Genomic DNA, 57,671 nt, shown 5'->3' on the forward strand with positions numbered 1-57,671 from the left:
AAGTTTGCCATAAAGCATCCTCTATCACTTTTAGTGTAAGGACCACCCCATGGGTAAGTTGCAGCTTGAAGACCTCCACGAGCGGCATACTCCCACTCGGCTTCTGATGGTAATCTAAATGTATTTACCATTGCTGAACCTTTTTTAGATTTTTGGTATGTGTTTTTGTTAATTGTTCTCCACTCACAAAATGCTTTAGCTTGTTTCCAAGTAACACCTACTACTGGATAATCGCCATAGGCATCATGCCAAAAATAGTCGTTATGCATAGGCTCGTTATAAGAATATGCGAAATCTCTAATCCAAACTGTTGTATCAGGATAAATTTCAATTTCTTCTTTTTTGATAGCGTCTTTACGCGATATACCTCTATTTTTTGCAGCTTCTTGGATATCCATGTAATTATACTGGAATTTGAACTTTTTAACATCCCATGTACGTTGGCCGTTATAAGATTCTTCTAGTGGTAAATACATAGTATCCATCACTTCAGCATAATATTCATCAATATACTCTGAGGTATCAAAAATTAGATCGATATCTTTATTGATTTTTCTACCTTCAAAACCTGTTGGACCTAAGCCTGTATAGTTTTCAAACATATACTTGTCATAAACAGACATATCAGTAGTATCGGCATCTTTAAAAGCGAACTCACCAATAGTTCCTTCATCTTCTTGAGTTAATCCAACTTCATCAGCAAGTTTAGCTAATTCCATTCTTACAATAGAATCTCTTACCCAATGTACGAACTGACGATACTCACTATTTGTGATTTCGGTAGCGTCCATATAAAAGGCTCTTACGGTTGCTGTTTTGGCCGGGGCATCATGAATACCTGCCAAATCATCATCGGCTTTACCCATTATAAATGCTCCACCTGGAATAAGTTCCATACCATATGGCTTTTCTGGATGCCATTTTTTTCCTTTAACACCAACTAATTCGCCTCTATCTTTAGAGCCACAACTTGTTAGTATTGCTAATACTGCGGTTAATAAAATAAACTTCTTAATATCCATAGAAAACTCGAGGTTAATTATTTTAAGCTTCATTTGAGAGCGTAAACATATTTATATATTTTCGAATAAACAACTTTTTATCTAAAAAAATTACGTTTCATCGTAAAAAAATAGCATTTTGCCGATGAAATTGACCTTTTGACCATGCTTTGTCTATCATATACAATTCTTCTGAAACGCTTTATACCAACGTTCTGGCACTTTGTTTTCGCATGCATCAAGGTAATCTTTGTGCGTGCAAGGTAATAACGTATGTCTTTTTAATTTATTATTGATTTCATTTAAAAAAGGAATCTCAATCCACCAACGTCCTGTTTTATTACTTTTATAAAACACTAATTCTTCAGATTCCACAAGGGTTATATACTTCTGATAGTTTCTATCATCAGAAAAATCATCATCTTTAACTCTATAATTTACACCCTCTATAAAATACCAAAGCATTTGTGAAACTAACATTGATGTAATTTCATCATCTTTTGAGGGTTTGTATTCATAAATTCCAAATGAGGTTACTTTATTACTAATTCCCGCATATCTAGAAATGGCACAAATTTCTTTTCCGTCCAAACCATTAGGTGAGTGTTTTTGATTTAAACTAACCTCAGCACCTTTTACAGAATTTAAATCTATACTTACAATATTCGCATCTCTTAAAACAGGTTCTACTATAGTAATATCTTTAGATACTTCTCCAAGTCTGTAAGATTCAAAATACAAGCTATCCATCAAATCTATTTCTTCTTGTGAATTAAAATAGGTTTGATAGCCAATTGTAGCGTAATTAAACAGATTATATGGCTGATCTAAAATTATTTTACCCACATAACTATTATTTTTAATGGGTTTTGTAGAATCACCTAAATTAAATTGAGAGTCCACATTTACAATATTAACCATAGGAATTACATTATCATAAGCTCTATAATTAGCATATGTAAGGTCTTGAGAGCCTCCTAAAATAATTGGAATGATATTTTTTTTAATTAGTAAACTAACTGCTGTTTTTAAAGCGAAGTAAGTGTCTTCAACACTTTCACCTTTATTAATATCACCTAGGTCTGCCACTGTGGTATTCCAACTTCCAGGAAAAAGTCCGTAAAATGATTTTCTTATTTCGTTTAACTGAAATTCTTCTCCTATATAATTAACGTCATTTCTATTTTCAAGCACACCAATTATGGCTACATCTACACCATCTAAATCTGGAATTCCATTTTGAGCAGAGTGTACTTTTAGTTTTCTTCCTATGGCTTGCATAGAAAGCAACTCGGTATGTGCTAAAACTAAATCTGGTACTGGAGATAAAAAATTGAAATTCATCTAAAACAAAGCAATTATTTAAATAACATTTAAATTTGGCTAAACACAAATATCAATAGAATAAATGAGTTTTTTATTACCAATGTGTTAAAATAACCGATAAAATGCAATTATTATGATAAAATTTAAACTCAAATAATTACAAAACGTTTAATATGAAAAGTTTTTTATAAAATTACTTATTTTTTGTAGTTGTTTTTTTCTTCTTAGGCGCTTTCTTTTTTGGAGTTTTTGCTTCTATAATGGCTTTAGCTTCGTCTAATGTCATTTCAGAAACATCAACCGTTTTAGGCAACTCCACTTTTATTTTACCCTTTAAAACATTGTGTCTTCCCCAACGTGCTTTTTCAACACGAATGCCTTCATCTTCCCAATTATGAATAACTTTATCAATTTCTTTTTGAATTTTGGTTTCTATTAATTCAATAATATCATCATCTGATAAATTATCCCAATCATATTTCTTATTTACGTTAATAAACATGTTGTTCCATTTAATAAATGGTCCAAAACGCCCTTTACCTTTTTGCACCGGTAAATCTTTATACATATATATAGGTGCGTCTGCTTTTTGTTTTTCTTTTATCAAAACAATAGCATCGTCAAGCTCAACACTTAAAGGATCTGTGCCTTTTGGAAGAGAAACGAATGCGCTACCAAATTTTACATAAGGACCGTATCTTCCATTATTTACCTGAACTTCTTCTCCTTCATAATTACCTAAAGTTTTTGGAAGCTGAAATAAATCCATGGCTTCTTCATAGGTTATGGTATTTAATTGTTGGTCTGGACTTAAACTTGCAAATTGTGGTTTTTCTTCATCATCAACAGTTCCTATTTGAACCATTGGCCCAAACTTCCCTAAACGCACACTAACTCTTTTTCCAGTTTTTGGGTCCTCCCCTAAAATACGTTCTCCAGATTCTCTATCGGCATTTTCTTTTACATCTTCAACTACAGGATGAAAATCTTTATAAAACGATTTCATCATTTTTTTCCAATCTTCCTTTCCATCTGCTATATCATCAAAATCTTCTTCAACTTTTGCAGTAAAGTTGTAATCTAAAATATACTCGAAATGATTTACTAAAAAGTCTGTTACAATCATTCCAATATCTGTTGGAACCAGTTTCCCTTTATCTGAACCTACTTTTTCGGTAAGCTTAATATCTTTTACACTACCTTCTTTTAAAGTAAGTTGTGAATAGGTTCTTTCCTCACCTTCAACTGTCCCTTTTTCTACATAATTTCTATTCTGAATAGTTGAAATAGTTGGCGCATAAGTTGACGGACGACCAATACCTAACTCTTCTAGTTTTTTAACCAAAGAGGCTTCTGTATACCTTGACGGTGGACGCGTATAACGCTCAGTTGCTGTTATATAGTTATTAAGTAGTGTTTCATTTACCTTCATTGCTGGCAACATACCATCTTGCTCAACATCTTCATCATCCGTTCCTTCTAGATATACTTTTAAAAATCCATCAAAAGTAATCACCTCTCCATTTGCTGAGAATGTTTCTTTATGCGTTGAAGCTCCAATTTTTACATTGGTACGCTCTAACTTAGCCTCGCTCATTTGAGAGGCAATAGAGCGTTTCCATATTAAATCGTATAATCTGGCTTGATCTCTATCTATATCAACAGAATGCGTAGCAAAATTTGTTGGTCTAATAGCCTCGTGAGCTTCCTGAGCTCCTTTAGCTTTTCCTTTATAATTTCTAGGATTACTGTATTCAGAACCGTAAGCACTTTTAATTTCCGTCTCTGCCCCTTTTCTTGCTTCATCAGATAAATTAACACTATCTGTTCTCATGTAAGTGATTAAACCTGCTTCATAAAGGCGTTGAGCCATAGTCATGGTTTTACTAACTGAAAAATATAATTTACGCGATGCTTCCTGTTGTAGAGTTGATGTTGTAAATGGAGCTGCTGGTGATTTTTTTGCAGGTTTCTTTGTTAAATCTGCAACCTTAAAATCTGCCAACGCATTCTTTTCTAAGAATTTTTGAGCTTCTTCTTTTGTTGAGAAATTCTTTGGAAGTTTTGCTTTAAAGGTTTGCCCATTTTCATTTGAAAACTCTGCATCAATTCTATATGAGGCAACTGGAGTAAATCCTTCAATTTCTCTTTCTTTCTCAACAATAAGACGAACTGAAACCGATTGTACTCGTCCTGCAGACAAACCACCCTTTACTTTTCTCCAAAGTACCGGAGACAACTCGTAACCAACAATTCTATCTAAAACCCGTCGGGCTTGTTGTGCATCAACTAAATCGTAATCTATGCCTCTTGGGTTTTCAATGGCTTTTTGAATTGCAGATTTTGTAATTTCATGAAAAACAATACGTTTCGTTTTGTTTTTATCCAATTTTAAAGTTTCGGCAAGATGCCAAGCAATAGCTTCTCCTTCGCGATCTTCATCACTAGCTAACCAAACCCACTCAGCTTTTTTTGCTAAGTCTTTTAGTTTTTTTACAACTGCCTTTTTATCTTTTGAAACTTCGTATTTTGGATTAAAATCACCATCAACATCAACGCCTAGTTCTTTAGAAGGCAAGTCAGAAATATGCCCAAAACTAGATTCTACCTTAAAATCTTTTCCTAAAAATTTTTCGATAGTTTTTGCCTTAGCTGGTGACTCTACAATTACTAAATTCTTTGCCATACTTGATTTTTTGAAGCTACAAATGTATGTGAAAAAAAGTTTATCTACCTAATTAGATTGTCTTTTAGCTTCTAATTTATCCCTTTTTCAACATAAACATTCCACAAATATTATAAAATAAAACCAAATGTTAACGCTCCATAAATATGATATTTAGATAATGGAGTCTCTCTAGTATTGTAATAAAAACCTACTTTAAATATGTTCTTTTTTGTTTTTAAAACGCCTCCTGTACTCAGTTTAAATAGGTGGTTTGTTGCAATTGCTGTAAATGGATCTCTACTATTAAAAGGACTACCTTGAATTAAAGTATTTAATAACACATATTTGTAACCCGCAGAAATAAAACCAAAAAATTCTTTTGTTCTCTTTGAATCCACCAAATTTAATCTAGAAGAATTTTGAAGATTATTAAAATTTCCGAAGAAATAATAAACATCATTACCTACAAAAATATCTTTGCTTCCAAAGCTAGCATTAACTCGGTTTTGAAAAGCATTCTTTTTATTAATATTAAAATCATTAACCAATGATGTTTTAAAATTAAAGAGCCATTTATATGCAATTTCATCTGCCCAAGTTGGTCTACTATCAATATTTAAAAATTCATGAAGTGCAATTTGTAATTTTCCAGACAACGATTCTTCTCCAGTTACACCCGACTCTAAAGCCATAAATATAGCTGACTTTTCTTTTATTTTTCCAAGCTCAATTTTTCCAAAAAACCATCCTGCATAGGGGCGATCAAAATTTCTATTATCAAAGGATGTTAGGTTTTCTGGAGTATACGTTTCATTACCTACAGTTATATTTAATTGTAATTTATTGTTTTGCGTTTTTGAAAACAAGAAATTTTCACTCAAACCTTTTCTAAAGGTAAGATGCAACCCACTGGTGTAATATCTGTCTATTAAAGCAAATTTATCGTTACTTATTGTAAGCTCTAATTCTTGATTTTGGCTCCAAACAAAACCAGAAACAAACATAATATAAACTAGAAAACAGTTTAATGTGATAAATCGAAATAATTTATAGAATAAAAGTTGTTTCATTAAAAACCGAATGTCATCTTAAAAATTCAGATAATTTCTGTCGTATTAATCTCTAAAAACTATCGGTTTTCCTATCAACAAATTATTTTTCCAAATAAAAAGAGTTACACATGTAAATAAGCAACTCTTTTTATTAAGACTATAATTTATTCTGAGGCAGTTCCTATTTCTTCTATGGCATCATTTTCTTCAAAACCTACAACATTTTTGTATATTAAATATATTGGATGATACACAAAAGTTGCAGTAAATAAAGTACCAATACCACACAGTAAAAAACCTACTATTTGTGCTAAAAGTGAAGCCACTATAATTAAGCCAAATGTTAATAACCACTTTTTATTACCAAGTTTAAAACTAGCCTTTACTACCTCTCCAACACTTAATTCTGGATTGAAAGCAAAGATTAAAGCAAAGTAAGATAAGGGCACCATTACATAAATTATTGGCAAATAGCATAGTATGGCAGCCAAAATACCAATACCAAAGGAAGCTAACATTAATATGAAAACTTTACTTAGGTACTTCCCTTTAATGAAATAAAAGAAATCTGAAGTTATGACTTGCTCATCATAATCTAATTTTTTTACTATTCTATAAAAAGCAGCATTTAATGCCACAGAAATAGTACCTAAAACAAAAACACCAACTATAACAACCAATACATACAATATGGACATTCCTGCAAAAAAGTCTTTAAAGACCTCATTATCTCCGTAACCACTCTCTTGTTGTGCAATTATCATCCCAATAAAAGGGGCGTATAAAACAATAATTAATGGCAGCATAACTATTAATGTAAATAGTTGCAATAAGAAACCTTGAAGCCATGTTTTTTTAAATAACTCGATAGATTCCCCAAAAATAGTTCCGAAATCTAATTCTTTAGCACGTTCAATTTTATCTAATAAACTACTAATTGTATTCATTTTTTTGTTTGGTTATTGTTAGATTATAAATGTACTGATTTTATTAAAACAAAAAAATCCTACGTTAAGCAGGATTCTTTATTATTTCAAGTTCGCTTTGTTAGTTTAAAGAATAACTACTTATTAACCTAACATCGTTTTGCAAATATTCATATTGGTATAAAGTCTCATCACCAATCATTAATAGAGAATTTTGAAGTGGAATAACATCTTTTGATTGAATATTTTTTATGTTCTTCAGCTCTTTAACTTTTAAAGGATCTGTTTTATTAAATAGTTTTAAACCAGCAGTTCCATCACAAACAAATAAAAGATTGTCTTTAATTCCTAAACCATAAGGATTTTCTAACTCATGCCTTGCTGCTAAAACAGGATTAGATTTATCACTAATGTCAATAATTTCTAAAACACTTTCTTGCTGCCCACATAAATTACCGCCTCTTAGTGTTAAATAGGCATAATCGCCATCAACCACTACAGGATCACAGCCTTCCCAATGAACAAATTCTGATACAAATTCTGGAGAAGATGGGTTGTTTAAGCTGTAAATATACATCCCGTTTGTACTTCCTAGATAAAGATAATCATCTGCTTGAAACATGGTTTCTATATTCCAGCCAGCATATTGTGTATTTGTAAGTGTAGGGGATGCCAAATCTTGAATATTGAATATAGCCATGGCATGAGATCCAACGGTATATAAATAATTATCAACTATTTGAAAGCGTGCTAAAGAACCTCCAACACCTACATTAGATTCTGCACCATTTGCAAAAGCTCTTATACCATCAAAAGCATTATCAATTAAAACACTATTATCAACCTTCTCGCGTCTTTCTCTTTTTACTGTCCAACCAACTATAATATCGTCCTCATAATCATAATTAGCATAATCTGCTATTTGCGCTTCAATAGGTATTCTTATAGTGTTATAAATATCAAATACATCTTCTAAACGTTCAACTTGCGTAATTGCGTTAATATCTGAGATATCAAAAACCACCAAATCTGTGGCGCTATCTGCATATAAAAAATTGTTTTTTATGGAAATATCTTCATTTCCCGGTATTTTAAGGTATTTGATTGCTTTAGGAAATCTAGGATTTGAATTGTCTATTATATGAACGCCTTTATTTACATCGCTAACAAAAATAAAATTACTGTAAGCATAAATTTTACCCGCTTTTTCAATGTTTTTTGGAGATGTAATTTCCACTGATTTTCTAAAATCAGACTTACTCATTAACTCTGGTACGGCAACTTGAACAAATTCGTATTCTACGTCATCATTATTACATGAAAACATGACCGTAAAAGCTAAAAACAAAAAAGCGTATTTAAATTTCATAACTAGGTTGTATTTTTAAAGATTATTTTTTTTAGTATTTGTAATTCAAAGAATCAGGCAAACCCTCAATATTTAATATTATTTCGTTGCTGTTTGAAATTCGCAAAGGTTTCAAATCAAAACTTATGGTTCTATCTATAACTGCCAAACACGCTTCGTCATTATTTAAAGCAAATTTTAAAAAGCGTTGTTCTGGTGAAGATTCCGCAATGGCACCAGAGTCAATTAAATTAAAAGTCCAGTTTTCTCCACTACAGCCAGACGAACTTATTGTAAGAAACAAACAATCAAGACTTATTTCGGCATTTACTAATGTAACATTATCAGAAACTAAATTATCATATTCAGTTTGGTTAACTACAACTGAAAACTCGCAAGGAAAATCATCAGCAACAATATCATCTTCATCACATTGTGTACTTAAAAATAACATTGAAATAAATAAAAAAGGAACAACTCTTTTTAATGGATTAATCATCTTCATCAAGAAATATTTAGTTTTAATCTATAGATACCATTTTCCATTAATGGTTGCGTTTTAAAAGTTTCTTTTTTTTAAAATTCGAACTGCCACTTTGTCATAAAACACAAATAAATTGTATCTTTGCATGCTTATTGACCGATAGCATTATCGACAAACTATGGAAAAGATAATAGACGAAAATAAACAAGGCCAATCTTTAGTTATTGAACAAAAAGAAGGCAATAAACGTAAACTTTTTATTGAAAGTTATGGTTGTGCTATGAATTTTAGTGATAGCGAAATTGTAGCTTCCATTATGGCAAATCAAGGTTTTAATACCACAAAAAATCTTGAAGAAGCCGATTTGGTTTTAGTAAACACCTGTTCTATTCGAGATAAAGCAGAACAAACTGTTAGAAAACGTTTAGAAAAATATAATGCTGTAAAAAGAGACCACAATCCAAAAATGAAAGTGGGTGTTTTAGGCTGCATGGCAGAGCGCTTAAAAACAAAATTTCTTGAGGAAGAAAAAATAGTCGATTTGGTTGTTGGACCTGATGCATATAAAGATTTACCAAACCTGTTAGCCGAAGTTGATGAAGGAAGAGATGCCATAAACGTCATCCTTTCTAAAGAAGAAACCTATGGAGATATCGCACCTGTGCGTTTAAACACCAATGGCGTTACCGCTTTTGTTTCCATAACACGCGGTTGTGATAATATGTGTACATTTTGTGTTGTTCCTTTTACTCGCGGACGCGAGCGCAGTAGAGATCCACAAAGTATCATTGAAGAGGTAAACGATTTATGGAGCAAAGGCTATAAAGATATTACACTACTTGGGCAAAATGTAGACAGCTATTTATGGTATGGCGGCGGACTTAAAAAGGATTTTGGAAAGGCCAGCGATATTCAAAAGGCTACTTCAGTAAACTTTTCAAAATTATTAGAGCTTTGTGCAAAGGCTCAACCTAAAATGCGAATTCGTTTTTCAACTTCAAATCCACAAGATTTAACACTTGATGTGGTCGAAACCATGGCCAAATATCAAAATATTTGTAACCATATTCATTTGCCTGTACAAAGTGGTAGCAATCGTATTTTAAAGGTCATGAACCGTTTGCACACTCGTGAGGAGTATTTTGAATTGATTGATAATATTCGTCGTATTATTCCAAATTGTGCTATAAGTCAAGATATGATTGTTGGCTTCCCAACAGAAACGGAAGCCGATTTTCAAGACACCGTTTCATTAATGGAATATGTAAAATATAATTTCGGATATATGTTTACCTATTCTGAACGCCCAGGAACCATGGCTGGTAGAAATATGGAAGATGATGTCCCCGAAGCGACAAAAAAACGAAGATTACAAGATATTGTTGATTTACAACGCGCCCACAGTGAAATCAAAACTAAAGAGTGGCTTGGTAAAACTGTGGAAGTTTTAGTTGAAAAACAATCGAAAAAATCAGAAATTCAGTGGTCAGGTCGTACACCTCAAAATATCGTTTGCGTGTTCGCCAAAGAACAATATAAAATAGGTGATTTTGTAAATGTGAAAGTTACAGATTGTACAAGTGCAACACTTATTGGAGAAGCCATCGGATATTCAGATAATAACTAAATAGTAATGTCAGAATTCAACTTTAATAATAAAACATTTTCACTTTTAGAAAACTCTAAAAATGGAAAAGTAAGTTCTGAAACCATATTTAAATACAAACAAGAAGATAATTTGGTAACTGCCGATTATTATGGAGGCACTATTAAATATGGGAAAATAATTGCTAACTTAAGTAACAATACACTTGATATGTTATACCAATGTATAACAACAGATAATGAACTAAAAGCAGGAAAAGCTATTGCAAAAATTAGCTTAACTAATGATGAGAAAATAAAGTTAACGCTTAACTGGAAATGGCTAGAAGACAAAAATGAAAGTGGAATTTCTGAATATATTGAGAATTAAAAAATCATAAATTAAATGGAATCGGTTCAAGCTATAAAACAACGTTTTGGTATTATTGGGAATACACCATCACTAAACCGTGCAATTGAAAAATCAATTCAAGTAGCACCAACTGATATTTCAGTTTTAGTAACTGGTGAAAGTGGTGTTGGTAAGGAAAGTATTCCCAAAATAATTCATCAATTATCTCATAGAAAGCACAACAAATATATTGCGGTAAACTGCGGTGCAATACCAGAAGGAACTATTGACAGTGAACTATTTGGGCATGAAAAGGGTGCCTTTACAGGTGCAACTCAAACCCGTGCTGGCTATTTTGAAGTTGCAGATGGTGGCACTATTTTTTTAGATGAAGTTGGCGAATTACCACTCACAACACAAGTACGTTTGTTACGTGTTTTAGAAAATGGAGAGTTTTTAAAAGTAGGCTCTAGTAAAGTTCAAAAAACCGATGTACGCATTGTAGCAGCAACAAACGTAAATATGTTTGAAGCCATTGAAAAAGAGAAATTCCGTGAAGATTTATTTTACCGTTTAAGCACTGTAGATATTAATTTACCTCCTCTAAGAGAAAGGCAGGAAGATATTCATTTATTGTTTAGAAAATTTGCTAGTGATTTTGCATTGAAATACAAAATGCCAACCATAAAACTTACTGATAATGCTATTCAGGTTTTATTAAAACATCGCTGGGGTGGAAATATTCGTCAGTTAAGAAATATTGCAGAACAGCTTTCTGTTTTAGAGCAAAATAGAACCGTAAGCGCTTCAACACTTCAAGGGTATTTACCGGCATCATCTGGAACAAATTTACCTGCTGTGATTAAAACATCAAAATCTGAAAGTGATTTTAGTAGTGAAAGAGAAATTCTTTACAAGGTACTTTTTGACATGAAAGCAGACCTCAACGACTTGAAAAAATTAACAATGGAACTCATGAAAAACGGCAACATCAAAGATGTTGAAAAAAATAACGAAAGCCTGATTCAAAAAATTTATGGCAATGATGAAGATGAAGAAATTAATTATGAAGACACCATAAACGAAAGCGAAGTATTATCTATCCCAGAACATGTTCCTATAGTTGATAACGCCTCAGATTCTCAAGATAAATATCATTTTGCTGAAGAAATTGAAGAAGAAGAAACACTATCACTACACGATAAAGAATTAGAATTAATAAAAAAATCGCTTGAGCGTCACAACGGAAAGCGTAAATTAGCGGCTGCTGAATTAGGAATTAGCGAACGCACATTGTACCGAAAGATTAAACAATACGATCTTTAATTTGTCGTTAAATTTAGTAATCAGCATTTTTACGTAAAGTTTTAGAATACTATGAAATTAATAAAATATATCTGTTTAGTATTAATCATTACATCGGTTCAATCTTGTGGAATTTACGGTTTTACTCAACCCAGTTCTATTAAGGCAGATACGTTTCAAGTAAATCGTTTTGAAAACACAGCGTTATTATTTGAACCTGGTTTAGATTTGCTTTTTCAAAATTCGTTACAAGATTTAATACAAGACCAAACCAATTATAATTTAGTAGCTAATAATGCAGATTTAGTTTATGAAGGTGAAATTTCAGAATATAGAATATCACCTACAACGGCTACTTCTGAAAACACTGCAGCACAAAACAGATTAACCATAGGCGTTAAAGTTAGGTTTTATAATAAGAATAATGCAGAAGATGATATTGAACAAAACTTCTCGTTTTTTTTCGATTATGCAGGGAGTGCTCAATTAATAGGAGCACAAAAAGCCACTGCTCATGAAGAAATTTTTGATAGAATTACACAAGACATTATAAACGCTACGTTAGCAAAATGGTAGTAACTTTTTCAAAATAACAAATTTGATTTTGCCAATGAACAAAAAAGATTTTACATACATACTTCAACATCCACAGGGTATTTCACATCAGCAAACTGAGACTGTAAAATCTATTATTGATGAATTTCCATATTTCCAATCGGCTCGGGCGGTTTATCTTAAAGGCTTAAAAGACCAAGGTAGTTTTAAATACAATCAAGAACTTAAAACTACAGCGGCTTACACAACAGACCGAAGTATTTTGTTCGATTTTATAACATCTGAAAATTTTGTTCAAAATGAAATTTCGCAATTCATTAAACAAAACATTGCCCACTTAAAAGATATAGATGTAGACGTTGAAGATGTGTCTGTAAATAAAAGCGTAACTATTGATAATGATTTAAGGCAACAAATAAAAGACACATCTGGTGTTTTAGATCCGAAACTTTTTCTTCCAAAAGAAGAACGACCAAAGAAACCTTTTGTTCTAGACGAATCAGAATCTATTGAAATCATTGCTACAGAATTAGAAACAAAGGAAGCATCAGCTGAAGAGATATTAAACTTAGGAAAACCACTTCAATTTGATAAAAGAGAAACACATTCTTTCAACGAATGGCTAAAGCTAACTAGATTTAAGCCCATAAAAAGGGAAGAAAATAAAAGTGAACCAAAAACTGAAACTAAAGTTGCATCAATTTCTGATAAAGAGAAAGCTAAAAAGTTTGAGTTAATTGATAAATTTATAACAGAAAATCCTAAAATAAGCCCTTTAAAATCTACAGTTACAAAAGGCAATCTTGCCAAAGCACAATTAATACAACCTGAAGCTTTAATGACAGAGACTTTAGCACGTATTTATGTTGAGCAAAAAAACTACAAAAAAGCGATTCAATCTTATAAAATTTTAAGTTTGAAATATCCAGAAAAAAGTAGTTTCTTTGCAAACCAAATTAAAGCAATAGAACAATTACAAGAACAAAATAAATAGAAATAATGAGTACGTTTACAATATTTTTAGCACTAATAGTGGTAGTAGCATTTTTACTAATTGTAGTAATTATGGTGCAAAACCCTAAAGGTGGTGGTTTGTCATCTTCATTTGGAGGTGGTGGTACACAGCAATTAGGTGGTGTAAAAAAGACAACAGATTTTTTAGATAAAAGTACCTGGACTTTAGCAACATTATTGTTAGCGTTAATTTTGCTATCAAATGTAGCCATTAATAGAGGCGGTGAAAATCTAGACTCTAAAGCTTTAGATGTTGATGCAACAACAACACAATCTTTACCAACTATTCCTTCAGATACAGCAAATGATGCTGCTGAACCTATTGAAACTCCTCAAGAGTAATTCAATAAAAACAACAAAAAATGCCAACTAATCCAGTTGGCATTTTTTGTTTCTGAAAGTTTGTCAGTTTACCGGCATTGGCACATTTTTAGCATAATCCAAATACATAAATCACAATTAAATTAATTAAAGAATATAAAAATGAGCTTAAACATTAAACCATTAGCAGACAGAGTTCTTATTGAACCTGCTGCTGCTGAAACTAAAACAGCATCAGGAATTATCATTCCAGATAACGCTAAAGAAAAACCTCAAAAAGGAACTGTTGTTGCTGCAGGTAAAGGCACTAAAGACGAGCCTATAACAGTAAAAGTAGGTGACACTGTTTTGTATGGTAAATATGCAGGAACAGAGCTTAAACTTGAAGGAAAAGATTATTTAATCATGCGAGAAAGTGATATTCTAGCAATTGTTTAATTAAAAAATAAAACTAAATAAAATGGCAAAAGATATAAAATTTGATATTGACGCACGTGACGGTTTAAAACGTGGAGTAGATGCATTAGCAAATGCTGTAAAGGTAACTTTAGGCCCTAAAGGACGTAACGTTATAATTAGTAAAAGTTTTGGTGCACCACAAGTAACTAAAGATGGTGTATCTGTAGCAAAAGAAATTGAGTTAGAAAATGAGCATGAAAATATGGGTGCTCAAATGGTAAAGGAAGTTGCTAGTAAAACTAACGATTTAGCTGGTGATGGTACAACAACTGCTACCGTTTTAGCTCAAGCTATTGTAAAAGAAGGACTTAAAAATGTAGCATCTGGCGCTAACCCAATGGATTTAAAACGTGGTATAGATAAAGCCGTTGAAGCCATTACTGAAAATTTAGATAAACAGTCTAAAAAAGTAGGAAACTCTTCTGAAATGATTAAACAAGTCGCTGCTATATCAGCTAATAACGATGATACTATTGGAGAATTAATCTCTCAAGCTTTTGAAAAAGTTGGTAAAGAAGGTGTTATTACTGTTGAGGAAGCTAAAGGAATGGAGACTTATGTGGATGTTGTAGAAGGCATGCAATTTGACAGAGGTTACTTATCACCGTATTTCGTAACAGATTCAGATAAAATGATTGCTGATTTAGAAAATCCATACATTTTATTATTCGATAAAAAGATTTCCAACCTACAAGAAATTCTTCCAATATTAGAACCAGTTGCTCAATCTGGTCGTCCGTTATTAATTATTGCTGAAGATGTTGATGGACAAGCATTAGCTACCTTAGTAGTTAATAAATTAAGAGGTGGATTAAAAATTGCTGCTGTTAAAGCACCAGGATTTGGAGATAGACGTAAAGCCATGTTAGAAGACATAGCTATCTTAACTGGTGGAACTGTAATTTCTGAAGAAAGAGGGTTTACTCTTGAAAATGCAGATTTATCTATGTTAGGAACAGCCGAAACAGTAACTGTTGACAAAGACAACACAACTATTGTAAACGGTTCTGGAAAAGCATCTGACATCAAAGCTCGAGTAAACCAAATTAAATCTCAAATAGAAACTACTACTTCAGACTACGATAAAGAAAAGCTACAAGAACGTTTAGCAAAATTAGCTGGAGGTGTTGCTGTGCTTTATGTAGGTGCTGCAAGTGAAGTGGAAATGAAAGAAAAGAAAGACCGTGTTGATGATGCTTTACATGCAACTAGAGCTGCTGTAGAAGAAGGTATTGTTGCTGGTGGTGGTGTAGCACTAGTTAGAGCAAAATCTGTTTTAACCAAATTAGAAACTACAAATCTTGACGAAACAACAGGTGTACAAATCGTTAATAAAGCTATTGAAGCTCCTTTAAGAACTATTGTTGAAAATGCTGGAGGTGAAGGCTCTGTTGTTATCAATAAAGTTTTAGAAGGCAAAAAAGATTTTGGTTACAACGCAAAGTCTGACGAGTATGTAGATATGCTAAAAGCTGGTATTATCGATCCTAAGAAAGTAACTCGTATTGCATTAGAAAATGCAGCTTCTGTAGCTGGTATGATTCTAACAACAGAGTGTGCTTTAATCGATATTAAAGAAGATGCTCCTGCGATGCCTCCAATGGGAGGTGGCGGAATGCCGGGCATGATGTAATGGCGAATCACAATTTATAACTCACTCTTTTCTATTAGATGTAGCGAGTAACATAAGTATTAAAAAACGCTTCCAATATGGAAGCGTTTTTTTATTCACCAATATTTCTTAGTTTTAAAATTCAATACTTTACACATGAAAAAAATAAATTGGCAATATGCTTTTGGAGAAGTTTTAATTGTAATTATAGGTATTTCAATTGCTTTTAGCATGAATAAATGTGCTGAAACATCTAAGGATGATAAGTTAAAATTTCAGTATCTCAGCAGCATTAAGAATGATCTTGAAATTGATAAAACTAATCTTGAAACTAATTCTAAAGAATTAGATACAAAAATAGGTACTCTACAAAAAGTAATGCCACTGTTTAATGAGACAGACCCAAATAAGAAAAAAGGGATCCGTCAAATCTTCGGAATTATGCAATTAACCGATTTTAACCCAAAAGACATTACATATCAATCTATGATTAATTCTGGCCATTTTAGCTTAGTTAATGATTTTGAGCTTAAAACCACTATAGAAACACATTATTCCGATTATAAAACAATCTTAAAAGATTATGAACGACAAGAAATTATTCATAAACAATACGTTGGAGATTACTTTATTCATAACATGGATTATGATGCTATGCGGCAAGGCGGACTTGGGTTTAAAGATGAGAAATTATTAAAAAACATTTTACAAAGTATGAATGGCTCTCTTATACTAAAAAAGCAAGCAAGCGAACGTGGCATTAAAAGTTGCGATAGTTTAATTAAAGTAATTTCGGAAAAACTAAACAACCTTTAAATTAAACTAACATAAGAAAGAAATATTTAGATACAAATTAACTTGATCGCAAAATCTTTTCCATTTTTCTGCCCTTTGCTAATTCATCTACCAACTTGTCTAAAAATCTACATTGCTTTGTTAAGAGATTATCAATTTCTTCAATACGGTAACCACAAATAACACCTTTGATTAGTTCTGCATTTGGATTAATTTCGGCTTCTCCGAAAAACTCCTCAAACGTTACTTTTCGGTCTATGAGCTCTTGTATTTTGGCATCATCAAAACCAGTTAACCAAGTAATTACCATATGTAACTCTTCTTTAGTTCTTCCCTTTTTCTCAACCTTAGTTACATAATGTGGATAAACTGAAAAGAACTTCATTGTTCTAATACGTTCATTGTGTTCTGGTGTTGTTTTCATTGGTTATGTTTTAATTGTCATTTTCATGTTCTGCCTTTAAATTCTCATCACGGTATTTACAACATGCATGTACTTTTGCATAATCTTCATCAGTAGCTTTTTCTTCTTCAACATCATGTCCTGCAGCTAACACATTGCTTTTTATCACCTTAGTATCGGTTTTACGTTCATCAAAAATCAATTTGAGCTCATGTGTTTCAATATTCCACTGTGCATATTTAACACCTTTTGTACTTAAACATGCTTTCTCAATACGTGCTTTACACATGCCGCAAACACCATCAACCTCCATGGTTGTTTTAGCATTTTTATTTTGGGCAAAAGTTGTGGTTCCAATTAGCATTAAAGCTATTATTATAACATTTTTCATATTTGTTTATTTTTTAGTTAGGTCGAGCGCAGTCGATACCTAAATTTAAATATCTCGACTGCGCTCGAGAAAATTCTTTTTATTTTATTTTATATCGCAATCCCGCATAATACATACTTCCAAAAATTGGGCCATACACAAAAGTAGAATCAAAATTTGCACCAAAAGGGTCATCTACTCCTAAAACAGGGTTTGGCTGCCTCAAATTAGTTATGTTTTCTCCTCCTAAATATACTTCAAATTTAGAAGAAAATACTTTGGTAATTTGCGCATTTAATGTTGCTACAGTTGGTGTTCTTTCTGGTAATTGATACTGCACCGGATTGGCAGTTGTATTTGCATATCGCTGGTCTCCTAGCCAATTAAATGTTGTATCAAACTTCCATTGCGCATTGTTTTCTTTTAGTTTTGTTTTATACCCCAAGTTAATAAAAAAACGATGTTTTGGTGTTAACGGTCGTTCTAGTCTACCTGAATTATAATCGGTTTTTACATTATAAAACTTATATGCTGTTCTTAAATCGAAACCTTCAAAAGCATTATAATTTAATTCTAATTGAAAACTTTTTGCAAAGCTTTTTTCTTCTAGGTTGTAGAAATTAATTTCTGTTGGGGTTTCCCAATCTACTACAACTTGATTTACAAAATCTGTTTTATAATAATCGAAAGTAATATCTGCTTTTCGTCCAAAGAGATTAAACCCTTGCAAGTATGAAAAACCGTAATTCCAAGCTATTTCTGGATCTAAACCATAAATAACTCCTCCAGAATTTAAAATATTAATTTGTCTAGATGTTGAAAATAGTTGCTGGTTTTCAGTAAAAATATTTGCACTTCGCTTTCCTCTTCCAAATGAGATTCTGAATGCAGATTTACTCCATGGCGAATATCTTGCATGTAGCCTTGGCGTTACAAATGTTCCTAATAAATTATGATGGTCTACACGAATACCTGCGGTAAGATTTAAAAGCTCTAAATTATCAAAACTATATTCGAAAAACGCACCTACTGAATTTTCGGTTCTTTCATAATCAATTGTATTTACAAACTCATCATAGTGGTCGTAAGTGTAGCTAACTCCTGTTTTAATTTTATGTCTAGAATCGCTTATTATAGAGTTGTAAATAGCATTTGCATATAAACTATTATGCTTAATATTATAGGTATTCAATCCAAAATAAGATTCTTGATTATGACTACTAAAAGCGGTTTGAACACCTAAACTCTGCCAAGGTATTTCTGGATTTACATAACCAAACTTTGTGGAAACTTCGTAGCGCCTTGTATCAATTTCACTACCCCAACTATTGGTAGTTAACCTATCTGTTTCCGGGTTAAAAGTTAGTTGACCACTTTGCTTTTCATCATTTAAAAACTTCAAATTAATAAAACTCACGAAGCCTTTTTGTGTATCTACATATTGCCAACGGTTCATAACGTTAATTTGATTAAACAATGGCATATCTAAAAAACCATCATTATTTACATCATGCTTTTTGTTATGTGTATTACCATGTAGGTATAGGCCTGTATACCATTTATCATTTACTTTTGTATTTATATGCGTATTTAGCTCTAAACGTTCGTTTGTTGCACCATATAAGTTTACAAATAGTTTATCATCTGTTGATGGTTTTACCAATTCGGTATTTATCTGACCTGCAATACTTTCAAATCCATTAACCACGCTCCCCGAACCTTTTGTAACTTGAATACTTTCTACCCAAGTTCCAGGAATAAAACTCAGTCCGTATGCTTGAGATGCACCTCTAATAGATGGTATATTCTCCGTAGTTATTAAAATATATGGACTTGTTAACCCTAACATTTTTATTTGCCTAGTTCCTGAAATAGCATCTGCAAAATTAACATCGATAGACGGATTAGTTTCAAAACTTTCAGAGAGATTACAACAGGCAGCTTTTAACAACTCTTCACTACTTACTGTAAAAACATTTTGTGCTTGCATATACGATTTTGCTGTTGCTTGTTTTCTTGAAGTTATTGTTATTTCATCTAAATTATCAGTTGGCTTTAACCAATGTTTAATGAATTTTGGTGAATTAATTGTTAAGGTATCGGTTTTAAATCCTACATAACTAATAACTAATTTATTAAACTCGGGTTTGTATAACAGAGTAAAATCACCATCAATATTGGTAACAGTACCAACCTCAGAATTTAACCAATATACGTTTGCTCCCGCCAAACCTATATCTTGATTTTCATTATTTGCTTCGAGTACTTTTCCTGAAATACGCTCTTGAGAAACAAGAAAAGCGGGAAACATCAATACTATATATATCAATTGTTTCATTTAATTGTAAGTTTTAATTAGCATTATAACTGCCATGATAATCATGATGCTATTTTCAATAAAGGTTGCTTTTGTCATGGGTAGTTTTAATGCTGTACCCAAACAAGCGCATTGAATTGCTTTTTTACTTAGTAATGCTTTGGTAACACCAATAGTTGTTATTCCTAAAATAATTAGCGTAGTTACTAATGCTATTGAAATTTCAAATCGGGTTAAAAACATAACACCTAAAATAACTTCAATGAAAGGGTATAGCCAACCATAAATCGGGACAACCTTTGCAAGAGGGTCGTACATTCTAAAAGATTTCGGAAAACCTTTTAAATCTAAAAACTTAAAAAAGCTAAAAACGATGTAAAATAAACCCATAAAATCGAGCATAAACGCTCCTAACTCCCAAGGCTTACTATTTAACAAAACAGAAGCTGTAATAATGTAACAGAATATTAAAAACAAAGGAAATAATTGTTGTAAATCACTTTTCGATTCGGTTTTAATAGGTACTGTATTAAATATGTTTTTTTCTGAAATAGTATACTTTTCAGAAAGAGTATCTTGCAACTTTTCTATAGAAATCTTCTCTGTGGTTTCGATAGTTGCTTCAGAGGTTTCTAGATTAACCGATGCATATTTTACCTGCGGAAGTGCATTAAGTTTATCCTCTACAGAAGTTCTACAACCATTACAGATCATGCCTGTAACTGAATATGTTTGTTTCATGATTTTTTAATTAATAGTTTTTGAAAAAATCTAATAAATAGACCTAAAAGTCACACTTAGACTACGCTTAGTGAAACATTTAAAAAATTACAAAAACTAAAAATCAAATTAAGAAAACCTGATCTAAAACCTGTATGTCGGCGACTAAATTAGGTGGAGAATAATCTTTGTGAGGAATGATTTGTTTTGGTAAGCTTTCAAAACCATTCAGATAAGTTTTAGCAAAAGCTAATGTAAATTGTTGTTGTTCAAAATTTAAATCTTCAAACGATGAAAATTTTAGTTCGTCTTGTCCTTTTACAAAGTCAAGCTCATCCTTACAACATGATTTCTTTTGCAACTTTTCTATAGCTTCCATTCCACATTTTTCAACTTCTGAAAAAACAGAAGCATCAATTAAAACATCGCCACAGTAATGCTTTTCTACGGTAAATGAAACTGTAGAAAACACTACCAACAATGCTAAGAAAGCAGAAAATGATTTATGTAAAATTTGCTTTATCACGTTACAAAATTACAAAAAAAATACAACCTCTATCTTTTTTATCATAAGCTTAACAATTAACCTTTTAGCTTGTGGTAATAAAATGCTGGCAATAGAAGGATTAAAATTATTGGCTGAATTAAAAATCTACGAATGTTAAAAAACAAATAATAGTCTTCTTGTTTTGGATTAATTACAAAGTATAAATAAAGTAAAATGAGTATCAAATATGAGATACCATATACTAAAATCGAAAACTTTAATACACTCTTGTCTCGAAAAAAAAGATATATAATACATAGAGAAATTCCAGTATTTAAAATATACCGTAGTGTTGTAAAAGAAATTACTTTTAAAACCTCTCGTCGAGGGCTATCAATATATAAATAGTCATTTTGAAAAAAAGTTAAATACGGGTCGTAAAACAAATCGTTTTCAAAAAATCGAATTAGCACTAACAACCCAAAAAAGAAAAACAACAATATGTATTTTAAAGCCTTATCCATCTTTCTTGTTAAATTTAGAAAACCTATTAACCCAAAAAATCCATAATAAAAAAACCATCCCATAAATAATAGCTGGAAATATTACGGTATGTAAAACCTCAGATTTTTCAGGGTAATGATATAAGCCTAAACTTAAAATAACTATTCGAAATAAGTTAACCACATAAATTAAAACACTCCCAGAAAAAATATATAATAAAGTGATTTTTAACTTTCCTGAAAATGCAATTACGAATGAAAAAAACAAAATAATAACACTTACAGCATTACAACCCTCAATAATTCGAGCCAAATAATTTCCGTTTAACATAAGTTTCATCGAAGGTTCATTTGGGTGAGGTAATACTTTAGCCTCGTAACCCAAACTATTTAGTAACGATTCACTCTGTTTTGCGACCAAATTAGTCATATAATCTGGGTAGAATTTTGAACCATCAGAATATTGCAAATAAAATTTATACAATACAGTACACAAAACATATACTAACAAAAAAGTGAGTATAAACTTTATAACCGACTTGTATTTTACAAAAAGTGATTTCACAAAAAAATTATATAATAACTGGATACCGAATTTAAGCCTTTTTAAATACTTTTACCAAAACTTTTGAATTTATGATTTTTGAACAGTTAAAACCGCAAATAGAATCTATTTTAGCAAACACAAAAACGGACAAGAATGATTGTCTTTTAAAAATTTGTGAATTACTAGAAAACAAAATAGATTATTATAATTGGGTTGGTTTCTATTTTAGAAATGGTAAAAAGGAAGAACTCATCTTAGGTCCTTATGTTGGTGAACCTACAGACCATACAATTATTCCATTTGGAAAAGGAATTTGCGGACAAGTTGCTGTAAGTAATAAAAATTTTGTAGTACCCGATGTAGCTGCTCAAGACAACTATATAGCCTGTAGTATAACTGTAAAAGCAGAAATAGTAGTGCCTATTTTTGTAAACGGTGAAAATATTGGCCAGATAGATATTGATTCAAATACACCAGACCCCTTTACAGAAGAAGACGAACGATTTTTAGAGTTTGTTTGCAGTAAAGTTGCTGAAATTTTATAGTTGTTAACAACTTCTCTTTTTCGTTAAAAAAACACTCGTTTTTTAATCAAACTCATCTCTTTTTTTTAAAGGAAATAAGTACTTTTGCGATTATTTGCAAACTCAAGCAGAAAACACTTAATTTTTTAAAATTACACAACTAATGAGCAACGAAAAGACCATTAAATCAGCATTAATCTCAGTATTTAGCAAAAACGGATTAGAACCTATTGTAAAAAAATTAGATGAACAAGGTGTAACCATTTATTCTACTGGTGGTACTGAGAAATTTATTAACGATTTAGGCATTAATGTTGTTCCTGTTGAAGATGTAACTTCATATCCATCAATATTAGGCGGACGTGTTAAAACGCTACATCCAAAAGTTTTTGGCGGTATATTAAACCGTCAAAATCATGATGGTGATGTTGCTGAATTAGCTGAATATGAAATTCCTCAAATAGATGTTGTAATTGTAGATTTATACCCTTTTGAAAAAACTGTTGCTTCTGGAGCAAGTAATCAAGATATAATTGAAAAAATTGATATTGGTGGTATTTCGTTAATTCGTGCAGCAGCCAAAAATTATGCTGATGTAATTTGCGTCTCTTCTGTTGACGATTATGCAGAATTTTTAGAATTGATTTCTGAGAATAAAGGATCAATTTCTGAAGAAGATAGAAAACGTTTTGCTGGAAAAGCTTTTAACGTGTCTTCCCATTATGATACTGCAATTTTTAATTACTTCAACGCAAACCAAGAAGAAACTGTTTTAAAAATTAGCGAAACTAATGGTAAAGTTTTACGTTATGGCGAAAACCCACACCAAAAAGGATTTTTCTTTGGTGAATTTGATGAATTATTCACAAAACTTCACGGTAAAGAATTAAGCTATAATAATTTACTTGATGTTGATGCTGCTGTAAATTTAATGTTAGAGTTTAAAAACGATGCACCAACATTTGCTATTTTAAAACACAATAACGCTTGTGGATTAGCGCAAAGAGAAACGTTACACCAAGCTTATGTGGATGCTTTAGCTGGAGATCCAGTTTCAGCTTTTGGAGGTGTACTAATTAGCAACAAAGAAATTGATTTTGCAACTGCTGAAGAAATTCATAAATTATTCTGTGAGGTGGTTATTGCGCCTTCTTTTTCTGCTGAAGCACTGGAGGTATTAAAAGGTAAAAAGAATAGAATTCTATTAGTGATTCATGATATTGAGATGCCAAAAACAAACGTAAGAAGTTGTTTAAACGGTGTTTTAGTTCAGGATAGAAACAGTATTACTGATAAGGCTGAAGATTTAAAAAACGTAACTAACATAGCGCCTACTCAGGCTCAAATTGATGATTTAATTTTTGCTTCAAAAATTTGTAAGCATACCAAATCAAACACAATCGTTTTAGCTAAAAACAAGCAACTATGTGCCAGTGGAACAGGGCAAACAAGTCGTGTTGATGCTTTAGAACAAGCCATCCATAAAGCTGGTACTTTTAAATTTGATTTAAAGGGTGCGGTTATGGCGAGTGATGCATTTTTCCCATTTCCTGATTGCGTTGAAATTGCAAACAATGCTGGCATTTCAGCTGTAATTCAACCAGGTGGTTCAATAAAAGATCAATTAAGTATTGATTATTGTAATGAAAATAATGTAGCCATGGTTATGACTGGAACACGTCATTTTAAACATTAAAAAAATAAAATTACAAAAAAAAAGAGCACTAAATTAGTGCTCTTTTTTTATTTCAATCAACTACTTCTTATTATTAATTTCTCACGACTCTTTTAGTTGTACTAAATCCTGAATCTTTGTCTAAAATATTCAAGAAATAGGTTCCAATATTTAAATCACTAAAGTCTAAAGTCATTTCACCTCTTGTTGATAATGTTTTACTCATAATTTGTTTTCCTAACATATCAAAAACCTGTATGTCTAAATCTAAACTTTGATTTCCTTTGTACTTCATAGTTAATGAATTCTTGGTAGGATTAGGATATAGAGCGAAATCAAATTCTGCAGAAAAATCATCCGTTGATAATGAGCTACAATCTACTCCTGTTAATCGATTAACTGTTATTGGATTTGACAAATCAAAACATCCTTGGATATCATTTGCATTTAAATCTACTTCTAATCCTGTAATAGTCCCTTCCCAAGCTAAGTACCAAACTAAACACACACCTTCACCTGCTCCATCAAAATCTACAGCACTAAATGTTGGTGGTAATCCTAAAATATAACCCGCAGCATCGGTAACTACCCATGCAAAGTTCTCGCCTTGACTGTTTGCTACCGTTATTGCGCCTTCTGGAATATTATCTGCTATTCCATCACCTGTTGTAAATGAAAATGGCCCGCCAAATAAATCACCTCCATTAGCATCACAACCACTAGCATTGTTACGCTCTACTAATATTGAGTTTGACAAATCAAAACATCCTTCGATATCATTCGCATTCTTTCCTGGTTCTGCTCCTGTTATCTCTCCATCCCATGCTAAATACCATACTAAACAGTTACCTGCTCCTGCTCCATCAAAATCTACAGCACTAAATGTTGGTGGTAATCCTAAAATATAACCCGCAGCATCGGTAACTACCCATGCAAAGTTCTCGCCTTGACTGTTTGCTACCGTTATTGCGCCTTCTGGAATATTATCTGCTATTCCATCACCTGTTGTAAATGAAAATGGCCCGCCAGTTAAGACTCCTCCGTCAGCAACACATGATGTACTCCACGAAGCGGCAGATCCACCGGTTGTAGTAGTATAAGGCGCATTACCCGAAACGAAATTATTTGCATTATCCCAACGACCAGCCGTTACTGCTTGACTTACTCTGGCTTGATTAGCTGCTCCCCATTGTACATAAGATATTAAATCTGCTGCATTAGATGAACCGAAATTACTATTGCTAAACAAGCTTAATCCATCTGCTGCAGTTTCCATTCCTGAATATGATAATTCCACGTCTGCTCCCGGAGCTAACATAATACTACCACTTATTGGTGTAAGTGATCCTATTTGAACATAAGTTCCTGGACCTAAACATAATTGATAATTCGTTAAATTAACCATAGACGATCCCGGATTAGAAATCGTTAAAACATCAGTAGTAGGATTTACACTTGTAAAAGTGACATCTTGAGCCATCACTCCAAAAGTTCCTACAAAAAAACACAACAAAGCAACAACGCTTTTTGTTATGAAATTTAATTGTAATTTTCTTTTCATTATTTCTTATTTTTAATTTATTCGATAAAATTAGAATCTTACTATCACAAAAAATGTTAGCCAGCTAACACACCTAAAAATAATTGGAGGTTTTTATAAAAAACAAGAAATCAAACCATATAAAATCGATGAAAACACCTAATGGAAAAGATAAAATCTATTTACAAATATTTTGAACATCATATAACTTATATATTTAGTAACTTTTATTACATTTACGGAATTCATTTTAAACCACATTAAATTATTAATAGCACATGGGATTTTTCGACTTCCTTAGCGAGGATATTGCAATAGATTTAGGTACTGCAAATACACTTATTATTCATAACGACAAAGTTGTTGTTGATGCACCATCTATTGTTGCAAGAGACAGAATTTCTGGTAAAATAATTGCAGTTGGTCAAGAAGCCAGTTTAATGCAAGGAAAAACTCATGAAAACATCAAAACTATACGTCCGTTAAAAGATGGCGTAATTGCAGACTTTGATGCTTCAGAGCAAATGATAAGTATGTTTATTAAAAACATACCTGCACTAAAAAAGAAATTTTTTACTCCAGCTTTACGAATGGTAATTTGTATTCCGTCTGGTATAACCGAGGTAGAAATGCGTGCGGTAAAAGAAAGTGCAGAACGTGTCAATGGAAAAGAGGTTTACTTAATACATGAACCTATGGCAGCAGCTATTGGTATTGGCGTAGATATTATGCAACCCAAAGGAAATATGGTAGTTGATATAGGTGGTGGTACTACAGAAATTGCAGTTATTGCTTTAGGTGGGATTGTTTGTGATAAATCTGTTAAAATTGCAGGTGATGTTTTTACAAATGATATTGTTTACTATATGCGTACCCAACACAATTTATATGTTGGTGAGCGAACTGCTGAAAAAATAAAAATACAAATTGGAGCTGCAACTGAAGATTTAGATTTACCGCCAGAAGATATGAGTGTTCAAGGTCGTGATTTATTAACAGGGAAGCCTAAACAAGTTTCTATTTCTTATAGAGAAATTGCAAAAGCTTTGGATAAATCTATACTCCGAATTGAAGATGCTGTTATGGAAACTTTATCGCAAACTCCTCCAGAATTAGCAGCCGATATATATAATACAGGTATTTATTTAGCTGGTGGAGGTTCGATGCTTCGTGGTTTAGACAAACGATTATCGCAAAAAACAGATTTACCTGTTTATATTGCTGAAGACCCATTACGTGCAGTAGTTAGAGGTACTGGTATTACACTTAAAAACTTACCTAAATACAAAAGTGTTTTGATAAAATAGTCTAATAACTCATGCAACAGATTATAAATTTTATAATAAGAAACAAAACGTTTTTGTTGTTCTTGTTGCTGTTTTCTATTTCTATTTTATTTACCATTCAGTCGCATTCTTATCATAGAAGTAAGTTTATTAATTCTGCTAATTTTTTAACTGGTGGTGTTTATAATACGGCAAATAACTTATCTCAATATTTTAATTTAAAATCTCAAAACAAAATACTTTCTGAAGAAAATAATAGACTAAAATCTCTCTTATTCAATTCAAATAACACCACGGATTCTACATTTGTTGACAGTACATCCTTTAACAAACAATATAAATTTACCTCAGCCAATATTATTAGAAACTCCTATGCGGGAACAGACAACATACTTTTAATAAACAAAGGCATTAAAGATAGTATTAAAGAGGATTTTGGAGTTATTACTAGTAAAGGTATTCTAGGTATAATTAATAAAACAAGTACTAATTATGCTACTGTTATATCAATTTTAAATACCACAAGTAATATTAGCGCTAAACTAAAAAAAACCGACCATTTCGGGTCATTAAAGTGGGATGCTAAAAACCCAAATATCACGCAACTTACTGATATCCCTAAAGTCGCAAATATAAAAGTAGGAGACACAGTTGTTACTTCAGGTCTATCCTCAATTTTCCCTAAAGGCATCAACATAGGTATAGTAGAAAATTTTGAGCTTGACCAAGCAGAGAATTATTATGAGGTTAATGTGAAATTATTTAATGACATGACTAACATAGAACATGTTTACATTATAGAAAATATTGATATTGAAGAAATCACTAATTTATTAAATTCAAATTAATGAATAGTGTTATCTCATTAAATGGTATTCGCTTTCTGGTATTAGTACTTGTACAAGTTTTAATATGTAATCACATAAACTTTATGGGCTACATAAATCCTTATTTATACATACTTTTCATCATTCTATATCCTACTAAAAACAATCGTTCGTTATTTATTTTTCTAAGTTTTTTATTAGGTCTTACAATCGATTTATTTTCAGATTCAGGAGGTATTCATGCTGCAGCTTCAGTTTTCATAGCTTATGCAAGACCATTAATTTTAAGATCATCATTTGGCGTGCAATACGAAAACTATGCAATTAAATTTGATAATGTAGAATTTGGCTCAAAAATAAGTTACATCACATTTTTAACTATAATGCACCATATTATTTTCTTTTCTTTAGAAATATTTAGTGCTTCCAAGATAATTTTAGTCCTTCAAAAAACGTTATTCTCAAGTATATTTACTATTTTATTGAGCATCTTAATAACTATTATTTTTAGTAGAAAAACGTAATGAGACAATTTTTACTTTTCTTTTCAATAATTCTGGTAGGCCTTGTGTTTTTATCAAGACTGTTTTATTTGCAAATTTACGACACAAATAACTACAGTATACTTGAAGACAATGCTATTAGAAAAGTTTACGACTATCCAAAACGTGGTTTTGTTTATGATAGAAATGGCCAATTATTAGTTGCAAACCAACCATCTTATGATGTGATGGTAATTCCTAGAGAGATTGAAGAATTTAATATTCAAGAATTTTGTAATCTATTAAAAATCACTCCAGAAACTTACGACAAGAAACTAAAAAGGTGCTACAATTATTCCCCAAGATTACCTTCTGTTTTTATTTCGCATCTATCAAAAGAAGATTATGCCGTTTTACAAGAGAAAATGCGAAAATTTCGTGGTTTCTATATTCAGAAACGTTCACTACGTCATTATGAAACTACAATTGGCGCCAATGTTTTAGGTGATATAGGCGAGGTTAATAATAGAGATTTAAACCGTGACCCATACTACAAAATGGGTGATTTAAAAGGTAAGCAAGGTGTTGAAGCTTCCTATGAAAAAACATTGCGTGGTATTAAAGGAATAAAGTTTATACAAAAAGATAGATTTAACAAAAATATTGGTCCTTACAAAAAAGGAAAATTTGATACCATTCCTGAACAAGGTAAAGATATTACAATTACTATTGATAGTAAGCTTCAAGCCTATGGAGAGCTACTAATGAAAAATAAACGCGGCGGCGTTATAGCCATTGAGCCATCTTCCGGAGAAATTCTCGCTATGGTTGCTGCACCAACATACGACCCCAATATTCTTGTGGGAAGAGAACGTTCTAAAAATTTTACCAAGCTATTAAAAGATAAAATTGCTAATCCTTTGTTCAATCGTAGTATTCAAGGAGTATATGAACCAGGTTCACCATTTAAATTGATGAATGCATTAATTGCCTTACAAGAAGGCGTTATTACTCCTGACGATAAAGTAACCTGTTATGCTGGTTATAAATACGGTAATCGTTTTATGAAATGCCATTGTTACAGAGGAAGAAGGAATAATATGTTAACAGGAATTCAAGAATCGTGTAATGCTTATTTTGCAACAGCTTACAGAAAAATTTTAGATAAAACTGGAAACGCATCAGAGGGTATTGATACTTGGAGTAATCATGCGAAGAGTTTTGGTTTAGGTAATTTTTTAAATAACGACCTGTTTGTGGGGCAAAAAGGTAGAATTCCAGATAGAGATTACTACAAACACGTTTATCCAAAAACATTTTATTCTACTTACACCATATCTAATGCTATAGGCCAAGGCGAGGTTGCAACAACACCAATACAATTAGCAAATATGATAGCCGCCATAGCAAATCGCGGCCATTATTATACACCACATATTATAAAAAAGATTGAAGGAGAAACGCTACCCGAACAATTTACAAAACCAAAGTACACCTCAATCAAAAAGGAACATTTTGAACCTGTAATTGAAGGCATGCATCAAGTTTATAAAAACGGAACTGCTAAATTTTTAAAAGTAAAAGATATTGATATTTGTGGAAAAACAGGTACTGTAGAAAACTTTGCAATAATTGATAGCGTGAAAACACAATTAACAGATCATTCAATTTTTGTAGCATTTGCACCAAAAGAAAATCCTAAAATAGCTATTGCTGTTTTTGTTGAAAACGGGTATTGGGGAAGCAGATTTGCTGGTAAAGTTGCAAGTTTAATGATTGAAAAGCATATAAGAGGTGAAATAACGAGGATAGATCTAGAAGAATGGCTTTTAAAACATAGTTTAGAAGATGAATATGCTAAGCCATATTCGGGAGAACCATTTAATATTAATGGAAAAACCACACTACAGGTTGTTGAAGACAAGGAATATTACTACCTAAAATCCCTTTTAAATAAAATGAATAACGTTGAAAATTAATGTTAAGAGAATCTCACAAACATTTTAGGTTCGATTGGATAACCATTTTTCTTTTTTTTCTCTTAGTTGGTTTCGGATGGCTTAATATATTATCAGCTTCGCACGTTGGTACTACAATAAACTATTTCGATTTCACTCAACCTTTTGGGAAACAACTTATTTTCATTTTTCTAACCGTTGGTTTAATTATATTATTACTTGCTGTTGACGCTAAATTTTACGATCGTTTCTCGGGATTGATTTATATCGTTTCGATGCTTTCATTGGTTGGGCTTTTTATATTCGGAAAAAATGTAAACGGTGCCACATCTTGGTATGCCATTGGCAGTATGACCATACAACCTAGCGAATTTGCTAAAGCAGCAACTGCACTAGCAATAGCCAAATACGTTAGTGATTTAAATACAAACATTAAAAATTTTAAAGATCAATTACAAATTTTTATAATAATTCTTATTCCTGCTTTTTTAGTGATATTACAAAATGATACAGGCAGCACCATAGTTTATGGAGCTTTCTTTTTTGTTTTGTATCGAGAAGGGTTGCCTAAATACTATTTACTTATAAGCATTTCAGTTATTTTATTATCAGTACTGTCACTAAAATTTGGAGCTATAATAACATCAATTACTGCTGTATTATTAGTTGTTGGATGGTCGTTTTTTAGCAAAAAGAGATTAAAAATTTTTCAATCTATCTTTATTCTAATTATGGCTATTGCACTTTCAATAGCTGTTAAATATGCATATAGCAATATTTTACCGCCACATCAAAAAGATAGAATTACTATTTGGTTAAGTTTAGAAAAAGATCCTGCAAAGTTAAAATCTATGAAACAAACTATTGCTTATAACCTTAATGAGTCTGAAAAAGCAATAAGTTCTGGTGGTTTTTTTGGAAAAGGATTTATGGAAGGCACGCGAACTACCGGAAAATTTGTACCAGAACAGCACACTGATTATATTTTTAGCACCGTTGGCGAAGAATGGGGCTTTCTGGGAAGTGCCTTTGTTGTTATTATTTTTGTATTATTATTACTGCGTATTCTTCATTTAGCAGAATTACAAAAATCTCAGTTTAGTCGTGTTTATGGCTATAGTGTTGCGTCTATTATTTTTCTTCATTTTTTAATAAATATTGGTATGGTAATGGGTTTAATACCCACTATTGGTATTCCGCTGCCACTATTCAGTTATGGCGGTTCTGGGCTTTGGGCTTTTACAATTTTAATTTTCATATTTATCAAGTTAGATTCTAACAGGATTAATGAATGGTAGTCTATTATGACTTTTAATTATCTTACTTGAATGGATAAATTAAATCTTAAAAAAGAGAATGAATTAAAACGAAAAAACAAATCTTTGACACATAATGAATGGATGACTTTTTTCTTTTTACCATTTTTGACTCCTAAACCAAATCACAGAAATGATGACTTTTCACAATCAGAGCTAGATAGATTTAAAAAATATGGTTTTGACAAAAAAATTAAAGAAGCATCAAAAGCAAAAAAACAAGGTTTGCTATTTTGGTTAGTAATGATATTAATTACAATAAGCATCATAACATTTTGGAAAAAATAAATCTAGAATATTTATTTGTTCAAATCAAGTTTCTCTGCAAAATAATCGCAAAAATCTTTCATTGTAGCAGTCATTTTTTCATCCTGTGTGGCTCTATTAAAAGTATCGCTCATGGCTACTAAAGTTTGATGAAAAAACACTTTCATTTCATCTACTGGCATATCTTTTGTCCACAAATCAACTCTTAAAGATTCTTGAGCTTTAGAATCCCAAACGGCTAACATCATCGCTTTTGCTTCTTCATTTGTAATGCCACCGTCTTGCGCTGTCCAATATAACTTTTCGGGAACACGGTTTTCATCCAACTCAACATTTAACTCTATTTTCGATTTTATATTAGCCATTATTTACGTGGTTTAAATTTTGAATTATTAAAAATATCTTCGGCACTTGTAATAAGCATTTCTTTTAAAGAAACATCATTCTGATTCATGTAAGCTTTTACTATTTGCCAACCCATATACTGCCCTAAACGCCCTGGTGAATCTGTATCAATTTCTTCTAAAAAAAACTTAGAAAATGGTGCTGGATTTATAAAACGACTTGGTAGCTTGGAATCTGTACTAAAAAGCAATTCACGCTCTACAAAATATCTCCAAATATAGCTTTCGTTTGATTTGGCCCAATTTAACTGTTCGTTGGTATATCCTATACGTTCAGCCTCAGATTTAAAAGGTATAGAAACATCTTTAAAATAAAGTTGCTTGCCAAAATATATCATTTCATCAAGTAAGGTCTTCTTCTGTTTTTGATAAATATATTTCTCTGCATATTGCGATGCCAAATCAACTACTATCTGTTCTTTTCTTAAATTACTGGTAATAAATTTAGGTATATTACTATAAAACTCATGATTACTACCTAGATATGAATCTAGGGCTATTAATGAGATTGTATCTGTAACAATTACTCTATCTCTGTAGCGTACATAATTTGTTGTAGTTATAACTCGAGGCGGATTAAATTCAGGAAAATAGTATTTAATATGATTAAAAAGTGATTCTATTTCTTCTTCAGTATCACTAAAAGTGCCAAAGGTTTTATCAACTTCTTGAAAAAGCTGTAATTGCAATGTATCGTTTTTAGTTTCTATCCATGTAGAATCTGTATCGCGTTCTGAAAACATAAAAGGATAGGCTTTCTTTAATTTGGAAAAATCGTTTAAAGAAGCTTCAGAAACATATCTATCAAAACGTTCAACATTAATATCTACATTAATACTAGCTATTTCCTGTTCTAACTTGTTTTTGTCTTTACATGAAACAATAACTAATATAAATAATGGTAAAAATAGATACTTCATAGAAAACTTAAACGACATAAATTTTTATTAATTGAGTGTATGCTTTATTTTTGTTTACAAAGGTAGTATTCTTAGATTTAAATTTATAAAATATGCAGGTAGAAAAAGTTGTAGATTATATCGTTAATTGGTTAAAAGACTATGCAACAAACGCAGGTATAAATGGTTTTGTAATTGGCGTTTCAGGTGGCATAGATTCTGCAGTTACATCAACTTTATGTGCAAAAACAGGTCTATCTCTTTTATGTTTAGAAATGCCCATACATCAGGCTCCTTCGCAGGTTAGCAGAGCTTTAAATCATATTGACTGGTTAAAAGCAAATTTTGATAAAGTTGAGATGACGCAAATTAATCTCACACCTGTTTTTGATAGCTTAGTAGCATCTTTACCGCCAGTTGAAAATGAGGAAGAGCGTTTTATGTCTTTAGCCAATACAAGAGCACGTTTAAGAATGACATCACTATATTATTTTGCGGCATTAAATAAATTATTAGTAGCTGGCACTGGTAATAAAGTAGAAGATTTTGGTGTTGGTTTTTATACCAAATACGGTGATGGTGGTGTAGATTTAAGCCCGATTGCCGACTTACTAAAAACTGAAGTTTATGAAATAGCAAAGTTTTTAGGCATTAATCAAGAAATTATAGACGCTGCCCCAACAGATGGTTTATGGGGTGACGACAGAACAGATGAAGACCAAATAGGTGCGTCTTACCCGGAATTAGAATGGGCCATGAAAATGGATGATGATGGTAAAACTATAGATGATTTTTCTGGAAGACAAAAAGAAGTCTTTAAAATTTACAAAAGTTACAATTCTGCCAACAAACACAAAATGATTCCAATACCAATATGCGAAATACCTAATAATTTGAAGTGATTTTTGTTAAATACTTAAAAAAGTATTACATTTAACGCAAGCTTATTCTCTCAATTATAATAAACTCTCAAAAAAAGTTATAATAAAGCTTTACAAATTATGATAAAATTATTAATAGCAGATAATCATCCGATTATCAGAAAAGGTCTAGAACTCCTTTTTACAGCCTCATCAAACATTGAAGTTGTAGGAAGTGTAGATGATGGCGAAGCCATTTTAGAGTTCATCAAAAAAAATCCAGTGGACATTATTTTAATGGAAGTAGATTTCCCTAAACTTAATGGACTTACAGTATTGCGTTATTTAAAAAACGATTTTCCTGATGTTAAAACCATTATTTTTAGTGGTCAGCCGGAAGAAGTGTACGCCATAAATGCCATTAAAGCTGGTTCTTCTGGTTATATTTCCAAATCGGTTAATATTATAACCATTAGTGAAGCAATTTCTAAAGTTCATGATGGTGGCATTCATTTAAGTAATGAATTAACACAACAACTAGCTTTTGGAACACGCTCTAACAAAAGTGGTTCTTTTTACAAAAAACTATCAACCAGAGAATCTGAAGTTTTAAAACTTTTAACTGTTGGTAAAAAGAACAAAGAAATCTCTAAAGAGTTAGACATTAACGAAAAAACAGTTAGTACTTACAAAGCACGTTTAATGCGTAAACTTAAAGTTACTAATTTGGTTGATTTAGTTAATCAAGCAAAAATTAATCAAGAGTTATTATAACACTCTATTTAGTTTTCTAGACAATAGCATTTTTAAGCCTGAGTAGTCTTTTACTTCTTCAAGTATATTTCTATTCGTGCTATTGTTTTCTTTTAATGTTTCTTGCTGAAACTCTTTTACTTTTTGGTCAATTAAAAAGCAACGCAAGCTTAATATAGTTTCACTAACTAATTGAGCAACGCTGTGCGTTTTTTCTTTTGGGAAGATATTCATTCTATTCCAATCGTCTAAACTATAACGCTCATCTTCCATCAAAATAGTGGTTATTTCGTTAGATACGTTTTGGTCTACAGAGTTTATGAAGGTTCTTAATTCAAAATCTGAATCCTGATTTAATCTATCTATAATCGTGTAATACAAGTTTTTAAATTGCTCATTTGTAAACTCCATTTCATCATCTTGTAAATCTAAAAACACCTTTTCAAAAACCTTAGCTTGATGAATAACAGGTTCTAAAATAAGTTCACCACTATCGTTTTCTTTCAAAACTAAATCTTCAAACTGCTCTGTTTTATTACCATAAAGCAACAATACCTCAATAATTTTTCGTTCTAAAACATACTGAACATCTACCTTTTTTACAGGCTCTTGATGCTTTATAACCTCAAAAGCCTTTTGGTCTTTTTTATATTGTTTATTCTCTTCTTGAGATTCTTTCTTATTAATTTGTGCTAAGGTGCTAAACAACACCTCTTCACTAATATCCATAATTCGAGCGCACTCTTGAATATAGATTTCTTTCTTTATTCTATCAGGAATTTTAGAAATACTATTTACAATATCTCTAACCGTTTCTGCTTTCTTTATAGGGTCATTTTTTGATTCTTCAAATAAAACTGATGCTTTAAATTGAATAAAATCTTTGGCATTTTCAGTTAAATACAGTGCCAGTTCTTCCAAGGTATTTTGTTTTGCAAAACTATCTGGATCTTCACCTTCTGGAAATGTACAAACCTTAACGTTCATACCTTGCTCTAAAATCAAATCGATACCACGAAGTGATGCTCTCATACCTGCAGCATCTCCATCAAAAAGCACCGTAATATTTTTTGTGAGGCGGTTTATAAGTCGTATTTGCTCTGAAGTTAAAGCAGTTCCAGAGGAAGATACAACATTTTTTATGCCTGTTTGATGAAACTGAATTACATCTGTGTAACCTTCAACTAAATAACAATTATCTTCTTTAGCTATACTTTGTTTAGCATGATAAATTCCATAAAGCACTTTACTTTTATGGTAAATATCACTTTCTGGTGAGTTTACGTATTTTGCAGCTTTTTTATCTGTAATTAAAATACGCCCTCCAAAACCTAAAACTCTACCGCTCATACTTTTTATAGGAAACATAACGCGCCCTTTAAAACGGTCAAAACGTTTATTTTCCTTTACAATAGTGAGTCCTGTTTTTTCTAAAAAATCTATGTTATAACCTTGCTTTAACGCTTCGTCTGTAAAGGCTTGCCACTCGTTTAAAGAATATCCTAAATCGAATGTTTTAATGGTTTCTTCAGTAAAACCGCGTTCTTTAAAATAACTGAGCCCTATAGATTTTCCTTGATCAGTTTTATGTAATATTTTCTGAAAATATGTATTTGCAAATTCGCTTACTAAATATAAGCTTTCGCGCTCGTTAGCCTTTTCCTTTTGCTCATCAGACTGAACAGTTTCCTCTACTTCAATATTGTATTTTTTTGCAAGATATTTTATAGCCTCGGGATATGTAAAATGCTCGTGTTCCATTAAAAAAGAAACAGCAGTCCCTCCTTTTCCTGTCGAAAAATCTTTCCAAATTTGTTTCACTGGCGAAACCATGAAACTGGGAGAACGCTCATCACTAAATGGACTTAAACCCTTAAAGTTGCTCCCTGCTTTTTTAAGCTGAACAAAATCGCCAATAACCTCCTCTACTCGGGCGGTATCAAATACTTGGTCTATAGTTGCTGGCGATATCAAAATTAAAATTTATTTGAAATGTAAAAGTAATCTATTGATTTGAGAAATTAAAGCACTTTTAAAACTTGACATTCTAATGAAATTTATCGAACTTCGGAAGCAATTCTATTGATTTTTAAAACATCTTCATATGAAAAACGTCTATTTATTAATCATTTTTACTTTGTATTTTACAAATTCGAAATGCCAAAATTCAGAAAATTTAACAGAGTATATTGGTCCTAAAAATGGATCGTTAGTGATAGTAGGTGGCGCAATGAAAAGTGAAGCTATTATGAATCGCTTTATCAATTTAGCGGGCGGAAAAGATGCTGCAATAGTAGTAATACCAACTGCTAGTGGAAGAGAACATTATAATGAAAATTCCGGCTTTGCAAAAAAGTTAAGAGCTTTAGGAGCAACTAATGTAACCGTACTACATACAAATGATAAAAAAATTGCAAATACTGAATCTTTTGTAAAACCACTTTTAAAAGCCAATGGCGTATGGTTTGGAGGAGGAAGACAATGGCGCCTTGTAGATTCTTATAAAAACACTTTAACAGAAACAATGTTTAAAAAAGTTTTAGAACGAGGTGGTGTTATTGGCGGTTCGTCCGCTGGCGCCACAATACAAGGTAGCTACTTGGCTAGAGGTGATACAAAAAACAATCAAATTATGATGGGAGACCATGAAGAAGGTTTCAACTTCATGAAAAATGTTGCGATTGACCAACATGTATTAGCTAGAAACAGGCAGTTTGATATGTTTGAAATTTTAAAAAACCGTCCTGAGCTATTAGGAATTGGTATTGATGAAGATACGGCTATAGTTGTTAAAGGAAACGAATTTCAGGTTATTGGAAAAAGCTATGTACTTGTTTATGATGGGTCGTTTTTCTCACGTGAAGGGAAACTTTTAAAAAAACTACCTGAAAAATCTAATCTTTTTTATTTTCTAGGAAAGGGTGAAAAATATGACCTTTTAAATAGAAAGGTTAAAAGATAAAAGCTTAACAAAAAGTAAAAAGGTGAAACATGTTTTTCACCTTTTTATTAACACTTAATTACTATTTATTGAAAATTAATCCATATCAAATCGAACTCCGATTGAAATATTATTTTGGTCTATCAATTGGTCCTTAAAAATTGGAGATAAGTCATACTTAACATATAAAGCAATATTATCAAAGGCTAAATAACCACTTAAACCATAAACTAAATTACTAGTATTAAAACCTCTTTTTTGCTTATCTTTTACGCGCTCACCATCCAACTCATACTTTAATTTTTGTCGAGTTCCTATATTAAAACCTGCATAACCACCTAAACCAATTTTAAACTTATTATCTGTAGAATACCTATAGTACGTATCCTTATCTATGCGTTTAGATGGACCAAATTCAAAATGCATTGGAAAAACTAAATTGGTAATTGATAATTTTGATTTTCTAAGATTTTCTGGAAATTCTTGAAGGAGTGTTTCCCCTCCTTGACTTACGAAATACTGATTATCATTAGGTTTTAACCCATTTATTTGAAAGGAGTACCCGTATTTAAATCTTAAAAAATTGGAGTTTTTAAAAACTCTAGTTTTCCAAGCCCAACCTAATTCTATAAAACGTGAGCCACCAAATTTATAAGGTGAATCGTCAAGTTTTTCACCTTCTATTATAGCGTTGTTCAAACCAAAAGCTAAAACAAAATCACTTGTTGTTCTTAAATCATATTTTTTAGGTTTATTCTTTTTACCGTCAATATTTATACCAGCAAAACTACCTTCTTCTCCTATACTAAAACCAACTTTATCTGTTTCTTCATCGTTTGTGATTACATAACCATCTTCATTTCTTTCTAAAAGATTAATTTTATTATTAACAATAGCTATTCTATTTTCAATATTTAAAGCACGCTTTTTGGCAACTTCCTTTTTTAATTCTTCTGCTTCATTATTTGTGATTTCACCTTTCTCTAATCGCAAATTGATAGCTTCAACTTCTATTTTTAAAAACTCACGCTCTTGATTTTTAATATCCTCTTTAATAGACTTTAATTCTTCTATTTTATGTTTATTATTAACATTTTGAATGGTGTCTTGCGCATTGATTAATTGCACATTTAAACATAGCACAACCAGTGCCAAATACTTAGTAATTGTTTGCATAACTGTTCGTTTTTTAACCCACACAGGGGATTTATTAATGATTTTTATTGATGATTTTTTTTATTATTTTATCAATAGGTATTAATTGTTACGTTGGGCAACTGCAGTTTTTACCGAATTGTAACTGGATTTTAAGGCTTCGAAAACCTTACTTCTGAAGGATTGATCTAAATCTGCTTCAACGTCTTGAAGCAATGCATCAGCATCAACCACTCCTGTAGTTTCATTTATTAATTTATTTAATTTTATTTCTTTTTGGGCTTGTTGTAATAAAGCATCAATATCATCATCAGTAACAACTTTATTTTGACTCTCCATCGATTGAACTTGTGCTATAACATCTTGTATTTTCTGTTCTTCAAAAGATAAGTTTTTCTTTAAAATTTGTACTGGCTTAGCAGTAATATCTATTTCTTTTTTATCTTTTGGAGTAATTTCAGCAATAGCTTCACTTACATTAGTTCTGGTTTTCTCTTGCTCTATTTGTTTTTGAGTTGCCACTATAGCTTCTGTTTTTGGCTTGTCTTTTGCAACAAAATCATTCACTTCCAGTACTTCTTCAACAGCAATTTGTTCTTTAGGTTGTTGTTGAATAGTTTTGGGTGTATCAGCTATTTTTGGCTCAATTTCTATCTTAGATTCATTATTCCAAAATTGAGAGACTACAAATAGAATTCCAACAATACTAGCTGCAATACCTAGCCATAAATACGGCTTACTAGTGTTACTTTTTTCCTGAGTATCTAATCGGTCTGATAATTTTTTCCATGCATCATCAGATGGTTTTATACTTCTATTTTCAAGCTTTTCTTTAAGGTGTTCTTCGAACTTAATTGGTGCCATAGCTTGTTATTTTATTTAATTTTTTAATTTGTTCTTGAAGCATTTTTCGTGCTTTAAATAATTGCGATTTTGATGTGCCTTCTGTTATGTTTAGCATATCTGCAATTTCATGATGTTTATAACCTTCAATGGCATACATAATAAATACCAATTTGTAGCCTTCAGGTAGATTATCAATTAACTGTTGTATTTCTTCAACCTCAATTGCTGTATTTATGTTATTCTCGTAATTATCTTTTACAACTAAATCCTCAATAGAAAATTCAATTTTTTTTTGTTGTCGCAGAAACGAGATAGATTCCCTTACCATAATTCTTCTAATCCAGCCTTCAAAACTCCCTTCGCTTTTAAAACTATTTAAATTAGAGAATACTTTAAAAAATCCATTTAACATAACATCTTCAGCATGTTGAATATCTTTAATATAATATCTGCAAACACTTAACATTTTTGGAGCATGTAACTCGAATAAAACATGTTGCGCTTCACGATTATTCTTTAAGGCCTTTTTTATTAGAGCCGATTCGTTTTTATGGAGTTGTATAACTTTCAAAAATGATTTTATCTGTTGATTTATATTGCTTTCCATCCGTCAGATTTAACATTCATTAAATTAATCTATTTACATTAAAAAATTAGAAATAAATGTTTAATTCTGCTTTCTATATATACAGACGCTATTTTTATGTAAATGGTTGCCTGAAGGTTAAATTAATTTTAACTTTTATTGAAAAATTCTGATAATCAGACTTTTAAAAATATCCTTTTTTGTGAATTTATTTATATCGCAAATAAATTTAAAAAAAAAGAATCCTCCATCAAAAATCTACATATTTTTTACTAATTATTAATTATTATTGAATTTTATTTACTTAAACCCTTAATTGGTTGAATATTTTTTATCAATTAACTATATTTGGTAATACACACAAAGCCTATGGATAACAATCATCTTTTCTCATCATACGATACACTTCCAAAAACTTGGGACGAAATGTACAACGATAATGCAGAGTTTAGGTCTCAATACGAAGGATTTATAAAATATCTAGAAAAAACTTCTCCAGAAAAACTAACAAAAAAGGAGGATTTATCTAAACAGTTATTTATGAGCCAAGGTGTTACCTTTACTGTTTATAATGACAATGAAGGTATTGAGAAAATATTCCCTTTTGATATTGTACCAAGAATAATTACTGCTAAAGAATGGGCTAAAATTGAAAGTGGCATAAAACAACGCCTAAAAGCATTAAACTTGTTTATTAAAGACATTTATAATGAACAGTTTATTATAAAAGATGGTATAATATCTGCCGAATTAATTTATTCTTGTCCAAATTTTCTTCGTGAAATGAAAGGTGTAAAAGTGCCACACGATGTTTATGTGCACATATCTGGTGTAGATTTAATTCGAAATAATGATGGTGAATTTTACGTGCTTGAAGATAATTTAAGAACACCATCAGGGGTAAGCTATATGTTAGAAAACAGAGAAATTTCTAAGCGCCTATTTCCAGGTATTCTACCAAAAAGTAATATTCAATCTGTTTCTAATTACCCAAACTTATTGTACAAGAAACTTAAAGAGCTTTCCAATAATTCAGATCCAAACATTGTTCTATTAACTCCTGGCATTTATAACTCGGCTTATTACGAACACACAACACTAGCCAGATTAATGGGAATAGAGTTGGTTGAAGGCACAGATTTAGTAGTAAAAAACCATTATGTGTATATGAAAACAACAAATGGTTTAAAACAAGTTGATGTTATTTACAGGCGTGTTGATGATGACTTTTTAGATCCGCTAGAGTTTAATGCCAAAAGCGTTTTAGGTGTTGCAGGTATTATGGCGGCTTACAGAAAAGGCAACGTTAATATTGTAAATGCACCAGGCACAGGAATAGCAGATGATAAAGCTATTTATATTTACGTGCCGGATATGATAAAATATTATTTAGATGAAGAACCCATATTAAAGAATATTGAAACTTACCAATTAGGTCGACCCGATGAACTTGAATATGTTACGAAAAACATAAAAGATATGGTTATTAAAAAAACTGATGGTAGTGGTGGTTACGGTATGCTCATGGGGCATGAAGCAACAGATGATGAAATAAAAGACTATCTAGATAACGTTAACAAAAAACCTGAAAATTTTATAGCACAGCCTATTTTAAGACTTTCAACCGCTCCATGCTATATTGATGGACAATTAACTCCAAGGTGTATCGATTTACGTCCGTTTGCACTTTCGGGAAGAGACGGTATAGATATTTGCCCTGGCGGATTAACAAGGGTTGCACTTAAAAAAGGCTCTTTAGTTGTGAATAGTTCTCAAGGTGGAGGAAGTAAAGACACATGGGTTATAGGATAAATCTAAAAAAAATAGTTAAGTATGTTAAGTAGAGTAGCAAATAATCTTATTTGGTTAGACAGATATATGGAACGTGGTAATGGGATACTGAGTTTACTAAAAGTGAACTTTTATGCAAATCAAGATTCTCCTGAACTATTTTCTTGGACCCCAATAATGAAAACGTTTACTCCTTATGATAATGAATTTTATACCGAAGACCCTCTAGAATGTATAAATTTCATGGTACTAGATACAAACAACTCAAATTCTATTTTAAATATTGTAACTCGTGCCAGAGAAAATGCAAGAAGTGTTCAAGAGCATATTTCTAGAGAGCTTTGGCTCTGTATAAACAATTATTACCTCTATCTCACCAGTAAAGATTTACCTAAAAAATTAGAAGAAGACCCAGTTCATTTTTTAGAAGATTTAAGAAAACATCACCTTGTTTATTATGGCACATCAGATATTACACAAGAGCGTGGTGCTTCCTATTATTTTATGAATGTTGGAAAGTTTTTAGAACGTGTTATTCTTATTTCAGATTTTACATCGCTTAAGCTCATTGACATCGGAAATACATCAGATACCTTAGAACAAAGTTTTTACTGGAAAAACTTACTTCTATCCATTGGTGGATACCAATTATATTTAAAAACACATAAATCTACTTTTAATGAAGAGCATGTTATTCGCATGGTGTTTCAAGACAAATTATTTCCAAGGTCCGTATATTATTGCGTAACAAAACTTAAAAGACATATTGAGCAACTTGTTGAAAGTAAAGAGCTTGATAATGATAATATAGAGTTTTTACTAGGTAAACTAGAAAGCACAATAAAATACACAACCATTGAAAATATTAAAGCTATTGGAGTAAATAATTTTATTGATGGTATAAAAGAAGATATTAGAAACATTTCTATAAATATTAATGCGGTTTATTTTTCACAAAATAATTAACTTACGTTATGGCTACATTTTTTATAAAACACAGTACTAAGTACAGTTATAGCGATGCCGTAATTGATGGCGCTACACTAATCAGATTGCATCCTATCAACGATGATTATCAAAAAGTAGTTTCGCATTTAATTTCGGTTACAAACAACCCTTTCGTTGAAACTTTTAATGATTTTTATGATAATCGAGTAGGTACTTTTATGGTTACTGAGCCACATGAAGTTCTAGATATTATTTCGGAAATTGAAGTTACAACTTCCGATAGGTTATTTCCTGATGATAGTGTAGATATAGTTTCACAATGGGAAGAACTAAAACGAATAAAATGTTTAATTGATTTTATTGATTTTACAAGACATAAACCTTTTGAAGGAAGTCAAGACATATCTGATATTATTTTAGATTTAAAGCTTAAAACAAAATCTCCATTTAAAGCAGTTTTAGAACTTTGTGAATACGTTCATGCCAATTTTGAGTATAAAGCTGGAATTACTGATGTTAACACGCCTATAGATGAGGCATGGAAATTGAAGAAAGGAGTTTGTCAAGACTTTACAAACGTATTGTTACAAATGGTAAAAATGGCTGGGATTCCAGCACGTTATGTTAGTGGTTACATATGTCCTAATGATGATATTACCAGAGGTGAAGGTGCAACTCATGCCTGGATAGAAGCTTATATTCCATTTTATGGATGGCTAGGTATTGACCCAACTAATAATGCTATAGCCAATGAAAATCATGTAAGATTAGCTGTTGGTAAAAATTACAACGATTGCTCTCCTGTTAAAGGCGTTTTTAAAGGTAATGTTGAAGCAAAGATGGAGGTTAAAGTTGAAGTTAAAACTAAAAAGAATGGAATTGAGTCTTCAATAGAACCATTTGTTTCAAGTACATCCAATAATAGCTACAAACGAAATTTAGAACGTATACAACAACAGCAGCAATAGTATTTTTTACACTTATTTTTAATCGCTAGATTTAGTAAAAAACTAAATTACTTTTTCCTGTCAATAACATAATTCACCATAAGTTGAAGTGAATTTTTATACTCAGAATCTGGATAAACTTCAAGAAGTTGAATAGCTTCTTGCTGAAATTGCTTCATTTTAGAAATAGCGTAATCCAAACCACCATTTTCTTTCACAAAAGAAATAACTTCCTTAACACGCTTTGCATCTTTATTATGATTCTTTATAGAGTTAATTAGCCATTTTTTATCTTTTTTAGACGCTTGATTAAGCACATAAATTAATGGCAGTGTCATTTTTTGCTCTTTTATATCTATACCTGTAGGTTTTCCAATTTGTTCTTCACCATAATCAAATAAATCATCTTTTATTTGAAATGCCATACCAATAAGCTCCCCAAATTTACGCATAGATTCTACATGCTGAGAATCAGGCTTTACAGATGCAGCGCCTAAACTACAACAAGCTGCTATTAAGGTTGCGGTTTTCTGTCGGATTATTTCGTAATAAACATCTTCCGTAATATCTAATTTTCTGGCCTTCTCTATTTGAAGCAATTCACCTTCACTCATTTCTCTAACGGCTATTGAAATGATTTTAAGTAAGTCGAAATCATTATTATCAATAGACAAAAGGAGCCCTTTTGATAATAAATAATCCCCGATTAAAACAGCTATCTTGTTTTTCCAAAGTGCATTAACTGAAAAGAATCCTCTTCTTCGATTACTATCATCAACAACATCATCATGAACTAAAGTTGCAGTGTGTATTAATTCAATAACTGAAGCACCTCTATAAGTACGTTCGCTTACCTCACCCCCAGAAACCATTTTAGAAACCAAAAACACAAACATGGGACGCATTTGTTTTCCTTTTCTGTTTACGATGTAGTGCGTAATTCTATTAAGCAAAGCTACTTTACTAGCCATAGATAATTGAAATTTTTTCTCAAAAAGTTCCATTTCATAATCTATAGGTTGTTTTATTTGCTCGACTATTTTCACAGACTTGTTTAATAAATTTTAAATATAATCATTACGATTTATTTGCTAGTTGCCCACAAGCAGCATCAATATCTTTTCCTCTACTTCGCCTTACAGTTACAGTAATATTATTGCTTTCTAGTACTTTAACATACATATCTAATGCTTGCGTATTGGCTTGTTGAAACTCACCATCATCTATGGGATTATATTCAATAAGGTTAACTTTGCTCGGGGCGAACTTACAAAATTCAACCAAAGCATCAACGTCCTTTCTATTGTCATTAATACCATGCCAAACTACATATTCGTATGTTATTCTATTCTTTGTTTTAGCAAACCAATATTGCAACGCTTCTCTTAAATCGTTAAGTGGAAACGTAGCATTGAAAGGCATAATGGATGTTCGCACCTCATCAATAGCCGAATGTAACGATACTGCGAGCTTGAACTTAACCTCATCATCAGCCATCTTTTTTATCATTTTTGGCACGCCAGATGTAGATACCACAATACGTTTAGGAGACATTCCTAATCCTTCAGGAGATGTTATCTTATCTATTGCTTTTATTACATTATTGTAATTCATAAGTGGCTCGCCCATTCCCATAAACACAATATTGCTTAAAGGACGGTTGTGATATAATCTGCTCTCATTATCTATGGCTACTACTTGGTCGTATATTTCATCTGGATTTAAATTACGCATACGTTTTAATCTTGCTGTTGCACAAAACTTGCAATCTAAACTGCAACCAACTTGACTAGACACACAAGCGGTTGTTCTTGTTTTAGTTGGTATTAAAACCGATTCTACAATTAAATCATCATGAAGACGTACTGCATTTTTTATGGTGCCGTCCGAACTTCGTTGCATTTGATCTACCTTAATATGATTGATAACAAAATTAGCCTCTAGCATTTGACGTGTTTCTCTAGAAACATTGGTCATATCCTCAAAACTATGCGCGGATTTTTGCCAAAGCCACTCATATACTTGATTTCCACGAAAAGCTTTATCACCTTCTTTTACAAAAAAATCTCGAAGTTGCTCTTTTGTTAATGCACGTATATCTTTTTTTACTGTAGCCATAAGTTGTGCAAAAATAGTGAAAGGATTTACGAATTATGAATTGTTACTTAATATTTATGAATTGATTAACTGAGTTTTATAACGTATTTTAAATGTAAATTCGTTCTGTAAAACTTGTTAGAAATAAAAAAGCCTCTTAAGAGGCTTTTTTATTTCTAAATGATTAACATGGCATCGCCATAGCTGTAAAACTTATACTTTTCTTTTACAGCTTCTTCGTAAGCTTTCTTTATAAAATCATGACCTGCAAATGCAGAAACCATCATTAATAGTGTAGATTTTGGTGTATGAAAATTAGTAATCATACTATTTGCTATACTAAAATCGTATGGTGGAAAAATAAATTTATTAGTCCAACCATCCATTTCATTTAACATCCCACTTGAAGATACTGCACTCTCAATAGCACGCATTGCCGTTGTACCTACTGCACAAACACGACGCTTTTCATTAATTCCTCTATTTACTATTTCTACAGCTTTTTCATCAATGGTTAGTTCTTCACTATCCATTTTGTGTTTCGATAAATCTTCAACCTCAACTGGATTAAATGTTCCTAGACCTACGTGTAATGTTACCTCAGCGAAATTAACTCCCTTAATTTCTAAACGCTTAAGTAAATGTTTAGAAAAGTGAAGTCCTGCTGTTGGTGCAGCTACAGCTCCTTCATTTTTCGCATAAATGGTTTGGTAACGATCTTCATCGTCTGGCTCTACATCTCTTTTTATATATTTAGGTAGTGGTGTTTCTCCAAGCTCGTTTAATTTTATACGAAACTCTCTATAAGATCCATCATATAAAAAACGTAAAGTACGCCCTCTGGAGGTTGTATTATCTATAACCTCTGCAACTAAAGTTTCGTCTTCACCAAAATATAATTTATTACCAATTCGTATTTTACGAGCTGGATCTACAAGAACATCCCAAAGACGTTGTTCTTCATTTAACTCTCTTAATAAAAACACCTCAATTCTTGCTCCTGTTTTTTCCTTGTTGCCATATAATCTTGCTGGAAAAACTTTAGTGTTATTTAGTATTAAAACATCATCTTCATTAAAATATTCAATAATATCTTTAAACATCTTATGCTCGATGGTTTGCTCTTTTCTGTTTAAAACCATTAAGCGAGACTCATCTCTGTTTTCTGCTGGATATTCTGCTAATAATTCTTCTGGTAAATCGAAGCCGAAGTGTGATAATTTCATTTATAAAAGTTTAGTTATTTTTTTACAAGTGGCAAATATACAATCTGTAGATAGGGGTTGTCAAGTAAAAGCCTAATTATTATTTAGTTATTTCGAATCCTAAAGATTCTAAATCATCATAAAAGGTTGGATAAGACTTTGAAACCACCATAGCATCTTCAACAATTAGTGAGGTTTTTAGTGCTAATGGCGCAAATGCCATTGCCATTCTGTGGTCGTTATACGTAGCAATTGAAACCATAGAATTTATATCTTTTGACGCCTTTAAATACAAAGATTTATCTGTAATTTCAACTTCTCCTCCTAACTTTTCAATTTCGGTTTTTAAAGCCACTAACCTGTCCGTTTCTTTTATTTTTAGTGTATGTAAACCAACTAAATCACAAGGAATACCTAATGCAAAACATGTTACTGCTATGGTTTGAGCTATGTCTGGCGCATCTTTTAAATCTAGTGAAAGCTGTTCTAAACTTGATACTTCCTTTTTTAAGGTAATTTTATTTTTGTTATATACTGTTGAAACACCAAAATGCTTGTAGATTTCTACCAAAGCTGAGTCTCCTTGAAGCGAGTTTTGTTTGTACGATGATAAAGTAATTTCTGTACCTACATCACTTAACGCAGCAATACTATAATAATAAGATGCTGATGACCAATCTGATTCTACAGTTAAAAGTTTTGATTTTAATTGCGCTGTATTAGGTTTTACTGAAATAATATTATGTTCAAAAGAAGTATTGAAACCAATTTCATCTAACAAACTTAAAGTCATTTTTATATAGGGCACAGACGTAATCTCTCCTTCTAAAGTTAGCTCAATACCATTCTCTAGTTTTGAGCCAATAAGCAATAATGCAGAAATATATTGACTACTTACATTAGCTTTTAATGATACTTTATTTTTAATAAGCTTTTTTCCTGAGATTCTTATTGGAGGAAATCCTTCGTTTTCTTCGTAACTAATTTCTGCTCCTAACTCCTGTAAGGCTTCAACCAAAATTTTGATTGGGCGCTCCTTCATACGTTTCGAACCAGTAAGCACTGTTTCTCTACCTTCTTGAATTGAAAAATAAGCCGTCAAAAAACGCATTGCCGTTCCTGCGTGATGAATATCTACTATTTCTGATTTCGAACTTAATGCGTTAGTCATTAAATTACTATCATCAGAGTTGGAAACATTTTCAAGTTTAAACTCAGGATACAAAGCTTGTAGTAACAACAATCTGTTTGACTCACTTTTTGACCCTGTTATTTTAACGGATGATTTTTTAGCAATTTCAGATTTTTGAAGTGTAAAATGCATACTCTTAAAATTCAAATTTAAAGAAGTCACAAATTTACTCGATAATGGAGATTAATACTAAGTAATTTAATGTTTTTTCTGGTTTTCACCTTAATTAAAGGAACATTACATTTCAAAATTGTTATTTCAATTTTTCGTTATTGTGGTGTCTATCATGGTCGCGTTTTCCTTTCTTATCCATTCTTTTATCAAAAGCCGTTTGCAAGTTAACTCCTGTTTGGTTTGCTAAACATAAAACCACAAACAACACATCGGCTAACTCTTCTCCTAAGTCTTTATTTTTATCGCTTTCTTTTTCACTTTGTTCGCCATATCGTCTAGCTATAATTCTGGCTACTTCACCAACTTCTTCTGTGAGTTGCGCCATATTGGTTAGCTCATTGAAATATCGAACACCGTGTTCTTTAATCCAATTATCTACTTCTTTTTGTGCGTTTTGAATGTTCATTTATATTCTGGTTAAAACTATTTGCTCTGCTTCTTTTTGGATAAATGTATTAAAATATTCTTTTAATACCTCGTAATATGTTGGAGATACAATAGACTGATTAATCTGAGAAGAGACTAATAATTGAATTGCATTACCTTTACCAACAACTTTATATTTAAAAGAACCCAGGTTATCTGGTAATGCTATAGAGGCAGACTCTGGTACGCTTTCAACTTTATAACCCTCTGGAATATTTATCAGCACCCTATAAGATGTTACAGAAGGGTATCCAAAGTCAACTGGGAATTCTCTTTTTTCTAACTTAAACGGATTGTCGCTAGTTTTTAAATAAAATAAAGGCGAAAAGTACATTTTATCACCAATGATATCTACTTGGCTTTCCTTAAAAAACTTATAGGATTCCTGAATTGGTTTAGATAAATCCGTATCGTTTTTCACTTCATAGTCTGAAATTTCAACGCCATAATATCTGTTTTCTAACTTCTCTAAGTAGTCATCTTTATTAGCTACATTATAACTATTTCTGAATGATAGTGCTCTGTGGTTTGTTTTTATACTTCTATAACTTCCTTCAATGGAACCTTCTTCATCAATCTTCGCCATTATAGTCATTGAATTTTTAGACTTAGTTTTAGGATACAAATCTACTAATCCTGACCCGCCATTTTCGGCTATAATTCGTCCTTGCCAATTCAAAGCTCTAAAAGGCAATACATTTGGAACATTATATTTATTTGTGGCATCTAATAATGCTACCGTATCATCTGGTAATTTAACCCAAGTAACCACATAGTTATAACCTTCTCTTGTTGGAAACAAAGGCACACCATGGGTTCTTGTGCTAACCAAAACGGGATTTGCTTTCAAACCAGCATACCGCAACATGGCTGTAAGCATTAAATTAATATCGCCACTACTACCAACATGGTCTTTATATGCTTTCCTAACATCATCTGCATAGAATCCGTAATAACCATTCCATTTAACCTGAGATTTTACATAATTGAATATCAATTCTACTTTTTTAGCAGGATCTGTTACAGAACCTATTAAAGCACTAATATCTTTTTGAAAATAAGATGTTTTTTTAAGCTCATCTCCAAAGCTAGAACTCTTATAAATTCTATCTACAACATCTTTCCAAGTTGTTGAGTAATACTTTATTGTAGACTGAGGAAATTGTGTATAAGATAACTCATAGCTTAATTTTGAACGATAATTATTTATATTATTAACATAAGGTTCTTCCCTTAGAGCAGGAATATCTGATAAATTATACTCATGGTATTCTGTACTAAAATCAATGTCACTACTCCCTATTCTTAAACTACCTCTCCTATGCTCTTTTTTGGGAGTAATAGATAAGGAACCTCTCATACTTACCTTAAATTTGAAATATTCTGGAGCCTCAAATTTTGCAATTAACTTTTTAGTTGGAATATCGTTTTGAAAAACAAAATCGTCAACATTTGAGTAAAAAGGAGACTGAACTCTATATTTATACTCTATTACACACCCCTCATTAATATTAGGCATTGTGAATTTTTTTTCGTCTCTATATTTAGAACTTTCTGTTTTAAATATAGCTTTTCTATCGAGCTTGGTGTCTTCTATTTTTCCATCAATCAAATTATAAGTATAAGCCTTTATATTATTAACCTCTTCTTCATCACTTCCACTTTTATATAGACCAATCATTTTTGTGGCATGGTTAAATCCTTCTTGATTATAAATCTTAATACGTTCATGAATTTCAGTAATTAACTGAAACCCATCCTCGCCATAATACTCGAAATGAGTATTTCTATATTTAAACAGATAAGTCGCACTAGCTGATGAATCTGATGGATTATATTCTTCTTCTAATTCTTCTTTTGATACTTTACCAAAATCGTAGTTTTGAGTATACGTTTTCACGCAAAAACATAATGTAAGTACTACAACTAAATTCCTCATTTATTCCTATTTTTTAATTAATGCCACTTTTGAATTATCTTGTTTTAAAACCGCTTTACAAAACTCTCTAAATTTTGTATAATCTTCTTTAGGAAACTCACCATCGTTTACAGTAAACTCTCTTTTGTAAATGAGTGTAACTTCATCCTTAACTTCAATTTTGGTTTTGTAATTCCCAAATTTTGTTTCAATTGATTGGTCTTTTGGTAAGGCTTCTACTTTATATGATACCGGTAGTTTTATTTCAACTTCATCAACATCTTTAAAACCTCTTTCAATTTTTAAAGGAGCGTTTCTCTTTCTATATCTATCGGGAATATCTGTAAGTCTGTTTAGAGCATTTATTGTAAAAAGCATCCTGTTTCCTATAATTTTGGTAAAACTATTAGCGCTAAAACTTATATCTTCAATAATTTCAATATTGTTTTTATCGTTATTTATATGCATCTCATTTATTGAAATACTATTTATATAATCCCACCTTTCTTTATAATGTGAATCTAAATCTCTTTCAGTTTCAGAATCTAATCTCAACTTATCTGAATACTGTAATCCTTTAGAACTAATCGTTGTTTTTACATTTATACTTCCATCGTTATCAATACTGAAAAATCCTTTTATGGTTTGTAAACTCTCATCCGGGTTATATTTTTTGGTATGAATAATAGTTCCACCTTCAGGGGTTACTACAAGAACATCTCTATCATCAGTAAAATCGGCAATAAAACCGAATGGTACTTTCTGACTTGTACATTCTAACCATATATTTTCGTCTCCATTTGGAACATTTAAAAAAACGTGATTGCCTTGCATTGAAGCAAAGTCTTCTTCTAAACTCATAATATCATCACCACCATAAACCACACAATAATTAGATTTTACCCCTGCAGCATTTAAGAGCGACATAGTATAATTTGTTAATGCTTTACAATCTCCATATCCTAATTTATCAACCTCAGACGCATTAAAAGGTTTCCATCCGCCTATACCAACTTGCACACTTATATAGCGTGTTTTGTCCTGAACGTATTTATATATTTTTTTAGCCTTATCTATATCAGTAGGTTCATCTTTTACAAGATTTTGAATCATGGTTATTGTTGATTCTGGCAAATCATGAGTGTCTTTTATTAAATCATGGTACATCCATTTGCCAAAGTCGTTCCAATTTTCAACTTTCGATGCAACACCTTCCAAAGAGAACTCATTTAAAGCAACCAATACCCTTGGCACAATATTTCTAAAAAGTGGACTATATGATTCCGGCTTTATAGGTTTAATATTTTTAACTATGTATGAAAGTTTACCTGGACTTTCTTCCTTTTCAATATTTAATCCTTGTAAATGCTTTTCTTTTTTTCTAATAATCAAATGCTTAGGATGTGTTATAGTATAGCGACTTTTCTCAACACTTAAATAATAACTGTCCAGAGGCATAAAGGATTGAATAAAAGCGGTATTACTTGTACTCACAACTGAAGTATAAGCTATGGTATAAGGGTAACTTATAGGCGTATACTCTAAATATTTTACTCTTGAGTCTGAATATAAAGTTCCTCCACTAACTGCACTAACATCTTTAAAATCGTTCTTTCTAATTTTTTTAATTTCCTGACCAAAATTATTAAATACTAGAACTTCTAAATCTTTAATTTTTGTGGTATTGTCATAACCTACATAAGCATCAATATTCCTGTTTCCGCCTTCATTTAAAACCGTGATAACTCTTTTTTCAGTGACCTCCATATTGTCCCAAGACTTTAACTCAATATTAACACTACTATATCTAATTACAGCATTTGCGTTTTGCTTTAAATCCTCTGGAATGGTAAAACTTGTGTATAAATCTTCTTGAGAAAAAACTACTGATGTCGTGAATAATAATATTAGGTTCAAAAAAAATTTTGGAGACATATTTTGATAATTAAGAAAAGTAAAATTAATACTTAGTTATTTCTTTTTTAATGAGAAAAATCATGTTTTACGTAAGTTGATTTTTAGTTTAAAAACTAAAAATCTTACAACTAATATAAATAAACAAGGTAAAAATATGTACTTAAATTCGCTAAAAAGCACTTTTAATCCCCAACTGGAAAAAAAGTTTTTAATTCCTATTGGTGAGACCAATATTTCTCTAAACGGAAAGAAAAATCTATCATTATTAAATGGAATTAAAAAACCAACTCCTCTGCCTCCTGTGGTCATAGCATCTAATACTCCATGAGAGATTGTTGAAATAAAAATGACTAAAAACCAAGTAAGTTTGTTTTTTTTTACCAAAAATGAACATTAAAATTAGCGCCCATTGTAAAGTAAAAAATATAGAATGGGTAAAACCTCTATGACCAAATGGGTGTTGGTAAGCTATACCAAAATTAAAAGCAATAACATCAAAATCTGGGAGTATTGTAGAAAAAATGGCTAGAACTAATAGCCATTTAAATCTTTTATTATCAATAACTTTAGCTAGTGTAAAACCAACTATTGCATGACCAAAGACCGACGCCATTTATTCTTTATTTTTTGAATCGATAATTATGGTAACAGGTCCATCATTCAATAATTCTACTTTCATATCTGCTCCAAATTCTCCTGTCTGAATCTTTTTTCCAAAATCACTTTCCATGTGCTGGATAAATTTCTCATAAAGCGGAATAGCTATATCAGGTTTTGCTGCCTTTATATAACTAGGCCTATTTCCTTTTTTAGTTGAAGCATGTAATGTAAATTGACTAACTATTATTATGTCTCCATCTATATCTTTTACAGATTTATTCATAACACCATTTTGGTCACCAAATACCCGGAGGTTAAGTATTTTGTTTGAGAGCCACTCTATATCAACTTCGGTATCGTTAATCACAACACCTAGTAAAACCAGTAGTCCATCCGCTATTGATGCTACTTTTTCTCCTTCAATAACAACACTTGCTTTTAAAACTCTTTGAATTACAGTTTTCATTCTTTATCCCAAATATCGGTTCTGTAATGCTCATCTTCCCCTTCAATAATTTGGAGATAACTTCGGTATCTAGAAAATGCAATATCATCCTTATCTAAAGCATCTTTTACCGCACACTTGGGCTCTTTAACGTGTAAACAATTATTGAATTTACAATCTTGTTTTAGTTCAAAAATTTCAGGAAAATAATCACCAATTTCCTCTTTTTCCATATCTACCACACCAAAACCTTTTATACCTGGTGTATCAATAATTTTGGCGTTAAAACTTAAATCGAACATTTCGGCAAAAGTTGTGGTATGCTGCCCCTGCATATGTTGCGTTGAAATTTCTTTTGTTTTTAAATTCAGTGAAGGTTCTATGGCATTTACCAAAGTAGATTTACCAACTCCAGAATGGCCAGAAAACATACTTACCTTGCCATGCATTAGAGATTTCACTTTATCTACATTTTTTTTAGTCTTGGCAGAAATACCAATACATTCGTAGCCAATTTTTCGATAAACATGAGCTAAGTATCTTACTTCATTAAGCGTTTCGTCATCGTATGAATCAATCTTATTAAAAAGTAATATTGTTTTTATTGAATATGCTTCTGCTGTTACCAAAAAACGATCAATAAAACTTGTTAATGTTGGAGGATTATCAATGGTAATCATTAAAAAAACCTGATCAATATTTGCTGATATAATATGTGTTTGCTTAGATAGATTAACCGATTTTCTAACGATGTAATTAGTTCTATCGTGAATATTGTGAATGATTCCGGTGGTTTCGTTATTATCAGTTTCTAAATTAAAATCTACAATATCTCCAACAGCAATAGGGTTTGTACTTTTAATACCTTTAATTCTAAATTTCCCTTTAATGCGGCATTCGTAGGTTTCACCCAATTGAGTTTTGATGGTGTACCAACTTCCTGTAGATTTATAAACGCGTCCTGTCATTCATTATATTATATCACAAAATAACAATTTTTAAATTGAATTTATTAACCAATATCTGCTTTTTTTAGAAGTAAGCTTTTCATCTGTAACAAGATAATAATATAATCCCCTTTTTAAAATTTAAACATACTTTGTATTATTATCTATTTTTCTTTTGAAATTATTCTTTACAAGAAAATTGCATTTTACCGTGTTTTTTAGTCTTTTAATCGAATATTTTCATATTTTAGCTGCTTAATTTAAAATATCAACAACATGAAAAAATTATTAATTGTTTTAACTGTTTCTTTATTTTCTTTTTTAGAAACTAGTGCCCAAGTAGAGTACAAAGTAGTAACTAGTGTAGAATCTATTGTGCCTAACGGTTTAGGTCGTTCTAGAATTATTAGTGCAAATGACACCAAAGACTACAAAGAATTTACCAGTACGCAAACAGAAGAAGACAATACACGTAACAAATCTAAACGTGGAGATATAAGAGTTAAGGGGTTTGATGAAACTAAATTATTAAACTTTTATAATATTGGAGGTATTCGTTTTCAAAATATAGCAGCTAATGATGCCATTATAGAATCAAAAATAAATACTATGATTGAAGAAGGATGGGAATTAGCTTTTGTAACCAGTGGTGTAGAAAGTGAAGGCGGAAAAGGTGATGGACAAGGTATTTTCATTACACGTTATCTTTTTAAAAGAAATAAATAATTTATTATTTAAAGTATAAAAAAAGCCTCGTAATAACGAGGCTTTTTTTATCTAAAAACGAAACAGTAATTATCCGTTTATTATTTTCTCTTGATGATTAATCGATTCTTGGTGGACCGCCTTAAACATTCTTAAAATAAACTCTTCACTTAAACCATGCTGCTCACCTTCTAAAACCATTTTTCCTAAAATCTCGTTCCAACGTTTAGATTGTAAAACAGCAACATTTTTTGTTTTTTTAAGTTCTCCAATGCCATCGGCTGCTTTCATTCTCTTTCCTAATAAATCAATAATTTGATTATCAACTACATCAATTTGAGCTCTTAAAGTATTTAGCGCTTTATTATAATCTTCCTCGCTGTTAGTTTCTTTTCTAATTTTTAAATCTTTCATAATTTGAACTAAAGTAGATGGTGTAACTTGTTGTGCAGCATCACTCCAAGCATTTTCAGGATCGTAATGTGTTTCAATCATTAAACCATCAAAATTTAAATCTAAAGCTTCTTGAGACACTTCATGAATCATATCTCTTTTACCTGTAATATGCGAAGGATCGTTAATTAGAGGAATATCCGGAAATTTATTTTGAAACTCAATAGCCAATTGCCATTCTGGGATATTTCTATATTTCGTTTTTTGATAAGTAGAAAACCCTCTATGAATTGCTCCAATATTTTTAACACCAGAACTATAAATACGCTCAATTCCGCCTAACCAAAGTGATAAATCTGGATTCACAGGATTCTTAACCAATACCGGTTTATCAGTACCATCCAAAGCATCAGCAATCTCTTGCATAATAAAAGGTGATACTGTAGAACGTGCTCCAATCCAAAGTAAATCTATATCATGCTCTAAAGCCAATTTTACATGTGCTGCATTGGCTACTTCGGTACAAACCTTCATACCTGTTTCTTCTTTTACTTTTTGTAACCACTTTAAACCTAATGAGCCAACACCCTCAAAATTACCTGGTCTTGTTCTTGGTTTCCAGATACCAGCTCTAAAATAACTAACATCAGTATCTTTCAACTCATGTGCAATTTTTAACACTTGTTCTTCAGTTTCAGCACTACAAGGACCTGCAATTACTAAAGGATGATCTAAATTTAAATCATCTAACCAGGTTCTCATTTCTTTTTTGTTTTCCATAATTTCTACTTAACTAATTCCGTTTAATATGTCTTTTATATGATTGGTGTTTTTCATCTCATTAAAAATGGCTTCAAAATTGTCATCTTTAATCAATTCTTTAAATTGTGTGAGATTATTTATGTACTCTTCTAATGTTTCTACTACGTTAATTTTATTTTGCTCAAAAATTGGCGTCCACATTTCAGGTGAACTCTTAGCCAAACGTACCGTTGATGCGAAACCACTGCCTGCCATATCAAAAATATCGCGTTCGTTTTTTTCTTTTTCAATTACTGTTTTTCCTAACATAAAAGCACTTATATGCGATAAATGCGACACGTAAGCAATGTGTTTATCATGATCAACAGGATTCATGTAACGGATACGCATACCGATATCTGTAAACAGCTTTAGTGCTTTTTCCTGAAGCTTAAATGTTGTTTTTTCTACCTCGCAAACAATATTTGTCTTACCCTTAAATAAACCTTGAATTGCTGCACTAGGACCCGAATGTTCTGTACCAGCAATAGGATGCATTGCTAAAAAATTTCTTCGTTTAGGATGGTTTTCAACAACTTTACAAATAGCTTCTTTAGTTGAGCCTGCATCAACTACCAAACCTGTATCTGGAATTAAATCTAAAACTGTAGGCAATAATTTTACAGTAGCATCAACTGGAATAGAAATAATAACTAAATCGGCATGTTTAATATCATCTAGAGCAGCTTTTTCATCA

General features: G+C 31.5%; 56 protein-coding genes and 1 pseudogene (2 of these 57 cut by a window edge). 24 read left to right on the plus strand and 33 right to left on the minus strand.

What is annotated here, in order from left to right:
- The 7 genes from porK to ABD939_RS05895 all read right to left on the minus strand — a co-directional run.
- Positions 1–1,016, minus strand: partial view of a T9SS ring complex lipoprotein PorK/GldK gene (gene porK / locus ABD939_RS05865; protein WP_486303712.1) — the 5' portion only. Its footprint begins 349 nt before the window's first position; the window shows 1,016 of its 1,365 coding nt (coding positions 1–1,016); it begins with the start codon at positions 1,014–1,016; the stop codon falls past the left edge of the window.
- A gap of 162 nt (positions 1,017–1,178) precedes the next feature.
- Positions 1,179–2,345, minus strand: a complete 1,167-nt coding sequence (locus ABD939_RS05870) for a formimidoylglutamase (RefSeq protein WP_345165645.1) — start codon at positions 2,343–2,345, stop codon at positions 1,179–1,181.
- A gap of 175 nt (positions 2,346–2,520) precedes the next feature.
- A complete protein-coding gene (gene topA, locus ABD939_RS05875; RefSeq protein ID WP_345165647.1) occupies positions 2,521–5,013 on the minus strand; it encodes a type I DNA topoisomerase in 2,493 nt (830 codons plus the stop codon).
- Positions 5,014–5,123: 110 nt separating this feature from the next.
- Complete coding sequence (locus ABD939_RS05880) at positions 5,124–6,065, minus strand: lipid A-modifier LpxR family protein (RefSeq protein WP_345165650.1); 942 nt, start codon at positions 6,063–6,065, stop codon at positions 5,124–5,126.
- A gap of 146 nt (positions 6,066–6,211) precedes the next feature.
- Entirely contained in the window at positions 6,212–6,994 is a 783-nt protein-coding gene (locus tag ABD939_RS05885; protein WP_345165653.1) for a hypothetical protein, read from the minus strand.
- A gap of 100 nt (positions 6,995–7,094) precedes the next feature.
- A complete protein-coding gene (locus ABD939_RS05890; RefSeq protein ID WP_345165655.1) occupies positions 7,095–8,342 on the minus strand; it encodes an LVIVD repeat-containing protein in 1,248 nt (415 codons plus the stop codon).
- Between the two features lie 31 nt (positions 8,343–8,373).
- Positions 8,374–8,826: a hypothetical protein gene (locus ABD939_RS05895; protein WP_345165657.1), complete on the minus strand. Its 453-nt coding sequence runs from the start codon at positions 8,824–8,826 to the stop codon at positions 8,374–8,376.
- Between the two features lie 157 nt (positions 8,827–8,983).
- On the opposite strand from ABD939_RS05895, the gene miaB reads away from it, so the two are divergent.
- The 9 genes from miaB to ABD939_RS05940 all read left to right on the plus strand — a co-directional run bounded on the left by miaB (position 8,984) and on the right by ABD939_RS05940 (position 16,823).
- Positions 8,984–10,432, plus strand: coding sequence for a tRNA (N6-isopentenyl adenosine(37)-C2)-methylthiotransferase MiaB (miaB, locus tag ABD939_RS05900; protein WP_345165659.1), 1,449 nt, complete (start codon positions 8,984–8,986; stop codon positions 10,430–10,432).
- A 6-nt stretch (positions 10,433–10,438) separates the two neighbouring features.
- Positions 10,439–10,780, plus strand: coding sequence for an avidin-fold protein (locus ABD939_RS05905; protein WP_345165661.1), 342 nt, complete (start codon positions 10,439–10,441; stop codon positions 10,778–10,780).
- A 15-nt stretch (positions 10,781–10,795) separates the two neighbouring features.
- The gene (locus ABD939_RS05910; RefSeq protein ID WP_345165663.1) at positions 10,796–12,067 is read left to right on the plus strand and encodes a sigma 54-interacting transcriptional regulator; all 1,272 of its coding nucleotides are present in this window, start codon (positions 10,796–10,798) and stop codon (positions 12,065–12,067) included.
- A 51-nt stretch (positions 12,068–12,118) separates the two neighbouring features.
- The gene (gene lptE, locus ABD939_RS05915; protein WP_345165665.1) at positions 12,119–12,622 is read left to right on the plus strand and encodes an LPS assembly lipoprotein LptE; all 504 of its coding nucleotides are present in this window, start codon (positions 12,119–12,121) and stop codon (positions 12,620–12,622) included.
- A 34-nt stretch (positions 12,623–12,656) separates the two neighbouring features.
- Positions 12,657–13,595, plus strand: a complete 939-nt coding sequence (locus ABD939_RS05920; protein WP_345165667.1) for a hypothetical protein — start codon at positions 12,657–12,659, stop codon at positions 13,593–13,595.
- Between the two features lie 5 nt (positions 13,596–13,600).
- The gene (secG, locus tag ABD939_RS05925) at positions 13,601–13,957 is read left to right on the plus strand and encodes a preprotein translocase subunit SecG (protein WP_345165670.1); all 357 of its coding nucleotides are present in this window, start codon (positions 13,601–13,603) and stop codon (positions 13,955–13,957) included.
- Positions 13,958–14,098: 141 nt separating this feature from the next.
- Positions 14,099–14,374 carry a co-chaperone GroES gene (locus tag ABD939_RS05930; RefSeq protein WP_345165673.1) on the plus strand — a complete coding sequence of 92 codons (276 nt, stop codon included), beginning with the start codon at positions 14,099–14,101 and terminating at the stop codon, positions 14,372–14,374.
- Positions 14,375–14,396: 22 nt separating this feature from the next.
- On the plus strand, positions 14,397–16,028 hold the full coding sequence (gene groL, locus ABD939_RS05935) for a chaperonin GroEL (protein ID WP_345165676.1): 1,632 nt from the start codon (positions 14,397–14,399) through the stop codon (positions 16,026–16,028).
- A 135-nt stretch (positions 16,029–16,163) separates the two neighbouring features.
- On the plus strand, positions 16,164–16,823 hold the full coding sequence (locus tag ABD939_RS05940) for a DUF6090 family protein (RefSeq protein WP_345165679.1): 660 nt from the start codon (positions 16,164–16,166) through the stop codon (positions 16,821–16,823).
- 37 nt (positions 16,824–16,860) lie between these two features.
- Here ABD939_RS05940 and ABD939_RS05945 read toward each other — a convergent pair whose 3' ends face one another.
- From ABD939_RS05945 to xrtF, 7 genes are all read right to left on the minus strand, one after another.
- The gene (locus ABD939_RS05945) at positions 16,861–17,226 is read right to left on the minus strand and encodes a DUF2200 domain-containing protein (RefSeq protein WP_345165681.1); all 366 of its coding nucleotides are present in this window, start codon (positions 17,224–17,226) and stop codon (positions 16,861–16,863) included.
- Between the two features lie 10 nt (positions 17,227–17,236).
- Positions 17,237–17,596, minus strand: coding sequence for a heavy-metal-associated domain-containing protein (locus ABD939_RS05950; protein ID WP_345165684.1), 360 nt, complete (start codon positions 17,594–17,596; stop codon positions 17,237–17,239).
- 79 nt (positions 17,597–17,675) lie between these two features.
- Positions 17,676–19,913 carry a TonB-dependent receptor gene (locus ABD939_RS05955; RefSeq protein WP_345165687.1) on the minus strand — a complete coding sequence of 746 codons (2,238 nt, stop codon included), beginning with the start codon at positions 19,911–19,913 and terminating at the stop codon, positions 17,676–17,678.
- Entirely contained in the window at positions 19,914–20,633 is a 720-nt protein-coding gene (locus tag ABD939_RS05960) for a heavy metal translocating P-type ATPase (RefSeq protein WP_345165690.1), read from the minus strand. It lies immediately after the preceding gene.
- Between the two features lie 103 nt (positions 20,634–20,736).
- A complete protein-coding gene (locus ABD939_RS05965; protein WP_345165693.1) occupies positions 20,737–21,138 on the minus strand; it encodes an HYC_CC_PP family protein in 402 nt (133 codons plus the stop codon).
- 56 nt (positions 21,139–21,194) lie between these two features.
- Complete coding sequence (locus tag ABD939_RS05970; RefSeq protein ID WP_425550278.1) at positions 21,195–21,623, minus strand: exosortase F system-associated membrane protein; 429 nt, start codon at positions 21,621–21,623, stop codon at positions 21,195–21,197.
- Positions 21,616–22,167 (minus strand): exosortase family protein XrtF, encoded by a 552-nt coding sequence (gene xrtF, locus ABD939_RS05975; RefSeq protein ID WP_345165699.1) that lies wholly within the window; start codon positions 22,165–22,167, stop codon positions 21,616–21,618. The genes ABD939_RS05970 and xrtF overlap by 8 nt, the downstream gene beginning before the upstream one ends.
- Before the next feature lie 71 nt (positions 22,168–22,238).
- Between xrtF and ABD939_RS05980 the strand changes: the two genes are divergently transcribed.
- The gene (locus ABD939_RS05980) at positions 22,239–22,694 is read left to right on the plus strand and encodes a GAF domain-containing protein (RefSeq protein ID WP_345165702.1); all 456 of its coding nucleotides are present in this window, start codon (positions 22,239–22,241) and stop codon (positions 22,692–22,694) included.
- A gap of 142 nt (positions 22,695–22,836) precedes the next feature.
- Positions 22,837–24,369, plus strand: coding sequence for a bifunctional phosphoribosylaminoimidazolecarboxamide formyltransferase/IMP cyclohydrolase (purH, locus tag ABD939_RS05985; RefSeq protein ID WP_345165705.1), 1,533 nt, complete (start codon positions 22,837–22,839; stop codon positions 24,367–24,369).
- Between the two features lie 73 nt (positions 24,370–24,442).
- On the opposite strand, the gene ABD939_RS05990 is transcribed toward purH, so the two are convergent.
- Entirely contained in the window at positions 24,443–25,909 is a 1,467-nt protein-coding gene (locus ABD939_RS05990) for a T9SS type A sorting domain-containing protein (RefSeq protein WP_345165708.1), read from the minus strand.
- A 257-nt stretch (positions 25,910–26,166) separates the two neighbouring features.
- Here ABD939_RS05990 and ABD939_RS05995 point away from each other — a divergent pair, with 257 nt between their 5' ends.
- Genes ABD939_RS05995 through ABD939_RS06020 form a run of 6 tightly spaced genes read left to right on the plus strand, consistent with a single transcriptional unit; the run spans position 26,167 to position 32,045 of the window.
- Entirely contained in the window at positions 26,167–27,195 is a 1,029-nt protein-coding gene (locus tag ABD939_RS05995) for a rod shape-determining protein (protein WP_345165711.1), read from the plus strand.
- 11 nt (positions 27,196–27,206) lie between these two features.
- Complete coding sequence (gene mreC, locus ABD939_RS06000; RefSeq protein WP_345165714.1) at positions 27,207–28,022, plus strand: rod shape-determining protein MreC; 816 nt, start codon at positions 27,207–27,209, stop codon at positions 28,020–28,022.
- On the plus strand, positions 28,022–28,525 hold the full coding sequence (locus ABD939_RS06005) for a rod shape-determining protein MreD (protein WP_345165717.1): 504 nt from the start codon (positions 28,022–28,024) through the stop codon (positions 28,523–28,525). Before mreC ends, ABD939_RS06005 begins: the two co-directional genes overlap by 1 nt.
- Positions 28,525–30,462: a penicillin-binding protein 2 gene (gene mrdA / locus ABD939_RS06010; RefSeq protein ID WP_345165719.1), complete on the plus strand. Its 1,938-nt coding sequence runs from the start codon at positions 28,525–28,527 to the stop codon at positions 30,460–30,462. Before ABD939_RS06005 ends, mrdA begins: the two co-directional genes overlap by 1 nt.
- A complete protein-coding gene (rodA, locus tag ABD939_RS06015; protein ID WP_345165722.1) occupies positions 30,462–31,739 on the plus strand; it encodes a rod shape-determining protein RodA in 1,278 nt (425 codons plus the stop codon). Before mrdA ends, rodA begins: the two co-directional genes overlap by 1 nt.
- 30 nt (positions 31,740–31,769) lie before the next feature.
- Entirely contained in the window at positions 31,770–32,045 is a 276-nt protein-coding gene (locus tag ABD939_RS06020; protein WP_345165724.1) for a hypothetical protein, read from the plus strand.
- An 11-nt stretch (positions 32,046–32,056) separates the two neighbouring features.
- Here the strand turns inward: ABD939_RS06020 and gldC are convergent, their stop codons facing one another.
- Both gldC and gldB read right to left on the minus strand, forming a co-directional pair.
- Positions 32,057–32,389 carry a gliding motility protein GldC gene (gene gldC / locus ABD939_RS06025; RefSeq protein WP_345165727.1) on the minus strand — a complete coding sequence of 111 codons (333 nt, stop codon included), beginning with the start codon at positions 32,387–32,389 and terminating at the stop codon, positions 32,057–32,059.
- Positions 32,389–33,348, minus strand: a complete 960-nt coding sequence (gene gldB / locus ABD939_RS06030; protein ID WP_486303713.1) for a gliding motility lipoprotein GldB — start codon at positions 33,346–33,348, stop codon at positions 32,389–32,391. The genes gldC and gldB overlap by 1 nt, the downstream gene beginning before the upstream one ends.
- Before the next feature lie 92 nt (positions 33,349–33,440).
- On the opposite strand from gldB, the gene nadE reads away from it, so the two are divergent.
- Positions 33,441–34,229: an NAD(+) synthase gene (gene nadE / locus ABD939_RS06035; protein WP_345165732.1), complete on the plus strand. Its 789-nt coding sequence runs from the start codon at positions 33,441–33,443 to the stop codon at positions 34,227–34,229.
- A gap of 99 nt (positions 34,230–34,328) precedes the next feature.
- Entirely contained in the window at positions 34,329–34,961 is a 633-nt protein-coding gene (locus ABD939_RS06040; protein WP_345165734.1) for a response regulator, read from the plus strand.
- Here the strand turns inward: ABD939_RS06040 and dnaG are convergent.
- Positions 34,956–36,914, minus strand: coding sequence for a DNA primase (gene dnaG / locus ABD939_RS06045; RefSeq protein WP_345165738.1), 1,959 nt, complete (start codon positions 36,912–36,914; stop codon positions 34,956–34,958). The two genes, ABD939_RS06040 and dnaG, sit on opposite strands and share 6 nt — an antisense overlap.
- A 130-nt stretch (positions 36,915–37,044) precedes the next feature.
- Between dnaG and ABD939_RS06050 the strand changes: the two genes are divergently transcribed.
- The gene (locus tag ABD939_RS06050) at positions 37,045–37,902 is read left to right on the plus strand and encodes a cyanophycinase (protein ID WP_345165741.1); all 858 of its coding nucleotides are present in this window, start codon (positions 37,045–37,047) and stop codon (positions 37,900–37,902) included.
- Positions 37,903–37,977: 75 nt separating this feature from the next.
- Here ABD939_RS06050 and ABD939_RS06055 read toward each other — a convergent pair whose 3' ends face one another.
- The 3 genes from ABD939_RS06055 to ABD939_RS06065 all read right to left on the minus strand — a co-directional run bounded on the left by ABD939_RS06055 (position 37,978) and on the right by ABD939_RS06065 (position 40,489).
- The gene (locus tag ABD939_RS06055) at positions 37,978–39,057 is read right to left on the minus strand and encodes a porin family protein (protein WP_345165744.1); all 1,080 of its coding nucleotides are present in this window, start codon (positions 39,055–39,057) and stop codon (positions 37,978–37,980) included.
- Positions 39,058–39,138: 81 nt separating this feature from the next.
- Positions 39,139–39,900 carry a hypothetical protein gene (locus ABD939_RS06060; RefSeq protein WP_345165746.1) on the minus strand — a complete coding sequence of 254 codons (762 nt, stop codon included), beginning with the start codon at positions 39,898–39,900 and terminating at the stop codon, positions 39,139–39,141.
- Positions 39,887–40,489, minus strand: coding sequence for an RNA polymerase sigma factor (locus ABD939_RS06065; protein ID WP_345165750.1), 603 nt, complete (start codon positions 40,487–40,489; stop codon positions 39,887–39,889). Before ABD939_RS06065 ends, ABD939_RS06060 begins: the two co-directional genes overlap by 14 nt.
- Before the next feature lie 348 nt (positions 40,490–40,837).
- Here ABD939_RS06065 and ABD939_RS06070 point away from each other — a divergent pair, with 348 nt between their 5' ends.
- The 3 genes from ABD939_RS06070 to ABD939_RS06080 are packed head-to-tail and all read left to right on the plus strand — an operon-like array spanning position 40,838 to position 44,175.
- Positions 40,838–42,280: a circularly permuted type 2 ATP-grasp protein gene (locus tag ABD939_RS06070; protein ID WP_345165752.1), complete on the plus strand. Its 1,443-nt coding sequence runs from the start codon at positions 40,838–40,840 to the stop codon at positions 42,278–42,280.
- Between the two features lie 21 nt (positions 42,281–42,301).
- A complete protein-coding gene (locus ABD939_RS06075; protein WP_345165755.1) occupies positions 42,302–43,225 on the plus strand; it encodes an alpha-E domain-containing protein in 924 nt (307 codons plus the stop codon).
- Positions 43,226–43,233: 8 nt separating this feature from the next.
- On the plus strand, positions 43,234–44,175 hold the full coding sequence (locus ABD939_RS06080) for a transglutaminase family protein (RefSeq protein ID WP_345165758.1): 942 nt from the start codon (positions 43,234–43,236) through the stop codon (positions 44,173–44,175).
- Positions 44,176–44,222: 47 nt separating this feature from the next.
- Here ABD939_RS06080 and ABD939_RS06085 read toward each other — a convergent pair whose 3' ends face one another.
- The 10 genes and pseudogenes from ABD939_RS06085 to rsgA form a co-directional block, all read right to left on the minus strand.
- A complete protein-coding gene (locus ABD939_RS06085; RefSeq protein WP_345165760.1) occupies positions 44,223–45,200 on the minus strand; it encodes a polyprenyl synthetase family protein in 978 nt (325 codons plus the stop codon).
- A gap of 31 nt (positions 45,201–45,231) precedes the next feature.
- Positions 45,232–46,272: a dual-specificity RNA methyltransferase RlmN gene (gene rlmN, locus ABD939_RS06090; protein ID WP_345165763.1), complete on the minus strand. Its 1,041-nt coding sequence runs from the start codon at positions 46,270–46,272 to the stop codon at positions 45,232–45,234.
- A 155-nt stretch (positions 46,273–46,427) separates the two neighbouring features.
- Complete coding sequence (gene queA / locus ABD939_RS06095; protein ID WP_345165766.1) at positions 46,428–47,477, minus strand: tRNA preQ1(34) S-adenosylmethionine ribosyltransferase-isomerase QueA; 1,050 nt, start codon at positions 47,475–47,477, stop codon at positions 46,428–46,430.
- A 79-nt stretch (positions 47,478–47,556) separates the two neighbouring features.
- Positions 47,557–48,780, minus strand: coding sequence for a 3-phosphoshikimate 1-carboxyvinyltransferase (locus ABD939_RS06100; RefSeq protein ID WP_345167342.1), 1,224 nt, complete (start codon positions 48,778–48,780; stop codon positions 47,557–47,559).
- A 121-nt stretch (positions 48,781–48,901) separates the two neighbouring features.
- Positions 48,902–49,228: a nucleotide pyrophosphohydrolase gene (locus ABD939_RS06105; RefSeq protein ID WP_345165769.1), complete on the minus strand. Its 327-nt coding sequence runs from the start codon at positions 49,226–49,228 to the stop codon at positions 48,902–48,904.
- Positions 49,229–51,187, minus strand: coding sequence for a DUF3857 domain-containing protein (locus ABD939_RS06110; protein ID WP_345165772.1), 1,959 nt, complete (start codon positions 51,185–51,187; stop codon positions 49,229–49,231).
- A 6-nt stretch (positions 51,188–51,193) separates the two neighbouring features.
- Positions 51,194–53,083, minus strand: a complete 1,890-nt coding sequence (locus ABD939_RS06115) for a DUF3857 domain-containing transglutaminase family protein (RefSeq protein WP_345165775.1) — start codon at positions 53,081–53,083, stop codon at positions 51,194–51,196.
- 78 nt (positions 53,084–53,161) lie between these two features.
- Positions 53,162–53,696 (minus strand): annotated as a pseudogene (locus tag ABD939_RS06125) (metal-dependent hydrolase).
- Positions 53,697–54,149, minus strand: coding sequence for a D-aminoacyl-tRNA deacylase (gene dtd / locus ABD939_RS06130; protein WP_345165783.1), 453 nt, complete (start codon positions 54,147–54,149; stop codon positions 53,697–53,699).
- Positions 54,146–55,096, minus strand: coding sequence for a ribosome small subunit-dependent GTPase A (gene rsgA, locus ABD939_RS06135; protein WP_345165786.1), 951 nt, complete (start codon positions 55,094–55,096; stop codon positions 54,146–54,148). The genes dtd and rsgA overlap by 4 nt, the downstream gene beginning before the upstream one ends.
- Before the next feature lie 255 nt (positions 55,097–55,351).
- Here rsgA and ABD939_RS06140 point away from each other — a divergent pair, with 255 nt between their 5' ends.
- Complete coding sequence (locus ABD939_RS06140) at positions 55,352–55,801, plus strand: hypothetical protein (protein ID WP_345165788.1); 450 nt, start codon at positions 55,352–55,354, stop codon at positions 55,799–55,801.
- Positions 55,802–55,870: 69 nt separating this feature from the next.
- Here the strand turns inward: ABD939_RS06140 and ABD939_RS06145 are convergent, their stop codons facing one another.
- Together ABD939_RS06145 and ABD939_RS06150 are read right to left on the minus strand one after the other, a co-directional pair.
- The gene (locus ABD939_RS06145) at positions 55,871–56,953 is read right to left on the minus strand and encodes a chorismate mutase (RefSeq protein ID WP_345165791.1); all 1,083 of its coding nucleotides are present in this window, start codon (positions 56,951–56,953) and stop codon (positions 55,871–55,873) included.
- A 9-nt stretch (positions 56,954–56,962) separates the two neighbouring features.
- Positions 56,963–57,671, minus strand: partial view of a prephenate dehydrogenase gene (locus ABD939_RS06150; RefSeq protein WP_345165794.1) — the 3' portion only. Its footprint extends 143 nt past the window's final position; 709 of the gene's 852 nt are visible here — the last part of the coding sequence; its start codon lies beyond the right edge, outside the window; it ends in the stop codon at positions 56,963–56,965.

The organism is Algibacter aquimarinus (genome assembly GCF_039543265.1).
Lineage (GTDB): Bacteria > Bacteroidota > Bacteroidia > Flavobacteriales > Flavobacteriaceae > Algibacter_B > Algibacter_B aquimarinus.

Excerpts from the sequence above, each read along its gene's own strand:
- ABD939_RS05870 (WP_345165645.1), bottom strand. The coding sequence starts at position 2,345 with ATGAATTTCAATTTTTTATCTCCAGTACCAGATTTAGTTTTAGCACAT.
- topA (WP_345165647.1), bottom strand. The coding sequence starts at position 5,013 with ATGGCAAAGAATTTAGTAATTGTAGAGTCACCAGCTAAGGCAAAAACT.
- ABD939_RS05880 (WP_345165650.1), bottom strand. The coding sequence starts at position 6,065 with ATGAAACAACTTTTATTCTATAAATTATTTCGATTTATCACATTAAAC.
- ABD939_RS05885 (WP_345165653.1), bottom strand. The coding sequence starts at position 6,994 with ATGAATACAATTAGTAGTTTATTAGATAAAATTGAACGTGCTAAAGAA.
- ABD939_RS05890 (WP_345165655.1), bottom strand. The coding sequence starts at position 8,342 with ATGAAATTTAAATACGCTTTTTTGTTTTTAGCTTTTACGGTCATGTTT.
- ABD939_RS05895 (WP_345165657.1), bottom strand. The coding sequence starts at position 8,826 with ATGAAGATGATTAATCCATTAAAAAGAGTTGTTCCTTTTTTATTTATT.
- miaB (WP_345165659.1), top strand. The coding sequence starts at position 8,984 with ATGGAAAAGATAATAGACGAAAATAAACAAGGCCAATCTTTAGTTATT.
- ABD939_RS05905 (WP_345165661.1), top strand. The coding sequence starts at position 10,439 with ATGTCAGAATTCAACTTTAATAATAAAACATTTTCACTTTTAGAAAAC.
- ABD939_RS05910 (WP_345165663.1), top strand. The coding sequence starts at position 10,796 with ATGGAATCGGTTCAAGCTATAAAACAACGTTTTGGTATTATTGGGAAT.
- lptE (WP_345165665.1), top strand. The coding sequence starts at position 12,119 with ATGAAATTAATAAAATATATCTGTTTAGTATTAATCATTACATCGGTT.
- ABD939_RS05920 (WP_345165667.1), top strand. The coding sequence starts at position 12,657 with ATGAACAAAAAAGATTTTACATACATACTTCAACATCCACAGGGTATT.
- secG (WP_345165670.1), top strand. The coding sequence starts at position 13,601 with ATGAGTACGTTTACAATATTTTTAGCACTAATAGTGGTAGTAGCATTT.
- ABD939_RS05930 (WP_345165673.1), top strand. The coding sequence starts at position 14,099 with ATGAGCTTAAACATTAAACCATTAGCAGACAGAGTTCTTATTGAACCT.
- groL (WP_345165676.1), top strand. The coding sequence starts at position 14,397 with ATGGCAAAAGATATAAAATTTGATATTGACGCACGTGACGGTTTAAAA.
- ABD939_RS05940 (WP_345165679.1), top strand. The coding sequence starts at position 16,164 with ATGAAAAAAATAAATTGGCAATATGCTTTTGGAGAAGTTTTAATTGTA.
- ABD939_RS05945 (WP_345165681.1), bottom strand. The coding sequence starts at position 17,226 with ATGAAAACAACACCAGAACACAATGAACGTATTAGAACAATGAAGTTC.
- ABD939_RS05950 (WP_345165684.1), bottom strand. The coding sequence starts at position 17,596 with ATGAAAAATGTTATAATAATAGCTTTAATGCTAATTGGAACCACAACT.
- ABD939_RS05955 (WP_345165687.1), bottom strand. The coding sequence starts at position 19,913 with ATGAAACAATTGATATATATAGTATTGATGTTTCCCGCTTTTCTTGTT.
- ABD939_RS05960 (WP_345165690.1), bottom strand. The coding sequence starts at position 20,633 with ATGAAACAAACATATTCAGTTACAGGCATGATCTGTAATGGTTGTAGA.
- ABD939_RS05970 (WP_425550278.1), bottom strand. The coding sequence starts at position 21,623 with ATGGATAAGGCTTTAAAATACATATTGTTGTTTTTCTTTTTTGGGTTG.
- ABD939_RS05980 (WP_345165702.1), top strand. The coding sequence starts at position 22,239 with ATGATTTTTGAACAGTTAAAACCGCAAATAGAATCTATTTTAGCAAAC.
- purH (WP_345165705.1), top strand. The coding sequence starts at position 22,837 with ATGAGCAACGAAAAGACCATTAAATCAGCATTAATCTCAGTATTTAGC.
- ABD939_RS05990 (WP_345165708.1), bottom strand. The coding sequence starts at position 25,909 with ATGAAAAGAAAATTACAATTAAATTTCATAACAAAAAGCGTTGTTGCT.
- ABD939_RS05995 (WP_345165711.1), top strand. The coding sequence starts at position 26,167 with ATGGGATTTTTCGACTTCCTTAGCGAGGATATTGCAATAGATTTAGGT.
- mreC (WP_345165714.1), top strand. The coding sequence starts at position 27,207 with ATGCAACAGATTATAAATTTTATAATAAGAAACAAAACGTTTTTGTTG.
- ABD939_RS06005 (WP_345165717.1), top strand. The coding sequence starts at position 28,022 with ATGAATAGTGTTATCTCATTAAATGGTATTCGCTTTCTGGTATTAGTA.
- mrdA (WP_345165719.1), top strand. The coding sequence starts at position 28,525 with ATGAGACAATTTTTACTTTTCTTTTCAATAATTCTGGTAGGCCTTGTG.
- rodA (WP_345165722.1), top strand. The coding sequence starts at position 30,462 with ATGTTAAGAGAATCTCACAAACATTTTAGGTTCGATTGGATAACCATT.
- ABD939_RS06020 (WP_345165724.1), top strand. The coding sequence starts at position 31,770 with ATGGATAAATTAAATCTTAAAAAAGAGAATGAATTAAAACGAAAAAAC.
- gldC (WP_345165727.1), bottom strand. The coding sequence starts at position 32,389 with ATGGCTAATATAAAATCGAAAATAGAGTTAAATGTTGAGTTGGATGAA.
- gldB (WP_486303713.1), bottom strand. The coding sequence starts at position 33,348 with ATGAAGTATCTATTTTTACCATTATTTATATTAGTTATTGTTTCATGT.
- nadE (WP_345165732.1), top strand. The coding sequence starts at position 33,441 with ATGCAGGTAGAAAAAGTTGTAGATTATATCGTTAATTGGTTAAAAGAC.
- ABD939_RS06040 (WP_345165734.1), top strand. The coding sequence starts at position 34,329 with ATGATAAAATTATTAATAGCAGATAATCATCCGATTATCAGAAAAGGT.
- ABD939_RS06050 (WP_345165741.1), top strand. The coding sequence starts at position 37,045 with ATGAAAAACGTCTATTTATTAATCATTTTTACTTTGTATTTTACAAAT.
- ABD939_RS06055 (WP_345165744.1), bottom strand. The coding sequence starts at position 39,057 with ATGCAAACAATTACTAAGTATTTGGCACTGGTTGTGCTATGTTTAAAT.
- ABD939_RS06060 (WP_345165746.1), bottom strand. The coding sequence starts at position 39,900 with ATGGCACCAATTAAGTTCGAAGAACACCTTAAAGAAAAGCTTGAAAAT.
- ABD939_RS06065 (WP_345165750.1), bottom strand. The coding sequence starts at position 40,489 with ATGGAAAGCAATATAAATCAACAGATAAAATCATTTTTGAAAGTTATA.
- ABD939_RS06070 (WP_345165752.1), top strand. The coding sequence starts at position 40,838 with ATGGATAACAATCATCTTTTCTCATCATACGATACACTTCCAAAAACT.
- ABD939_RS06075 (WP_345165755.1), top strand. The coding sequence starts at position 42,302 with ATGTTAAGTAGAGTAGCAAATAATCTTATTTGGTTAGACAGATATATG.
- ABD939_RS06080 (WP_345165758.1), top strand. The coding sequence starts at position 43,234 with ATGGCTACATTTTTTATAAAACACAGTACTAAGTACAGTTATAGCGAT.
- rlmN (WP_345165763.1), bottom strand. The coding sequence starts at position 46,272 with ATGGCTACAGTAAAAAAAGATATACGTGCATTAACAAAAGAGCAACTT.
- queA (WP_345165766.1), bottom strand. The coding sequence starts at position 47,477 with ATGAAATTATCACACTTCGGCTTCGATTTACCAGAAGAATTATTAGCA.
- ABD939_RS06100 (WP_345167342.1), bottom strand. The coding sequence starts at position 48,780 with ATGCATTTTACACTTCAAAAATCTGAAATTGCTAAAAAATCATCCGTT.
- ABD939_RS06105 (WP_345165769.1), bottom strand. The coding sequence starts at position 49,228 with ATGAACATTCAAAACGCACAAAAAGAAGTAGATAATTGGATTAAAGAA.
- ABD939_RS06110 (WP_345165772.1), bottom strand. The coding sequence starts at position 51,187 with ATGAGGAATTTAGTTGTAGTACTTACATTATGTTTTTGCGTGAAAACG.
- dtd (WP_345165783.1), bottom strand. The coding sequence starts at position 54,149 with ATGAAAACTGTAATTCAAAGAGTTTTAAAAGCAAGTGTTGTTATTGAA.
- rsgA (WP_345165786.1), bottom strand. The coding sequence starts at position 55,096 with ATGACAGGACGCGTTTATAAATCTACAGGAAGTTGGTACACCATCAAA.
- ABD939_RS06140 (WP_345165788.1), top strand. The coding sequence starts at position 55,352 with ATGAAAAAATTATTAATTGTTTTAACTGTTTCTTTATTTTCTTTTTTA.
- ABD939_RS06145 (WP_345165791.1), bottom strand. The coding sequence starts at position 56,953 with ATGGAAAACAAAAAAGAAATGAGAACCTGGTTAGATGATTTAAATTTA.